The following is a 56293-nucleotide window of genomic DNA, read 5'->3' as shown; positions in this document are numbered from 1 at the left end:
TCCTTAAAACAGCTTTCTAAGCACAAAAATTCTTATATTGGAGACAATGGAGCAGTCGGCGCTATTTTATCAGATCTTCCAGGTAACGTGATTCGCGAGTATGAAATCGTAGATGAAAAAGCGCTAAAAGTGACATACGGCGTGAAAGAAAATACCAATGATACAGAAGAACAGTTTGATTCATTTTGGTTTGATAAGAAGGATACCATTGAAAAAAACTACTTATATAATGCATTGGCACTTTTTATTCTTATCGATAACGTGGAGCAAGTGACACTCAAGATGAACGCTAAAGACGAGCCATCCGTCACGTTTAAAAGAAAACAGCTAGAAAAAAAGCTGCCTCACTCTTTTAAAGTGTACAAAGACGATACAGCGCTTTGGCAAAAGGAACTGGTTGATGGAGTTGTGAAGTCAAAAGATAAACGTCAAGATGTATACAAAGCGTTTCCGGTGAAACAATCATAAAAAGCAGAGGGATGCCACCTTCTGCTTTTTATTTGAAATCAAGCTGCAGCTTCATCCCATCATGCGTGGCTTCAAACCCTAATTTTTCATAAAAACAGCGTGCTTCTGGCCTCTGTTTGTCAGTTGTCAACTGAATCATATGACACCCACGGTCATTTGCGCGTTGAATAGCCCATTTTATCAACAATGTGCCAATTCCTCTTCCTCTATGAGTCGAGGCTGTGCGAACTCCTTCTATTGAAGCTCTCCATCCTCCTTGATACGTTAGAAATGGAGTCATTGTTAATTGGAGAACACCGACTACCTCTTCCCGATCACAAGCGACGATTAAATCAATATTGGGATCCGCTTCGATCGAATGAAAGGCATTGAGGTAGCTTTCTAATAATGGACGAGTGTAGCGTTCTCTCTTTTGGCCTAATTTGTCATCTGAAAGCATCAAAACGATGTTGTCGAGGTCTCCTTGGACGGCTTCTCTAAATGTCAATTGATTCAGATTCAATGAACACACCTCCTATAATGGAACGGAAACTTTTATTCATTCGCCAAAATACCAATTAACAGCGTTTTCATATAAAATTTTATCCCCTGCTTCCTCATCAAACATCTGTTGAATCAATTCAATATCACCGTATTCAAATGGACGTTTCGCCCTTGTAGATGGAAGATCTGTACCAAACATCAGTGCATCAGGATTCGTTTGATAAATAGACGTCAATGCATGTTCGACCTTTAAATCAACACGCCCAAAGCCAGTCGCTTTCACACGAACCCCTTTATCAACCAGCTTGAGCAAATGCGGCAAACCTTCTTCAGATAAGCCTAGATGATCAATGGAAACGGCCGGCAGCTGTTCAAGCGTTGATGAGATGTCAGGGAGATGCTTAGCGTCTATGTAAATCTCACTATGCCACCCAGCCAGCTCATACACCCTTCTCGCAAAATAGTCGAGCTTTGAAATATCCTCCGAACCGCCCCGCTTCACATTAAAACGTAAAGCCTTGACCCCATGTTGATCCAAATGAACAATCTCATCGTCAGTTGCTGTAAAAGGTAATTGTGTCACACCGCAAAAAGCTGGTCCCATTTCATCGAGTGCTTTTAACAAATAGCCTTGATCAAAGCCCTGAAATGACCCTGATACAATCGCTCCACCTACAATCCCTAAATCAGCCGTCTCTCTCCTATAATCATTCACCACATAACTCGGCGGTGTATATCCTTGGTTTTCTTGAATGGGAAAATTAAAATCAATGATATGAAAATGTGCATCAAAGATCCTCATGCCCGCACCCCTCTTCTGCTTATTTGACCTGATTGTATCAATAGCGAAAGCCAAAGAATAATTGGAATGACGAATTACTTCATATCATGAAAACTTATCAAGTTTTCCATTCCTCTCGTAAGATGGCATAGTAAAACTCATCCCACCACTCATTTTCTTGTGGGATACACTGTTTAAAATATCCCTCTCTCCTCATCCCCATTTTCTCCATCACTCTCCATGACGGCACATTTTCAGGCTGACAAGTGGCAATGATTCGATGTAAATTCATTGTGTGAAAACCATGATGTAGGACAGCATAAGCCGCTTCAGAAGCAAAGCCTTTGTTTTGATATGCAGAATTGAAGACCCAGCCAATTTCATATGTGTGCTTACCAAAGTAAGGATGAAACACGATATGCCCGATGCATGTATGATCTTCTTTTAATAGAACAGCAAAATTCTTGCCCGTCTCAAGACGATTATTTTTGACAAATTCCTGCGCCTCTTCTTTAGAAAAAACACCTTCTGGCATATACTTCATCACCGCTAGATCAGATGTATATGCATAGACATCTTGCCAATCATCCTCAATAAACGGTCGAATGAAACATCTTTCTGTTGTTAGATTCATAAATGCCATCCCCCTTTAACATCATTTTTTAAACAGAAACCTGACTATGATCCTATTTTATATGTTTCCAGACAGAAAAAAACACAAATAAAAAAGCACCAGCAGGATGCTGATGCTTTTCATATAGGGTTTGTCTGTACAAACCCTTGTAAAACGTCCATACAATATAAAATTGATTAACGTTTTGAGAACTGAGGTGCGCGACGTGCGCCTTTAAGACCGTATTTCTTACGCTCTTTCATACGAGAGTCACGAGTAAGAAGTCCAGCACGTTTAAGTGGTGTACGGTACTCAGGATCTACTTCTAGAAGAGCACGAGAGATACCGTGACGAATTGCTCCAGCTTGACCAGAGAATCCACCACCGTGAACATTTACAAGAACATCGTAGCTGTTAGCTGTTTCTGTGATGTTCAAAGGCTGTTTCACGTCTTCGATTAAAGCAGCGAATGGAATGTATTCAGTAATTTCACGATTATTAACGACGATACGGCCTTCACCTGGAACTAAGCGAACGCGCGCTACAGAACTTTTACGACGACCTGTACCGTAATATTGAACCTGTGCCAAATTGTTAACCTCCCTTATAATTAACCGCGAAGTTCGTAAACTTCAGGTTGTTGTGCTTGATGTGGATGCTCAGAACCACGGTACACATTTAATTTTTTGAACATTTGACGACCTAGTGGACCCTTTGGAAGCATACCTTTGATAGCAAGCTCCAACATTTTTTCAGGGTAGTTTGTACGCATCTCAAGAGCAGTTCTTTGTTTCAAACCACCTGGGTGCATCGTATGACGGTAGTAAATTTTGTCCGTCAATTTCTTACCTGTTAATTCAATTTTCTCAGCATTGATGATGATCACGTGATCACCTGTGTCAACGTGTGGTGTATAAGTTGGTTTGTGCTTACCGCGCAAAAGTGATGCTACTTCAGTAGAAAGACGACCTAGAGTCTTACCTGCCGCATCAACCACTAGCCATTTGCGCTCAATTGTGCTTGCGTTCGCCATTGGTGTTGTACGCATGAGTTTCCCTCCTAAATAAATCAATGAATTTTCCTGAATCAAATGCTACGTTCTATTTCAAAACACAGATAAGTCTTCCGGGGCTTATTTGTGGGGTTGAAATACATACCATATGATATCTTATAACTTTCTGCTTCCTGTGTCAAGAACATGTTACACCTGGTTTAGTTGTCATAGAAAACTTCCCATAAATACAGTCCGTGACTGGGCGCAGTCTTGCCTGCCGCTTCGCGATTTCGGGCGGCAAGCATGGCTTTTATCTCCTCAGGGTGAAATTTACCAGAACCAATTTCAAGTAACGTTCCAGCGATAATTCGCACCATGTTGTATAAAAAGCCATTCCCTCTCACACGCATTTCAAGCCCGTCTGAGACGTTTTTCCACTCAAGGGCGTAAATCTCCCTCATCTTGTCCTGAACCTCTGTATTGGCCGCACAAAAGCTTGTAAAATCGTGTGTGCCAATCAGGTGTTCAGCAGCTTCTCTCATTTTGTCGACATCCAGCGGGTAAGGATAGTGGCATGCATACTGTCTCGTGAACACATTTTGGTGCGTTTCCGTTGAGACCCTATAACGGTACTCCTTCGAAACGACACTAAAACGTGCATGAAACGATTCATTCACTTTCTCAGCCTTTAGAACCCTGATGTCATCAGGCAGGAGACTATTAAGGGCAAAAGGCCATCTTTCCATCGGGATGGCAAGCGGGGTGTCGAAATGGATGACCTGCCCCTTTGCATGAACACCACTGTCTGTCCGGCCAGAAGCCACAATCGGAATCAGTTCGTCTTGTTTATGCATTCTAGCAAGGGCAGATTCAATCTCCGTCTGAATGGTTCGCTGTCCTGGTTGCACTTGATACCCTTTAAAATGTGTCCCATCGTATGATACGGTACATTTTACTTTCATCTAGGCATCACCTAATTTCTAAGCAGCACAAGGAGTGCTGTTAACAGGATGAATAAAAGCAGCGTGAACGTGTCTTTCAGGCCCCAGACAAGCTGACGGTATTTCGTACGCCCTTCTCCCCCGCGGTAGCCTCTCGCTTCCATAGCGGTCGCCAATTCCTCCGCACGCTTAAACGCACTGACGAAAAGCGGGACAAGCAATGGAACAATCGCTTTTAAACGATCTTTCACGGGCCCGCTTGTAAAATCAACACCTCTTGCCATTTGGGCTTTCATGATTTTGTCTGTTTCTTCGAGTAAAGTCGGAATAAATCGAAGAGAGATAGACATCATAAGAGCAAGTTCATGAACAGGTAGCTTGATTTTACGGAAAGGATGCAGCAGCTTCTCCATACCGTCTGTCACTTCAATAGGCGTTGTGGTCAACGTCAGAAGTGTTGTCATCATGATGAGATAGACAAAACGGAGTGAAATGAAAATCCCCTGTTTTAGACCTTCTTCATAAATATTCAGAAAACCAAAGTGAAAGAGCAAAGCGCCATCCTTTGTCATGAAGATATGCAGAATAAAGGTAAACAGAACAATCCAAAGGATGGGTTTCATTCCTTTGAGAATAAAGTACAGCGGCACCTGAGACACCATCACCACAAGGATCGTAAAGACCCCTAAAAGCCCGTAAGTGATGTAGTTATTCGCAAAAAAGACAATAAAGACAAAAAAGAAAATTGATAACAGCTTTGTCCTTGGATCAAGACGATGGACAAAGGATGTACCTGGCACATATTTGCCGATAATCATACTATCCATCATGATGTCGTGTCCTCCTGATATAAAGCTGTTAAGGCTTCTGCCATTTCATCCATGGTCAGAAGCGGTCTTGGAAACGTCATCCCCAGCTTTTCTTCGACAGCCTGCTGGAATTTGATCGTTTCCGGGAGGTCCAGTCCGAAAGAAGACATGTCGGTACGATTGGCAAATAGCTCCCTCGGCGTACCTGTCGCCTTTACTGTTCCTTTGTGCATCACAATCATTTGATCCGCATAATGAGCGGCATCTTCCATACTGTGTGTCACAAGGATCGTCGTCAGGTTGGCTTTTTGATGAAGTTCATAGAACATGTCCATGATTTCTTTACGTCCGCGTGGATCTAATCCCGCAGTCGGCTCATCAAGCACAAGGACTTCTGGCTCCATCGCTAGAACACCTGCAATCGCCACACGTCTCATTTGACCACCGCTTAATTCAAAGGGTGATCGAGATAACAAGGATTCAGGAAGGCCTACAAGCTTCAGCATCTCTTTAGCCTTGGCTTCTGCCTTTTCTTTTGGAAGGCCGAAGTTCATCGGACCAAAACAGATATCCTTCAGAATCGTCTCCTCAAAGAGCTGATGTTCAGGAAACTGAAACACGATACCTACCTTTTTGCGAAGAGATTTCAGTTCCTTCTGCTTTTTATTGGCTTGTAAGACCGTATCTCCAAGCGCAATGCTCCCCTTTGTTGGTTTGAGCAGTCCATTTAAATGTTGCAACAATGTCGACTTGCCAGAACCCGTATGACCGATGACAGCAACATAGCTGCCTTCTTTGATGGAAGCATTGACATCATACAAAGCGAGACGCTCAAACGGCGTTTTCATTTGATAACGATGCTCTAATTCTTTGATCGTAATGTCCATAGCTCTTTCACCAATCCTTCTTGTGTCAAATGGGCATTTGCAAGCGGCACACCTTGCTGCTTCAATTGCTTACTCAACCGGTAGGAAAATGGCAGATCAAGTCCAATCTGAACCAGCTGTTCATCTAGTTCAAATACTTCCTCTGGTGTTCCCTCGGCAAATTTCTTCCCACCATTCATCACAATAACGCGGTCTGCCTTCGCAGCCTCGTCTAAATCATGTGTGATGGAAATGACCGTGACCGTTCCTTGTTCCTTCAGCAGTCTGACGGTTTCTAACACTTCTTCACGGCCAATCGGATCAAGCATTGATGTTGCTTCATCCAAGATCATGATGTCAGGGCTTGCGGCAAGTACACCAGCGATCGCTACTCTCTGCTTTTGCCCGCCTGATAGATGGTGCGGCTCTTGATCAAGAAACTCCTGCATATTGACCTGTTTGACAGCCCAATCTACACGCTCTATCATCAATTCCCGCTCAACCCCGTTATTTTCTAAACCAAAAGCCACATCATCACGAACTGTTGAGCCAACGAATTGGTTGTCTGGGTTTTGAAAGACCATACCGACCTTTTTGCGAATATCCCAAACACTTTCTTCTTTCAGCTCAATCTCACCAACCTTGACCGTCCCTGCATCCGGTAAAATGAGCCCATTCAGTACACGGGCAAGTGTGGATTTACCTGAACCGTTGTGGCCAACAATGGCAAGCCATTCATTTTGATTCACATGCAATGACACTTGGTCTAAAGCGGGCTTGTCCGCATCTTTGTGATAACGAAATACAATGTCTTTTACGTCAATTAATGTCTTCTCCATCTCTACCGGACCTCCTCTCAGCTCAACCTCTACTTTGCCTATTGCTAAAAAGCCGTAGTATCTAAAAAAGGGCATAGATCCAGTTATGAACTGTCCCGCCCTTTCTTAGATACACGATATGTGATTAAACTAATTCAATGACAGCCATTGGTGCGCCATCGCCGCGACGAGGTCCAAGCTTCATGATACGAGTGTATCCACCTTGGCGATCTTCGTAGCGAGTTGCAACGTCAGCGAATAATTTTTGAAGTGCATCTTGGTTTGTTTCAGCGTTAGCTACTTCGTTACGAATGTAAGCTGCAGCTTGACGGCGAGCATGAAGATCTCCGCGTTTGCCAAGAGTGATCATTTTTTCAACTACAGAGCGAAGTTCTTTCGCACGTGTTTCAGTTGTTTCGATGCGTTCGTTGATGATCAAATCAGTCGTTAGGTCACGAAGCATTGCTTTACGTTGTGCACTAGTGCGTCCTAGCTTTCTGTATGCCATGTGATGTCCCCTCCTTAATTAGAGATGCTGTATGAATAAAAAACACACGAAAATCCTAGTTCACAATGAAACTAGTCAATCGTCTTTACGAAGACCCAGTCCAAGTTCTTCTAGTTTCGCTTTCACTTCTTCAAGAGATTTACGTCCAAGGTTACGAACTTTCATCATATCCTCTTCTGTCTTGTTAGCAAGCTCTTGAACAGTGTTAATACCCGCACGCTTCAAACAGTTGTAAGAACGAACAGAAAGATCAAGCTCTTCAATTGTCATTTCAAGCACTTTTTCTTTTTGGTCTTCTTCTTTTTCAACCATGATTTCTGCATGCTGAGCTTCGTCAGTTAACCCAACGAAAATATTTAGGTGTTCAGTTAAAATCTTAGAACCTAGAGCGATCGCTTCTTTCGGTCCTGTGCTTCCATCAGTCCATACATCTAGTGTTAATTTATCATAGTTTGTGATTTGCCCAACACGGGTGTTCTCCACTTGATAAGTTACACGAGATACAGGTGTATAGATTGAGTCGATCGGAATCACGCCGATAGGCTGATCGTCTCTTTTGTTTGCATCAGCAGGATTATACCCGCGACCTCTTTGTGCAGTCAAACGAACACGGAAGCTCGCATTTTTGCCAAGAGTTGCGATGTGAAGATCTGGATTTAAGATTTCAATATCGCTGTCGTGTGTAATATCAGCAGCTGTTACAGTTCCTTCATCTTGTACATCAATTTCAAGCGTCTTCTCTTCTTCAGAGTAGATTTTGAGTGCAAGCTTTTTAATGTTTAAGATAATCGTTGTAACATCTTCAACCACGCCTTCGATCGTTGAGAATTCGTGTAAGACACCATCTATCTGGATCGATGTTACAGCTGCACCAGGAAGTGAGGATAAAAGGATACGACGAAGGGAGTTCCCTAAAGTGGTACCATATCCACGCTCAAGTGGCTCTACGACAAACTTGCCATACTTGGCATCGTCGCTGATTTCAACCGTTTCGATTTTTGGTTTTTCAATTTCGATCATCTAATAAAACCCTCCTTCAAAACGTCGAAACCTCGAATAGAATCATATGAGATTCCATCCGAAATTCCTCATTGTTTAGTCCCGTATGTGCTCAGGCAACGAGTCGTGTATTCGTCTCATAAATAACTGTATCATAACCCATTATTGACAGGGACACAAAATCTATACAAACAAATTACACGCGGCGACGTTTTGGTGGACGGCATCCGTTATGAGGAACTGGAGTTACGTCTCTGATTGCAGTAACTTCAAGACCTGCAGCTTGAAGCGCACGAATTGCAGCTTCACGACCAGAACCAGGACCTTTAACAGTTACTTCAAGTGTTTTAAGACCATGTTCGATAGAACCTTTAGCAGCAGTTTCAGCAGCCATTTGTGCAGCGAAAGGAGTAGATTTACGAGAACCTCTGAATCCTAATGCACCAGCACTTGACCAAGAAATTGCGTTTCCATGAACATCAGTAATCGTTACAATCGTGTTGTTGAAAGTGGAACGGATATGAGCGATTCCAGCTTCAATATTCTTTTTCACGCGACGTTTACGCGTATTTTGTTTACGAGCAGCAGCCATTCTTTAACTACCTCCTTTACTTATTTTTTCTTGTTAGCTACAGTACGACGCGGACCTTTACGAGTGCGCGCGTTGTTTTTTGTGTTTTGTCCACGAACAGGAAGTCCTCTACGATGACGGATTCCGCGGTAGCTTCCGATTTCAATTAGACGCTTAATGTTAAGTGAAACTTCACGACGAAGGTCACCTTCTACTTTAAGTTTGTCAATGATATCACGGATTTTACCTAGTTCGTCTTCAGTTAGATCGCGAACGCGAGTGTCTTCAGAAACACCTGCTTCTTTAAGGACTTGTTGAGCCGTCGTACGACCAATTCCAAAAACATATGTTAAAGAAATGACAACACGCTTATCACGTGGAATATCTACACCAGCAATACGAGCCATGATTTGGGCACCTCCTTGTTATTAGCCTTGTTTTTGTTTATGTTTTGGGTTTTCACAGATCACCATTACTTTTCCTTTTCTGCGAATCACTTTACATTTTTCACAGATAGGTTTAACAGATGGTCTCACTTTCATGTGTTTCCAACCTCCTTCTTCCGGAGTTGCTTTATTTGTAACGGTACGTAATTCTACCACGAGTTAAGTCATATGGAGATAATTCTACCGTAACTTTGTCTCCAGGTAAAATGCGAATGAAGTGCATACGGATTTTTCCTGATACATGAGCCAAAACTGTATGACCATTCTCTAGTTCAACTTTGAACATTGCATTTGGCAAAGTTTCTGCTACAGTACCTTCCACTTCAATTACATCGTCTTTCGCCATTCAAGTGTTCTCCCTTCTTCAAATCAGTAACTTGCTCTCTGATAAATGTCCAATTGAGATGTTCTCAATTGTCCATCTATCACCCGACCTGTTTTGAATATACTGTTCTGAACTTCCGGAGATACGCAATCATAAAAGGTTAAATGATTGATATTTTTTCTTAGGAGAATGAATTTACGCTTTTCTCCGTCTGCGATTAGTACATGGCAGCCATCGAACACGCCGATGACAACTGTATACTGATCTTGTTCTTTCCTTGGACTATACAGACAACCTGCCCGATTTGGGCCTGAAAGGCTTCAGTGAAGACCTAAATCTTAGTCAGTATATCAAAACCTGTATCTGTAATCGCAATCGTATGCTCAAAGTGAGCACACTTTTTCCCATCAACCGTTACAACCGTCCAGTTATCAGCCAGTGTTTTCACATATCGGCTGCCTGCGTTCACCATCGGTTCGATGGCCAACACCATTCCAGGTTTGAGCCGTGGGCCTTTGTTCGGCGGACCATAATGAGGAATTTGAGGGTCCTCATGAAGATCCTGTCCGACCCCATGTCCAACATATTCTCTAACAACTGAGAAATTCTCACCTTCAACATACGTTTGTATGGCATGGGAAATGTTTGACAGACGTTCACCTGGCTTTGCTTCCTGTAAGCCCTTATATAGAGATTCCTCTGTGACTTCCAGTAGTTTGCGGTCCTCATCACTGATTACCCCAACTGGATAAGTCCAAGCAGAGTCACCATGATAGCCATTTAACTTTGCGCCGATATCGATACTAATGATGTCTCCATCACGTAAAACCCGTTTACCAGGAATACCGTGAACGAGTTCTTCATTCACCGAAACGCAAATGCTCCCGCGAAAACCATTATACCCTTTAAAAGATGGGATTGCACCCTGCTTTGTAATAAAACGTTCGGCAATTTGATCCAATTCTTTTGTCGAAATACCTGGTTTTATGTGTTTCTTCAGCTCTTCATGAGTCAGTGCGACAATGCGTCCAGCTTCTCTCATAATCTCAAGCTCGCGAGGAGTTTTACAGATAATCATTTATTTAATCCCCCAAGCAGGTCCTTGATATCAGCGTAAACATCGTTAATGTGCTTCGCACCATCAATGTTTGCAAGATATCCTTTTTCTGAATAGAAATTCAGTAAAGGTTCAGTCTGCTTTAAGTTCACTTCAAGTCTTGTCGAAACAGTTTCTGCATTATCATCTGCACGTTGATAAAGCTCGCCTCCACACTTGTCACAAACATTTTCTTTCGCAGGTGGATTGAATACTAAATGATATGTTGCTCCGCAATCTTTGCAAATTCTTCGGCCAGTCAGACGCTCCATCAAAGCATCTTTATCGACTTTAATATTAATGACATAATCAATCGTTCTGCCAAGGTCCTTTAGAATGTCTTCTAAAGCTTCAGCCTGAGCGACTGTTCGCGGAAATCCGTCCAGAAGAAAACCTTGTTCACAATCATTCTTGCCAAGTCTTTCTCTAACAATACCGATTGTGACCTCATCAGGAACAAGCTCTCCTTTATCGATAAAGGATTTTGCTTCGAGCCCAAGTTGTGTCTCCTCTTTCATAGCAGCACGGAACATATCTCCTGTTGAGATATGAGGGATCCCATAATCATCAACAATTCGTTCTGCCTGAGTGCCTTTACCAGCACCCGGAAGCCCCATTAAGACTAAGTTCATTTCGGATTTCCCCTTCCTTACTTAGAGAGGTTGGGCAGGAGCCCAGCCCTCTGTTTTATTTCATAAATCCACGGTAGTTTCGTTTCACTAATTGGCTTTCAAGCTGTTTCATTGTTTCAAGTGCAACACCTACAACAATGAGAAGACTTGTGCCGCCAATTTGTGCAGCGGAAGGTAATCCAGCGAATTGAATGAAAAAGATAGGAAGTATTGAAATCACGGCTAAGAAAATGGCGCCCACAAACGTGAGTCGGTACAAAATGCTCGTAATTCTATCTTGAGTCATTTTCCCTGGACGAACTCCCGGGATATAGCCACCCTGCTTTTGCAGATTTTCAGCCATTTGTTCAGGGTTTACTTGGACAAAGGCATAAAAATATGTGAAAGCAACAATCAGTGCTACATAAATCGTCATACCGATTGGCTTAGTATAGTCAAAGTTGTTAGTTATCCAGGTTGTCACATTATTTGTTCCGAAGAACGATGCGATCGTCTGCGGAGTAATAATGAACGAAACGGCAAAGATGACTGGAATCACCCCTGCTGGATTCACTTTCAATGGAAGGTGCGTTGCTTGACTAGCAGACATTTGTGCACGGCCAGTTCCTTTTGAATATTGAATCGCAATCTTTCTCACTGCCATTTGAATGTAAATAACACCGATAACAATGACAAGAATAGCAATCACAATAAGGGCAATTTTCAGGATTTGCATGAACAGCTGTCCATCTCCACCTACAAATTGCTGAGCGTACACTTGCTTTAATGTTTGAGGGATACCTGCGATGATACCGGCAAAGATAATAATCGAAATACCGTTACCAACACCGTGAGCAGTAATCTGCTCTCCCAGCCACATTAAAAATGCTGTTCCCGCAGTGAGTACGACCGCAATTAAGAGATACGTTGAAACACCTGGGTTTTCAATCAGCATGCCTCCTGCCATATTGTTAAATCCATATGACATTCCTAACGCCTGGATAAATCCTAGAACAATTGTAAAATACCTTGTGAATTGTGCTAATTTTCGGCGGCCAACCTCTCCTTGCTTTGACCACTCAGTAAACTTCGGTACAACATCCATCTGCAAGAGCTGGATGATGATCGAAGCAGTGATATACGGCATAATCCCCATTGCAAGAATGGAGAATTGGAAAAGTGCCCCGCCCCCAAACGTATTGAGGATTCCGAAAACACTCATTTGATCCTGTGCCTGGAGAACTTCGGCGTTCACATTAGGCACAGGGATGAAAGCACCTATACGAAAGACGACTAACATTAAAAGTGTAAATATAATCTTATTCCGTATATCTTTCACACGCATAAAATTGGAGATTGTCTTAAACAAGTTAGATCACCTCGGCTGTACCGCCAGCAGCTTCAATCGCTTCTTTAGCAGAAGCAGAGAATTTATTGGCTTTTACAGTTAATTTTTTTTCTAATTTACCGTTGCCAAGAATTTTTACTCCTGCTTTTAACTTGCTTATTGCACCAGTCTCTAGAAGAAGTTCAGGAGTGACTTCCGTTCCTTCGTCAAAACTGTTTAATCTGTCTAAGTTGATTACCGCGTAATCTTTACGGTTGATGTTTGTAAAACCACGTTTTGGAAGGCGTTGGAATAAAGGCATTTGACCACCTTCGAATCCAGGGCGTACACCGCCGCCAGAACGAGCGTTTTGACCTTTATGACCTTTACCAGAAGTTTTACCGTTACCTGATCCAATACCACGACCAACACGGTTGCGTACTTTACGTGAACCTTCTGAAGGCTTCAATTCATGAAGTTTCATTTGGGCACCTCCTTATCGATTAAAAATGTTTTATTGTTCTTTAACAGAAACTAAATGAGACACCTTGTTAATCATGCCGCGGATCGCTGCATTGTCTTCATGTACGACTGTTTGGTTTGTTTTCTTTAGACCAAGAGTACGAACAGTGACACGCTGATCTTCCGGGCGACCGATTACACTGCGTTTGAGGGTAATTTCTAATTTATTTGCCATTATTGTTCCCTCCTTATCCTAACAGGTCTTCTACAGATTTTCCACGAAGCTTCGCTACATCTTCAGCACGTTTAAGTTCACTTAAACCTTGAAGTGTTGCGCGGATCATGTTGATCGGTGTATTAGAACCTAGAGATTTAGAAAGGATATCAGCTAGACCAGCAAGCTCAAGTACCGCACGCACTGGGCCTCCAGCGATAACTCCTGTACCTTCTGAAGCAGGCTTCAATAGAACGTTTCCTGCACCGAATCGACCGATGATTTCATGTGGAATTGTAGTTCCAACCATTGGTACTTCAATTAAATTCTTTTTCGCGTCTTCAACAGCTTTGCGGATCGCTTCTGGTACTTCTTGTGCTTTACCAGTACCGAATCCTACATGACCGTTTTTGTCACCGACAACAACTAAAGCTGCAAAACGGAAACGACGTCCACCTTTAACAACTTTCGCTACCCGGTTAACCGTAACTAAGCGTTCTTCTAACTCTAATTTGCTTGGGTCAATACGACTCATTCGGATGTGTCCCTCCTTCTTTTATTAAAATTTAAGTCCAGCCTCACGAGCAGCTTCAGCTAGAGCTTTTACACGTCCATGATATAAGTATCCTCCGCGGTCAAATACCACGTTAGAGATGCCTTTTTCAACAGCACGTTTTGCAACAAGTTCGCCAACTTTAGTAGCAGCTGCAGCGTCAGAACTATTCTCGATCTTTAACTCTTTATCAAGAGTAGAAGCACTTACAAGTGTTACACCGTTAACATCATCAATTACTTGAGCGTAGATGTTCTTGTTAGAACGGAAAACGTTAAGGCGAGGTCTTTCAGCAGTACCTGAAAGTTTCGCACGAACACGAGCGTGTCTTTTAAGACGAGTAGCGTTTTTGCTAGTTTTCGTAATCATCCGAGTCACTCCTTTCTTCACATTAAGCGATCTTACTTACCAGTTTTTCCTTCTTTACGGCGAACGAATTCACCTTCGTAACGAATTCCTTTACCTTTGTAAGGCTCTGGAGCACGGACAGCGCGGATGTTAGAAGCTAGAGCTCCTACACGCTCTTTATCGATACCTTTAACGATTACTTTCGTTTGAGATGGAACTTCTACTTCAACTCCAGCCTCAGGAACGATTTCAACTGGGTGAGAGTATCCAACGTTAAGAACAAGTTTGTTTCCAGATTTAGCAGCACGGTAACCGACACCGATTAGTTCTAAACCTCTTTCGAAACCTTTAGATACACCTTCAACCATGTTTGCAATTAAGCTACGTGTTGTACCATGTAATGCACGGTGTTCTTTATTTTCAGACGGACGGCTTACAGTTAAGACGTTGTCCTCAATTTTAATTTCCATATCAGGGTGAAATGCACGAGTTAGTTCACCTTTTGGTCCCTTTACTGTCACTGTGTTATCGTTGTTTGTCACAGTTACTCCTGAAGGGATCTCGATTAGCTTTTTACCTATACGAGACATACCAAGCACCTCCATTCATCTTAAACTTTTTTTACCATACGTAAGCAAGTACTTCTCCACCAGCTTGTTTAGCACGGGCTTCTTTGTCCGATAAAACACCTTGTGATGTAGAAATAATTGCGATTCCAAGTCCGTTAAGTACACGTGGTACTTCATTTGATTTCGCATATACGCGTAAACCAGGTTTACTGATTCTTTTAAGACCAGTGATAACACGTTCGTTGTTTTGGCCGTATTTAAGGAACAAACGGATAATTCCTTGTTTGCTGTCTTCGACGTACTCAACGTCACGGATAAAACCTTCACGCTTTAAAATTTCAGCAATTTCTCTTTTGATTTTTGAAGCCGGTACTTCTAGCTTCTCATGACGTACCATGTTCGCATTGCGAATACGAGTCAGCAAATCTGCAATCGGATCTGTCATAACCATTATTTAATAACCTCCTTCCCATTTATGGGGATTACCAGCTGGCTTTTTTAACGCCAGGAATTTGTCCTTTATATGCAAGTTCGCGGAAACAAATACGGCAAAGTTTAAACTTGCGAATTACTGAATGTGGACGTCCACAACGTTCGCAGCGCGTATACTCTTGAACTTTAAACTTTTGTTTGCGTTGTTGTTTCGCAATCATAGACTTTTTAGCCACGATTTCGCCTCCCTTTCATTGATTATTTCTGGAACGGCATACCTACTTGAGTTAATAACTCACGTGCTTCTTCATCCGTGTTGGCAGTCGTAACGATAACGATATCCATACCGCGGACTTTTGTTACTTTATCGTAATCAATTTCTGGGAAGATTAACTGTTCTTTAATACCAAGCGTGTAGTTTCCACGACCGTCGAAAGATTTCTTAGAAATCCCGCGGAAGTCACGTACACGTGGTAAAGATACAGAAATAAGTTTATCAAGGAAATCGTACATGCGCTCTCCGCGAAGTGTTACTTTCGCACCGATTGGCATTCCTTCACGTAGACGGAATCCAGCAATAGACTTCTTCGCACGAGTAACGACAGGTTTTTGACCAGCGATAAACGTTAATTCTTCAACAGCAGTATCGATTGCTTTAGCGTTTTGAACGGCGTCACCAACACCCATGTTGATCACGATTTTTTCGATTTTTGGCACTTGCATTACTGATTTGTATTCAAACTTAGAAACTAATGCAGGTGTAATTTCTTTAACATACTTTTCTTTAAGGCGGTTCATGAGAAAGACCTCCCTTCCTTATTTACTATTTATCTAGAACTTGCCCAGATTTTTTCGCTACACGGACTTTCTTTCCGTCCTCAACTTTATATCCAATACGTGTCACTTCACCCGTTTTAGGATCAAGCGGCATTACGTTTGATACGTGGATCGGCGCTTCTTGTTCAGAAATTCCGCCTTGAGGGTTAGCTTGAGTTGGTTTAGAGTGTTTTTTCACAAGGTTAATACCTTCTACTAAAACACGGTCCTTTTTAGGGAAAGCAGCAAGGATGACACCTTGTTTACCTTTATCTTTACCAGAGATAACCACTACTTTATCGCCCTTTTTAACATGCATTTAATCGCACCTCCTTGAGTCGCGGATTGTATTCATTAAAGTACTTCTGGTGCTAAAGAAACAATTTTCATATAGTTGTTTTCACGAAGTTCACGTGCTACTGGTCCGAAGATACGAGTTCCACGTGGGCTCTTGTCGTCACGGATGATGACACATGCATTTTCATCAAAACTGATGTAAGATCCATCGTTTCTGCGAGCTCCGCTCTTAGTACGAACGATAACTGCTTTCACAACTTCACCTTTTTTGACAACGCCTCCTGGTGTTGCTTGTTTAACCGTACAAACAATGACATCACCGATGTTAGCCGTTTTACGTCCAGAGCCACCAAGAACTTTAATCGTTAGTACTTCGCGTGCGCCAGAGTTGTCAGCTACTTTTAAACGAGTCTCCTGTTGAATCATTAATGTTACCTCCCTTCGGAAAAAGAAATCCGAACTTTATTAGATAATAACAGCTTCTTCGACAACTTCAACTAGACGAAAGCGTTTAGTCGCAGATAATGGACGAGTTTCCATGACCTTTACGATGTCTCCGATTTTTGCTTGGTTGTTTTCATCATGTGCTTTGAACTTTTTAGAGTATCTTACACGTTTGCCATAAAGTGAATGCTTTTTGTATGTTTCAACTACAACAGTGATGGTTTTATCCATTTTGTCAGAAACAACACGACCTTGATACACTTTACGTTGGTTACGTTCGCTCATGTTTGCGGGGCCTCCCCTCTAATTATTATTTATTAGCAGCGATTTCTCTTTGACGAATCACAGTTTTCATGCGTGCGATTGATTTACGCACTTCACGAATGCGAGCAGTGTTTTCAAGCTGCCCAGTCGCTAATTGGAAACGAAGATTGAAAAGTTCTTCTTTAAGAGACTTTACTTTTTGTTCAATTTCAGCAGTGGTAAGGTCACGAATTTCATTAGCTTTCATTTGATTCACCACCAATTTCTTCACGTTTTACGAACTTCGTTTTAATTGGCAATTTGTGAGATGCAAGACGAAGAGCTTCACGAGCAACTTCTTCAGACACACCAGAAATTTCAAATAAAACTTTGCCCGGTTTTACTACAGCTACCCAGCCTTCTGGAGCACCTTTACCGGAACCCATGCGGACCTCTAGAGGTTTAGCTGTGTATGGCTTAGAAGGGAAAATTTTAATCCAAACTTTACCGCCACGTTTCATGTAACGAGTCATAGCAATACGAGCAGCTTCGATTTGACGGTTAGTGATCCAAGAAGCTTCAAGAGCTTGGATACCGAACTCACCGAAATGTACTTCAGTGCCGCCTTTTGCACGACCACGCATTTTTCCACGATGTTCTCTGCGATACTTCACGCGTTTTGGCAATAACATATTATTTTCCTCCTTCCGCAGTATTCTTCTTAGTTGGAAGGACTTCTCCACGATAGATCCATACTTTTACGCCAAGCTTACCATAAGTAGTATCAGCTTCAGCAGTAGCATAGTCGATGTCAGCACGAAGTGTGTGCAATGGAACAGTACCTTCACTGTAATATTCAGAACGAGCAATATCTGCACCGCCAAGACGACCAGAAACCATTGTTTTGATTCCTTGTGCTCCAGCACGCATTGTGCGTTGGATTGTTTGTTTTTGTGCACGACGGAATGAAATACGATTTTCAAGTTGACGAGCGATGTTTTCAGCAACTAGCTGAGCATCAAGATCTGCTCTCTTGATTTCAAGAATGTTGATGTGTACACGTTTGCCAGTTAGGCTGTTAAGAGCTTTACGAAGTGCTTCAACTTCAGATCCGCCTTTACCAATTACCATACCTGGTTTAGCCGTGTGGATTGTGATATTTACGCGGTTTGCAGCACGTTCGATTTCTACTTTAGAAACAGACGCGTCAGACAAACGCTTGCTGATGAATTCACGGATTTTCAAGTCTTCATGTAAGAAGTCAGCGTAATCTTTTCCTGCGAACCATTTAGATTCCCAATCACGAATGACGCCAATACGAAGACCTACTGGATTTACCTTTTGACCCACGGATTATCCCTCCTTCTTTTCTGATACAACGATTGTAATGTGGCTAGTACGTTTGTTAATTGCGCTCGCACGACCCATAGCACGTGGACGGAATCTCTTAAGTGTTGGACCTTCGTCAACGAATGCTTGAGTAATCACTAGGCTGTTAGCGTCCAACTCGTAGTTGTGCTCAGCATTTGCGATAGCAGATTTTAATACTTTTTCAATAATTGGTGAAGCAGCCTTAGGTGTAAGGTTTAAGATAGAAACTGCTTCTCCTACTTGCTTACCTCGGATCAGGTCCATTACTAGACGTGCTTTACGAGGAGCAATACGGACTGTTCTTGCGACAGCTTTAGCTTGCATTTAAAAGCCTCCTCTCATTAGCGTCTTGTTTTTTTATCGTCACTAGCATGACCTTTGTAAGTACGGCTTGGTGCGAATTCGCCCAATTTGTGACCTACCATATCTTCAGAAATGAAAACAGGTACATGTTTGCGTCCGTCATAGACAGCGATTGTGTGACCGATGAATTGTGGGAAAATTGTAGAACGACGAGACCAAGTTTTTACGACTTGCTTTTTGTCAGTTTCATTCAATTTCTCGACTTTAGCCATCAAATGATCATCAACAAATGGTCCTTTTTTTAAGCTGCGAGCCATTGTGGAACCTCCCTTCGTGATTGAACTACGGTCCTAAATGAACCGTAGACAACCCCGTTACTTGTTTTTACGACGACGTACAATGAATTTATCAGACTTGTTGGTTTTCTTACGAGTCTTGAATCCAAGAGTCGGTTTACCCCATGGAGACATTGGTGATTTACGTCCGATTGGAGCGCGTCCTTCACCACCGCCGTGTGGGTGATCGTTAGGGTTCATTACAGAACCACGAACTGTTGGGCGTACGCCTTTCCAGCGAGAACGTCCAGCTTTACCGATGTTGATTAGTTCGTGTTGTTCGTTTCCAACTTGACCGATAGTCGCACGGCAAGCAGAAAGGATCATGCGTACTTCACCAGAGTTCAAACGTACAAGAACGTATTTACCTTCTTTACCTAGAACTTGAGCAGAAGTACCAGCAGAACGAACTAATTGTCCACCTTTACCTGGTTTTAATTCAATGTTATGCACAACTGTACCAACTGGGATGTTGATAAGTGGAAGAGCATTACCTGGTTTGATGTCAGCTTCTGGTCCAGAAGTAACTTCAGTACCAACTTGGATTCCTTTCGGAGCAAGAATGTAACGTTTCTCACCATCTGCATAGTTTACAAGAGCGATGTTCGCTGAACGGTTTGGATCATACTCGATTGTAGCAACGCGTCCAGGTATACCGTCTTTATCACGCTTAAAGTCGATGATACGGTATTGACGTTTGTGACCGCCACCTTGATGACGAACAGTCAATCTACCTTGGTTGTTACGTCCGCCTTTTCTGTGAAGCGGTGCAAGCAACGATTTTTCTGGTTTGTCAGTCGTGATTTCAGCAAAATCTGAAGTAGTCATGCCACGACGACCATTACTGGTTGGTTTATACTTTTTAATCGCCATTTTGAATTTCCCTCCTTCTTTTTAAGATTTACGCTTCAAAAATTTCGATTTCTTTGCTGTCAGCAGTTAATTTCACGATCGCTTTTCTGCGACGGCTAGTCATACCAGTGTAGCGTCCAACGCGTTTTGATTTACCTTTGTAGTTTTGAACGTTGACTTTCTCAACTTTCACTCCAAAGATCTCTTCAACAGCGTCTTTCACTTCTGTCTTGTTAGCTCTGACATCAACTTCGAACGTGTACTTCTTCTCTGTCATTAGATCAGCAGAACGTTCAGTAATGATAGGGCGCTTTAGAACATCACGAGGATCTTTCATTATGCAAGTCCCTCCTCTACTTTTTCAACCGCTGCTTTAGTGATCAGAAGTTTGTCGTGGTTGACAACGTCAAGAACGTTGATACCGTTAGCTTCAACAACTGTTACTCCAGGGATGTTACGAGCAGATAAAGCAACTGTTTCGTTTGCATCCGCAGTGACGATCAACGCTTTCTTCTCAACAGATAACCCTTTAAGGATGCCTGCGAATTCTTTCGTTTTCACTGCATCAAGAGTAAGATCTTCAAGAACGATGATGTTGTTGTCGATTACTTTAGAAGACAATACTGACTTGATAGCCAAGCGGCGAACTTTTTTAGGTAATTTATAAGAATAGCTGCGTGGTGTTGGACCGAATACGATACCGCCTCCGCGCCATTGTGGTGAACGGATAGAACCTTGACGAGCACGACCTGTACCCTTCTGTCTCCAAGGTTTACGACCTCCGCCACGTACTTCAGAACGAGTTTTTACTTTGTGAGTTCCTTGACGTAAGGAAGCTCTTTGCATAAGAATAGCATCGAATACTACGCTTTCGTTTGGCTCAATTCCAAACACAGAAGCGTTTAATTCGATTTCACCGTTAGTAGAACCGTTTTGGTTAAATAATGCTACTTTTGGCATGACTTGTTTCCTCCTTTCCTAAGAGAGTTATTTAGTTTTAACTGCACTCTTTACAGTTACTAGAGATTTTTTAGCTCCTGGTACGTTACCTTTGATCAAAAGAAGATTGCGTTCTGCATCAACTTTAACGATCTCAAGATTTTGGACAGTGATTTGCTCTCCGCCCATACGTCCTGGAAGAAGTTTACCTTTGAATACTCGGTTTGGATCAACAGGTCCCATTGAACCAGGACGACGGTGATAACGTGAACCGTGAGTCATTGGTCCGCGTGATTGTCCGTGGCGTTTGATAGCCCCTTGGAATCCTTTACCTTTTGATGTTCCTGTTACATCTACGATATCTCCATTTGCGAAAATATCAACTTTGACTTCCTGACCAACTTCATACGCATCTAACTCCACACCGCGTAATTCTTTTACGAAGCGCTTAGGAGCAGTTTCCGCTTTAGCAACGTGGCCTTTCTCTGGTTTGTTAGAAAGCTTCTCACGTTTGTCGTCAAAACCGATTTGGATTGCCTCATAGCCATCCGTGTCAGTAGTCTTCTTCTGAAGAACAACGTTAGCAGCAGCCTCAACAACAGTTACAGGGATAAGATCACCGTTTTCTGCGAATACTTGCGTCATACCAATTTTTCTACCTAAGATTCCTTTGGTCATTCGTCACACCTCCTATAATATGTGTTTTCTATTTGAATTAAAGTTTGATTTCGATATCTACACCGGATGGTAAATCTAAACGCATAAGTGCATCAACTGTTTGCGGAGTTGGATTCACGATGTCGATTAGACGTTTGTGAGTACGCATCTCGAATTGCTCACGAGAATCTTTGTACTTATGCACCGCACGAAGGATTGTGTAAACTGATTTTTCAGTTGGAAGCGGAATTGGACCAGATACACTAGCACCAGAACGCTTAGCCGTTTCAACAATCTTCTCAGCAGATTGATCAAGAATTCTATGATCATATGCTTTTAAACGAATACGAATTTTTTGTTTTGCCATTATTTTCCCTCCTTTTCGCCTACTTACGTTAGACAGTTCTCCGTGAGAAAAACCTGATCACCTTGCCATGGCAAAGCGGCCGGGTGTGTCAGCAACCTCTCACTTCATCGCAGTCAAAGACCAACATGCACTATTGTACCAAATTGGCCTGCGTGTTGCAATAATAAATCGGATAAATTTATGATTTGCACACTTTTCATATTATACAGGGGTTCAGCCTATAAATCAAGCTTTCCCTGAAGATGATGTGTAGCTGTCTTCCTGACGATACGAATAAATTCTTCTGGCTCTTCAATATGCGGAGAATGCGCAGATTCTTTAAAAGTAAACCACTCTTTTATTGGTGCTGTAAGTTGATCAACATATGGTTTTGATACAGCAGCTGGTGTAATCATGTCATGTTCCCCGATGATAAAGTAGCAGGGTATTAATATAGAAGAAACTCGGTATTGAATACTTTCGTTCATCAGCTCGTCCCACAGCAAATCCTGGCTATACTTCTGTCCCATAAGGAATTTCCACTTATCTTTTAGCTGATAATGCTTACTAACAAGAAATGCATACAGCATTTGAAAAAGTGGCTTCCACCTATGCGTGAGCCCTACTTTTGCGAACTCTTTGTATAGAGAGAACAAAGCATGAGCAGAGGTGCGTTTCCAAGGGGGTGGTGTCAGCAATCTTAGACATCTAGTGAAGAAATGCTTGCCTTGATATTTTTTTAGAAGAAGTTCGTACGATACAATATCCTCTTTTAATACATCAACGACCTGACTAATTCCATAATAGGCATGATACAAATCTGGTCGTTTATGTACAGCTTGTATCGCAATTAATGATCCCCATGAATAACCCGCAATGTATATTTTCGTTTGATCATTATAAGAAAGCAGTTTTTCTGTAAGCTCAATCGTATCCTCTACGAATTGCCCAATGGTCATAGAAGACTCAGGAATGTTTTTTTGATAAGACAGTCCTGCACCGCGCTGGTCCCAATGAACAACAGTGAAGTCTTGATCAAGTTCCTTATGAAAGGAATCGATATAACTCATTTGAGCTGAGCCAGGGCCACCGTGTAAAAATAATAAAACAGGTTTTGTTTTTTTCGCTTGATCTTCTTTTATCATAATCCATTGATCAAGCCCGCCAATCAGCCACTTTTTCAACATTGTCTTCGCCATTCCAGTGATCCTCTCGGTTCCATTTAGATTCTATAGCTTATAGTAGCCGTTATGCACTGGAAAAGCAAAAAAAGAGACCCTTTTGCAAGGAGTCTCTTTTTAACTGTTATTACTTAATGATAGTAGAAACGACGCCAGAACCTACAGTACGTCCACCCTCACGGATAGAGAAACGAGTTCCTTCTTCGATAGCGATAGTAGAGATAAGTTCAACTTCCATCTCAGTGTTATCGCCAGGCATTACCATTTCAGTACCTTCTGGAAGATGTACGATACCAGTTACGTCAGTTGTACGGAAGTAGAACTGCGGACGGTAGTTAGTGAAGAATGGAGTATGACGTCCACCCTCTTCTTTAGAAAGTACATAAACTTCAGCTTTGAAACGGCTATGTGGAGTGATTGTACCTGGTTTAGCAAGTACTTGACCACGTTGGATATCTTCACGAGATACACCACGAAGTAGTGCACCGATGTTGTCACCAGCTTCAGCATAGTCAAGAAGTTTACGGAACATTTCAACACCTGTAACAGTTGTTTTACCGTTTTCTTCTTGAAGACCGATGATTTCAACTTCATCACCGACTTTAACTTGTCCACGCTCAACACGACCAGTAGCAACTGTTCCACGACCAGTGATTGAGAATACGTCCTCAACTGGCATCATGAATGGCTTCTCAGTGTCACGCTCTGGAGTTGGGATGTACTCATCAACCGCATCCATAAGTTCGAAGATTTTTGCTTCGTAATCAGCATCACCTTCAAGAGCTTTAAGAGCAGAACCTTTGATAACTGGTACATCGTCACCAGGGAAGTCATAGTCAGAAAGAAGGTCACGAACTTCCATTTCAACAAGTTCAAGTAACTCTTCATCGTCAACCATGTCACATTTGTTAAGGAATACTACGATGTAAGGAACACCTACGTTACGAGAAAGTAGGATGTGCTCACGTGTTTGTGGCATTGGACCATCAGCAGCAGATACTACTAAGATCGCGCCGTCCATTTGAGCAGCACCAGTGATCATGTTTTTAACATAGTCAGCGTGTCCTGGGCAGTCTACGTGTGCATAGTGACGAGTTTCAGTTTCATACTCAACGTGTGCAGTTGAGATTGTGATTCCACGCTCGCGCTCTTCTGGAGCACCATCGATTTGGTCATAAGCCATAGCTGTACCTTTACCAGATTTCTTATGAAGAACTGTTGAGATAGCAGCAGTTAGAGTTGTTTTACCATGGTCAACGTGTCCAATTGTACCAATGTTAGCATGCGATTTGGAACGGTCGAATTTTTCTTTAGCCATTCTAAAAATCCTCCTTAAAGGTTCATTGTATTTGGTATGAGTGATAGAAAGTGAAGAGTTACCTCTCACTTTCTGATCTTCAATAGTAGTTATACTTTAGTTTAAAGGCAAAATCAATTATTCACCTTTATTTTTTTTGATGATTTCTTCACTGATGCTCTTAGGCACTTCTTCGTAGTGATCCATGTGCATAGTGAAAGTACCGCGTCCTTGTGTGTTAGAACGGAGTGCAGTTGCATATCCGAACATTTCAGAAAGTGGAACCATAGCGCGAACAACTTGAGCGTTACCGCGAGCTTCCATACCTTCTACACGTCCACGACGAGATGTGATATCACCCATGATGTCTCCCATGTATTCTTCTGGGATAACGACTTCTACTTTCATCATTGGCTCAAGTAGAACTGGGTTACATTTGCTGACAGCATTTTTCAATGCCATAGATGCAGCAATTTTAAACGCCATTTCGTTAGAGTCAACATCGTGGTAAGATCCATCGAATAATTTTGCTTTGATGTCGATTAATGGGAATCCAGCTAATACACCATTTTCTAGTGAATCTTCAAGACCTGCTTGAATTGCTGGAATGTATTCACGTGGAACAACCCCACCGACGATTGCATTTGTGAATTCGAAGCCTGCGCCTTCTTCGTTTGGTTCGAATTCGATCCAAACGTGTCCGAACTGACCGCGTCCACCAGACTGACGTACGAATTTACCTTCAACTTTTGCACTAGAACGGAATGTTTCACGGTACGCAACTTGAGGAGCTCCTACGTTAGCTTCAACCTTGAACTCACGCTTCATACGGTCAACAATGATATCAAGGTGAAGCTCACCCATACCAGAGATGATCGTTTGACCAGTTTCAGTGTTTGTTTGTGTACGGAAAGTTGGATCCTCTTCAGCTAGTTTAGCTAAAGCGATACCCATTTTATCTTGGTCAGCCTTAGATTTAGGCTCGATAGCTACATCGATAACTGGCTCTGGGAATTCCATAGACTCAAGGATAACAAGATTTTTCTCGTCACAAAGAGTATCACCAGTAGATGTATCTTTAAGACCAACAGCTGCTGCGATATCCCCTGCATATACAGTAGAGATTTCTTCACGGCTGTTTGCGTGCATTTGAAGGATACGTCCAACACGCTCACGCTTGTTCTTAGAAGAGTTCTTCACGTAAGAACCAGAATCAAGTGTTCCAGAGTATACGCGGAAGAAAGTTAGTTTCCCAACATAAGGGTCAGTCATAACTTTAAATGCAAGAGCTGCGAATGGTGCGTCATCAGTAGACTCACGTACAACCTCTTCATTTGTATCTGGCAATGTACCTTTGATTGCAGCAACATCAGTTGGTGCAGGAAGGTAGTCAAGCACAGCGTCAAGTACAAGCTGAACACCTTTGTTTTTGAAAGCAGATCCAACAAGAACTGGGTAGAATTCAACATTCAAAGTTCCTTTACGGATTGCAGCTTTCAATTCAGGAATTGTGATTTCTTCACCCTCAAGGTATTTTTCCATAAGCTCTTCATCAAGCTCAGCGACAGCTTCAATCAAGCTGCTGCGAAGCTCTTCAGCTTTGTCTTTATACTCAGCAGGGATTTCTTGTGCATCAGAGCGAGTTCCAAGGTCATCTTCGTAGAAGTATGCTACGTTTTCTACAAGGTCGATGATTCCTTCGAATTGATCTTCAGCGCCGATCGGCAATTGAATTGCATGAGCGTTCGCTTGAAGACGATCTCTTAATGTGCTTACAGAGTAAAGGAAGTCCGCACCGGTTTTATCCATTTTGTTAACGAATACGATACGAGGTACTCCGTAAGTTGTTGCTTGGCGCCAAACTGTTTCAGTTTGAGGCTCTACACCTGATTGTGCATCAAGAACAGCAACCGCACCATCAAGTACACGCAAAGAACGTTCAACTTCAACAGTGAAGTCTACGTGTCCTGGTGTATCAATGATGTTTACACGGTAACCTTTCCATTGTGCTGTAGTAGCAGCAGAAGTGATTGTAATACCACGTTCTTGCTCCTGCTCCATCCAGTCCATTTGTGAAGCTCCTTCGTGAGTTTCACCAATTTTATGGATACGACCAGTGTAGTACAAGATACGCTCAGTCGTTGTCGTTTTACCGGCATCGATGTGAGCCATGATACCAATATTACGAGTTTTGTCTAAGGAGAACTCTCTTGCCATTGGGTAATTTCTCCTTCCTTATTAGGGAATAGTTTTTTTAGTTTGGTATAAATCCTACCAGCGGTAGTGAGCGAATGCTTTGTTCGCTTCTGCCATTTTGTGTGTATCTTCACGTTTCTTAACAGCAGCACCAGTGTTGTTAGCTGCGTCAAGGATTTCGTTAGCAAGACGCTCTTCCATCGTTTTTTCTCCACGAAGACGAGCGTAGTTTACTAACCAGCGAAGACCTAAAGTCGTACGACGATCTGGGCGAACTTCTACAGGAACTTGGTAGTTAGCTCCACCTACACGACGTGCTTTAACTTCAAGAACTGGCATGATGTTTTTCAAGGCTTGTTCGAAAACCTCCATCGCTTCATTACCAGTACGTTCTTTGATGATATCAAATGACTTGTAGAGAATAGTTTGTGACTTTCCTCTTTTACCGTCGATCATCATTTTGTTGATCAAACGAGATACAAGTTTAGAATTGTAAATTGGATCTGGCAAAACGTCTCTTTTTGCTACAGGACCTTTACGTGGCATCTGAATAGCCTCCCTTCTCTTTTAAAAGGATTTCTAACTGTCTTTCATCTCAATTTCATTGTCAGTTACCTGACTCCACTGATCTGAACTCAACTTCTAAAAACCCTTATGGTTGTTTATATTATTTGCTTTGTTTAGGGCGTTTTGTTCCGTATTTAGAACGTCCTTGCATACGACCGTCAACTCCGGCAGTATCAAGCGCACCACGAACGATGTGGTAACGTACACCCGGTAAGTCTTTTACACGTCCGCCACGGATAAGTACTACACTGTGCTCTTGTAGGTTATGTCCGATACCAGGAATGTAAGCTGTTACCTCAATCAGGTTAGACAAACGTACACGAGCATATTTACGTAGTGCTGAGTTTGGTTTTTTCGGTGTCATTGTACCGACACGAGTACAAACCCCGCGCTTCTGTGGAGATGTTACGTTAGTGTGCTCTTTTTTGAAACTGTTGTATCCTTTGTTAAGTGCAGGAGACTTTGAGTTTTCAACTTTACTCACGCGTCCTTTGCGTATTAGCTGATTAATTGTAGGCATGTTGTTATTCCTCCCTTCATTACTTTTTTTATAACCCACATACCCAGGTGGTTCATCAAAAGGCAAAAAACAATGCTTTTGCATTTTAAGCATGCAAAAACAAAACAAGTACGCTATAACATAATGGCAACAGCTGCTGCCCCAACTTCAATTCCGCAGGCCTTGCCGAGCTTTTTCATGGAATCTACCACTAAAATGTCTACACCCTTCTCTTGCGCTAGTTTCATTACACTAGCGGTTAAAGCAGGATCAGCATCTTTCGCTACGACGATTTCCTTCACTGAATCTCGTTTCAGAGCTTTTACTGTTTGCTTCGTACCAATAATAATGGATTGAGCCTGTGATACTTTATCATAAGACATCGAATATCCTCCAAAGTAACAGGTTTTATTTTGAGCACCTTGGTTATATTATCATCATGGCAGAAGGATGTCAATATCGTTTGACAGATTATCTTGACATCCTTCACCATTTTCTGATGATTTTTATAGAAATCTTAAGAGAAAGATTACTCTACAGGAACCATATCGTCAGACGGCTGCACTTGTGAAACCGGCTTAACTTTACGGTAGTTTGGCATTCCAGTTCCAGCAGGAACAAGTTTACCGATGATGACATTCTCTTTCAAGCCAAGCAATTCATCACGTTTTCCTTTGATCGCCGCATCTGTTAGGACACGAGTCGTTTCTTGGAAGGATGCTGCAGACAAGAACGAGTCTGTTTCAAGCGATGCTTTTGTAATACCAAGAAGAACTGGACGGCCTGTTGCAGGACGTTTGCCTTCGAATAGTACTTTTTTGTTCGCTTCTGTGAATTGGTGTACATCAAGAAGTGTGCCTGGTAATACATCTGTATCCCCTGCATCAGCGACACGCACTTTACGAAGCATTTGGCGAACCATTACTTCTACGTGCTTATCTCCGATTTCTACCCCTTGCATACGGTATACTTTTTGTACTTCATGAAGCAGATATTCTTGAACAGCTGTCATATCAGTCACTTTAAGAAGTTCTTTCGGATCGATTGAACCTTCTGTCAGTACTTGACCACGAGTGACTTTGTCACCTTCAACAACTTTCAGACGTGCATTGTAAGGAGCTGTGTAAGAGCGAGTTTCAACTTCGCCTTGAACCACAATTTCCTGCTGCTTGTCACGAACATCGTTAATTTCAGCAACGACACCATCAATTTCAGAAATGGTTGCCTGCCCTTTCGGATTACGCGCTTCAAATAACTCTTGGATACGAGGTAAACCTTGAGTGATATCGTCTCCTGCTACCCCACCGGTGTGGAACGTACGCATTGTAAGCTGTGTTCCTGGCTCACCGATCGATTGTGCAGCGATGATTCCAACTGCTTCACCGACTTCAACGTCAGTACCAGTTGCAAGGTTACGGCCGTAGCATCGTTTACATACACCATGAGGCGTGTTACATGTAAATGCAGAACGGATCCATACTTCCTCGATTCCTGCTTCAACCACTTCAAGTGCTTTATCTTCATCAATTAGTTCGTTTTCGCCAACAATGACTTCGCCCGTTTCAGGATGAATAATTGGTTTTCTTGCAAAACGTCCGATAAGACGTTCTTCAAGTTTCTCAATAATTTCATTTCCTTCTTTAATGGACTTCGCCAAGATTCCACGGTCTGTACCGCAATCTGTTTCACGGATAATAACATCCTGTGCAACGTCAACGAGACGACGCGTGAGGTAACCTGAGTCAGCTGTTTTAAGAGCTGTATCGGCAAGACCTTTACGCGCTCCGTGAGTGGAAATAAAGTATTCCAATACGGTTAAACCTTCACGGAAACTAGATTTAATCGGAAGTTCAATGATACGTCCAGCCGGGTTGGCCATCAGACCACGCATACCAGCCAGCTGAGTGAAGTTAGATGCGTTACCACGCGCTCCAGAGTCACTCATCATGTAGATTGGGTTGACTTCATCAAGGGACTTCATCAGTTTACCTTGGATGACATCTTTAGAAGAACTCCAGATTGAAATGACTCTCTCATAACGCTCTTCTTCTGTAATCAAACCACGTCTGAATTGCTTCATGACGTTATCTACTTTTGCTTGTGCTTCTTCAAGGATTTTTTGTTTATCGTCTAGTACCACGATATCAGATACACCAACCGTAATACCGGCTTTAGTAGAATATCTGAAACCAAGATTTTTCATGCGGTCAAGCATTTTAGATGTTTCAGTGATATGGAATCTCTTAAAGATTTCAGCAATGATTTTACCTAAAATACCTTTTTTGAACGGCGCATTGATTTCTTGTTTCTCGATCGCAGCTTTGACATCCTCACCTTTTTCAAGGAAGAAACGATCAGGCGTTTTTTCTTCAATATTGCTCTTAGTCGGTTCATTCATGTATGGGAATGATTCCGGTAAGATTTCGTTAAAGATCAATTTTCCAACTGTTGTAATCAACAATTTAGAACGCTGTTCATCAGTGAATGTCACGTTCTTCAACGAGCTAGCTGCAACAGCTACACGTGTATGAAGATGTACATACCCATTTTGATAAGCAAGAAGGGCTTCATCCGTATCTTTGAAGACCATACCTTCTCCGATAGCACCTTTACGCTCAAGTGTAAGGTAATAGTTACCAAGCACCATATCCTGAGATGGCGTAACAACAGGTTTTCCATCTTTCGGGTTCAAAATGTTTTGAGCAGCAAGCATTAAGATACGAGCTTCAGCTTGAGCTTCAGCAGATAATGGTACGTGAACCGCCATTTGGTCACCATCAAAGTCAGCGTTGTAGGCAGTACATACAAGTGGATGCAGACGAATTGCGCGTCCTTCCACAAGTGTAGGTTCAAACGCTTGAATACCAAGTCTGTGAAGAGTTGGTGCACGGTTTAGTAAAACTGGATGCTCACGAATTACTGATTCTAAAACATCCCAAACTTCCGGCTGCACGCGCTCAATCTTACGTTTCGCGCTCTTAATGTTGTGAGCTAATCCTTTTTCAACAAGCTCCTTCATCACGAATGGTTTGAATAGTTCAAGAGCCATTTCTTTCGGAAGTCCACACTGATACATTTTCAAATGTGGTCCAACGACGATAACGGAACGTCCAGAATAGTCAACACGTTTACCAAGCAAGTTTTGACGGAAACGTCCTTGTTTCCCTTTCAGCATGTGAGAAAGAGATTTCAATGGTCTATTTCCTGGTCCTGTTACTGGTCGGCCTCTACGTCCATTATCAATCAAGGCATCGACAGCTTCTTGAAGCATACGCTTCTCGTTCTGTACAATGATGCTTGGCGCGCCAAGATCTAATAAACGTTTCAGACGATTGTTACGGTTGATGACACGACGATAAAGGTCGTTCAAGTCAGAAGTAGCAAAACGTCCGCCATCAAGCTGAACCATTGGACGTAATTCTGGTGGAATCACCGGAAGTACATCAAGGATCATCCAAGACGGTTTGTTTCCTGAGTTACGGAAAGCTTCCAACACTTCAAGGCGTTTGATCGCACGTGTACGACGCTGTCCTTGAGCTGTTTTTAGCTCTTCTTTGAGTGTATCTACTTCTTTCACAAGATCGATATCTTGAAGAAGTTTGTTAATTGCTTCTGCACCCATAGCTGCTTGGAAGGTGTTACCGTATTTATCTAAATAAGCACGGAATTCTTTCTCAGAAAGAAGTTGTTTCTTCTCAAGCGGTGTGTTGCCCGGATCAGTCACGACGTAAGAAGCGAAGTAAATCACTTCTTCTAACGCACGTGGTGACATATCTAGAACAAGACCCATACGGCTTGGGATACCTTTGAAATACCAAATGTGGGAAACTGGGGCAGCCAGTTCGATATGCCCCATTCTCTCACGACGGACTTTTGCCCGTGTTACTTCTACACCACAACGGTCACATACAACACCCTTATAACGAACGCGTTTATACTTTCCACAATGACATTCCCAGTCTTTTTGCGGTCCGAAGATACGTTCACAAAAGAGACCATCTTTTTCCGGTTTCAGTGTACGATAGTTAATCGTTTCAGGCTTTTTCACTTCACCAAAAGACCAAGAACGGATTTTATCAGGTGATGCGAGACCGATGTTCATATACTCAAAATTGTTCACATCTAGCAAGGGGCCTACCTCCCTTTTAATCTTCGGGTTATACCCTAGTCACTTGCTCTAATCGTTTCTGCTATTCTTTTGTGACTGCGTCACGTTCAAGATCGACAGGTGCGAGGTCTGCAGCATCTTCGTCATTAGATAACGCTAATCCGTCTGCTTTCTTCGTTTCCTCATCGTCTTCTAAATCTCTCATTTCTATCTCTTCTTCATCGCCAGATAGGATTTTCACATCCATACCTAAACTTTGAAGTTCTTTAATTAATACTTTGAATGATTCAGGGACACCTGGTTCAGGTACGTTATCCCCTTTGACGATCGCTTCGTATGTTTTCACACGACCCACAACGTCATCCGATTTTACAGTTAAGATTTCTTGAAGTGTATATGCTGCACCGTAAGCTTCAAGTGCCCATACTTCCATCTCTCCGAAACGCTGTCCACCAAACTGTGCTTTACCGCCCAGTGGCTGCTGCGTAACAAGTGAGTATGGTCCAGTTGAACGTGCGTGAAGTTTATCGTCAACCATGTGAGCCAGTTTGATCATATACATGATTCCAACAGATACACGGTTGTCGAATGGTTCACCAGTTCGACCGTCATAAAGGACTGTTTTCGCATCACGGGACATACCTGCTTCTTCAAGCGTTTCCCAAACATCTTCCTCACGAGCACCATCAAATACTGGTGACGCAATGTGGATGCCTAGGTAACGTGCAGCCATACCCATATGAAGCTCAAGTACCTGACCGATATTCATACGAGATGGTACCCCTAGAGGGTTTAACATGATATCAATCGGTGTTCCATCTGGAAGATACGGCATATCTTCTTCTGGAAGGATTTTGGAGATAACCCCTTTGTTACCATGTCGTCCGGCCATTTTGTCACCTTCAGAAATTTTACGCTTCTGAACGATGTATACACGGACTAACTGGTTAACACCTGGTGGTAATTCATCTCCATCTTCACGGTTAAAGACTTTGACATCGTGGATGATTCCGCCGCCGCCGTGTGGTACACGTAGAGACGTATCACGTACTTCACGAGCCTTTTCACCGAAGATTGCATGTAATAGACGTTCTTCAGCTGTTAGTTCTGTTACACCTTTAGGCGTTACTTTCCCAACAAGAAGATCTCCGTCTTTTACTTCTGCACCAATACGGATGATTCCACGCTCGTCAAGGTTGCGTAAAGCATCTTCCCCAACGTTTGGAATATCACGCGTAATTTCTTCTGGTCCAAGCTTTGTATCACGAGCTTCTGATTCATATTCTTCAATATGAATAGAAGTGTAGACGTCATCTTTTACAAGGCGCTCACTCATAATGATCGCATCCTCATAGTTGTAACCGTCCCAAGTCATGAAGCCGACCATGACGTTACGTCCTAGAGCCAATTCACCTTTTTCCATAGAAGGACCGTCTGCAAGGATTTCTCCTTTGACGACTTCATCTCCAACACTTACAATTGGGCGCTGGTTGTAGCAAGTCCCTTGGTTAGAGCGGACAAATTTCAGCAAGCTGTATTTGTCTAGGTTTCCTTTGACTTGTTGTCCGTCAACGTCTTCATAACGGCGAACCCAAATATTCTTCGCTTCAACACGTTCTACAACACCTGGGTAACGGCAAATCACAGCAGCACCAGAGTCTTTACCTGATACATACTCCATACCTGTACCAACAATCGGTGATTCTGGCTGCATCAAAGGCACAGCCTGACGTTGCATGTTTGCTCCCATTAGAGCACGGTTAGAGTCATCGTTTTCTAAGAATGGGATACATGCTGTCGCTGCAGAAACAACCTGCTTCGGCGAAACGTCCATGTAGTCAACGCGGTTTCGAGGAACAACGGTGTTTTCCCCTCTGAAACGAGCAATGATATTATCATCAATAAACGAACCATCTTCACCTAATATAGCGTTCGCTTGTGCTACTACGTAGTTATCCTCTTCATCAGCTGTTAGGTAATCGATTCTCGGCGTCACTTTACCTGTTTCAGGATCAACCCGACGGTAAGGTGTTTCGATAAATCCGAAGCGATTCACTTTCGCAAATGAAGATAGAGAGTTGATCAAACCAATGTTTGGACCCTCTGGTGTTTCAATCGGACACATACGACCATAGTGAGAATAGTGAACGTCACGAACTTCCATTCCTGCACGCTCACGTGTCAAACCACCCGGTCCAAGCGCTGATAGACGACGTTTGTGTGTCAATTCAGCAAGCGGGTTTGTTTGATCCATGAACTGAGAAAGCTGAGAGCTACCAAAGAACTCTTTGATAGAAGCGATCACAGGACGGATGTTGATCAGCTGCTGAGGTGTGATCGTGTTCGTGTCTTGAATCGACATTCTTTCACGAACAACACGCTCCATTCTGCTTAAACCAATACGGAATTGGTTTTGCAGAAGTTCACCTACAGAACGCAGACGACGGTTACCAAGGTGATCGATATCATCTGTGTCACCTACTCCATGAAGTAGGTTAAAGAAGTAACTGATTGAAGCAATGATGTCAGAAGGCGTGATGTTCTTCACAGCTTCCTCTACATATGCATTACCAATCACGTTGATCACTTGCTCGCCTTCTTGATCAGTTGGTGCGTAAATCTTGATAGATTGAAGTTCTACTTCATCCTCTACTACGCCACCGTTTGGATAAAGCTTTCTAAATCCGATGCCGTTTTCTAAGTATGGAAGAACTTTATCAAGCACTCTTCTATCTAAAATTTGACCTTTTTCTGCTAGGATTTCACCTGTTTCAGGATCAACTAGCGTTTCAGCCAATTTTTGATTGAATAGTCTATTTTTAATATGAAGCTTCTTATTAATCTTGTAGCGTCCAACATTTGCTAAGTCATATCTCTTCGGATCAAAGAAGCGAGAGTCTAGCAAGCTTTTCGCATTTTCAACAGTTGGCGGCTCTCCAGGACGAAGACGCTCGTAGATTTCGAGAAGTGCTTTATCAGCATTCTCTGTATTGTCTTTTTCCAACGTGTTGCGTAAGTATTCATTCTCGCCAATGAGGTCAAGAATCTCTTGATCAGAGCTGAAGCCGAGAGCACGCAAAAGAACCGTAACCGGCAACTTACGTGTGCGATCGATGCGTACATAGACTACATCCTTCGCATCAGTTTCGTATTCTAACCATGCGCCACGGTTTGGAATGACAGTCGCAGTAAAACCTTTTTTACCGTTTTTGTCTACTTTACCACTGAAATATACACTTGGAGAACGTACTAACTGAGAAACGATTACACGTTCCGCACCATTAATGATAAAAGTACCTGTGTCTGTCATGATTGGGAAATCACCCATAAACACATCTTGGTCTTTTACTTCTCCAGTTTCTTTGTTAATTAAACGAACTTTTACTCTTAGTGGAGCAGAGTAAGTTACATCACGTTCTTTTGATTCTGCTACAGGATACTTAGGATCCCCTAGGCTGTAATCAATGAATTCAAGAGAAAGGTTACCAGTAAAATCCTCAATTGGGGATATATCTTGAAACATCTCTCTAAGACCCTCATCAAGAAACCACTGATAAGAAGAGGTTTGAATTTCAATGAGATTTGGTAATTCTAACACTTCGCTTATGCGTGCGTAGCTTCTGCGCTGGCGGTGTCGTCCATACTGAACTAGTTGACCTGTCAACTGATTCACCCCTCAAATCATGCGTATTATATGTGTAAAAAGTATTTCTGTCTTTCAAATGTCAGTAAAGAAATACTTTTACAAGACAAAAGAAAAAAGGGTTTCTAAAATAAGAAAACCACATCCAAAAACAAATACCGATTTTATTAGTTTTCCCAAGTATGCATAATTTATACAAAATAGTTGTTTTTTAAGCCTATCAAGCAAAATATACACATTGGCATTTTATAATGTTAACACAGCTAGGAAACTGCGTCAAACTTTTTTAGCTTTGATAATATAGTAGCCCTTTTTTTTCATAACGACCGTCACTTCTCCAAAAAGCTGCTCTAATTTCTCAATCGCAGATGGTCCACCTTGTTTTTTCTGAATAACCACCCACAACTCACCTTCCGGCAATAAATGATCAGCACTTTTTTCAAAGATCGCATGTACTACTTTCTTCCCTGCCCGTATTGGGGGATTGGTCAGTATAGAGGCAAAAGCAGCTGATGAATGAACATTCGAGAACAAATCACTTTGATAGATGCGGACATTATCAATGCGATTATGCTTAGCGTTTTCCTTTGAAAGTTCGACTGCTCTTTCGTTCACATCAATCATATGAATGGTGCGGCCTGTCATTTCGTTTGCTAACGATAAGCCGATCGGTCCATAACCGCAACCGACATCTAAGACGTCGCCATCCAAGTCAGGTTCTTCAAAAGCTTCAATTAAAAGCCTCGAACCATAGTCGACTTCTTTCTTAGAAAACACTCCACTGTCACTTGTAAAAGTAAAGCTACGGTTTCTCAAGGTGAAGTCCCATGTCTGTTTATTGCTTTTCACTGATGGCTTTTCCGTATAATAGTGGTCACTCATGGTGAATGGACCTCCTCTGGATTCAATCGTTTCAGGAGATAAGAAAAGAAAAAGCCCGCCAGTAAAAGCGAGCTTTCCCAAAAGATTAGGCGAAGATTACTTAACTTCTACAGAAGCGCCAACTTCTTCAAGCTTAGCTTTAAGTTCTTCAGCTTCTTCTTTAGCAATACCTTCTTTAAGTGGTTTTGGAGTGTTGTCAACAAGTTCTTTAGCTTCTTTCAAGCCAAGACCAGTGATTTCACGAACCACTTTGATAACTTTGATTTTTTGGTCTCCAGCACCAGCAAGTACTAGATCAAAATCAGTTTTTTCTTCAGCAGCAGCACCGCCACCAGCAGCTACAGCTACAGGAGCAGCAGCAGTTACGCCAAATTCTTCTTCGATTGCTTTTACTAAGTCGTTTAACTCAAGTACAGTTGCTTCTTTAACTGAAGCAATGATTTCTTCGATATTTAAAGCCATTTGTAATTCCTCCATTTTTAAGTTTTTTACGTCAAGTACGCATTAAGCGCCTTGTTCTTCTTTTTGATCTGCAACTGCTTTAGTAGCAAGAGCAAGGTTACGAACTGGAGCTTGAAGAACGCTAAGCAACATAGATAGTAAGCCTTCGCGAGACGGAAGTTCCGCAAGAGCCTTCACTTCTTCTACAGTCGCTACGTTTCCTTCGATAACACCAGCTTTGATTTCTAAAGCTTCGTGGCTTTTCGCAAATTCGTTGATGATTTTCGCAGGTGCGATAACATCTTCGTTACTGAATGCGATAGCGTTTGGACCTGTTAAGAAATCGTTTAAACCCGTTAGTTCAACTTGTTCAACTGCACGGCGAGTCAAAGTATTTTTGTAAACTTTGAATTCTACGCCAGCATCACGAAGCTGTTTACGAAGTTCAGTCACTTCAGAAACTGAAAGACCGCGGTAATCTACGATTACAGTAGACAAACTGTCTTTAAATTTAGAAGTAATTTCATCAACGACAACTTTTTTAGTATCGATTGCATTGCTCATGGTTACACCTCCTGTACATTCTTTGTGTAACACTTATACCGATCAGGCCATCACGTTCCTAACGAACGGTTCTCCATATAAAAAGCCTCCATTAAGACATGGAGGCTGTATATACAAGCATACGTTAACGTAAGACTGTGACATATACACCTCGGCGGGTTAATTAAGCCATAAGGCCCCTGCTGTCTACGGTATAAATGATTATTCTATTTTACAACATTTTGATATTATCAAAACGGTTGTGACAAGTCAAGAATTATTTTGCAGAGAAAGAAGATGGGTCCACTTTCACGCCAGGGCCCATAGTAGATGTAACAGAAACGTTTTTCACGTATACACCTTTAGCCGCTGCAGGTTTTGCTTTAAGGATTGTGTCATAGATTGTTGCAAAGTTCTCAACAAGCTTTTCGTCCTCGAAAGAAACCTTTCCGATTGGCGCGTGGATGTTACCAGCTTTATCAACGCGGTATTCTACTTTACCAGCTTTGATTTCATTGATTGCTTTTTCTACTTCGAAAGTTACAGTTCCTGTTTTAGGGTTTGGCATAAGACCTTTTGGTCCAAGTACACGACCGATCTTACCAACTTCACCCATCATGTCAGGTGTCGCAACGATTACATCGAATTCGAACCAGCCTTGTTGGATTTTAGTGATGTAATCAGAATCTCCAACGTAGTCTGCTCCAGCAGCTTCTGCTTCTTTTGCTTTTTCGCCTTTAGCGAACACAAGAACGCGTTGAGTTTTACCAGTTCCGTTAGGAAGTACAACTGCACCGCGGATTTGTTGATCGTTTTTACGAGGGTCTACGCCCAAACGAAAAGCAACTTCTACAGTCGCATCAAATTTCGCTGTATTTGCTTTTTTTGTAAGAGAAACAGCTTCAGCTACATCATACGCTTTAGTACGTTCGATTAGCTTAGCAGCTTCTACATACTTTTTACCTTTTTTAGCCATTATAAAAATCCTCCTTATGTGGTTTTAGCGGAATAACCTCCCACGAATAAGGGTTGCGAACTTGTCAAAACCAAACTCGCAACCCAACAAGACAAAAAATTAATCTTCGATGACAATACCCATACTGCGTGCAGTACCTTCAACCATGCGCATAGCTGATTCAACGCTAGCAGCGTTTAAGTCAGGCATTTTTGTTTCCGCGATTTCGCGTACTTTATCACGCTTAACAGTTGCCACTTTATTACGGTTAGGTTCACCAGAACCAGACTCAATACCAGCTGCTTTTTTAAGTAAAACTGCAGCAGGTGGAGTTTTAGTAATAAATGTAAATGAACGGTCTTCAAAAACCGAAATTTCAACAGGAATGATAAGACCAGCTTGGTCAGCTGTACGAGCGTTAAACTCCTTACAGAATCCCATGATATTAACACCGGCTTGACCTAGTGCAGGTCCAACTGGTGGAGCTGGGTTAGCTTTTCCAGCAGGAATTTGCAATTTAACAACTTTAACTACTTTTTTAGCCACGAGACACACCTCCTTAAAGTCCGTGATGTGGTAATAGGGGAATCCCCCTCCCACTCAACAACTTCATTCTTTATATGAATGACGAAATAACTAGCTAGCGATCTTGAGCGAACTCAAGACGTACCTTTGCTATATTACCACTTCTATACACTCATTTCAAGCTCTTTTAAATTACAATTTATCGATCTGTGTGAACTCAAGTTCCACAGGAGTTTCTCTACCAAACATATTAACGAATACTTTGACTTTGCTTTTATCATAATCAATCTCTTCGATAGAGCCTGTGAAGTTAGCAAATGGTCCATCGATGACCTTGACTGTTTCTTTAAGTTCAAAGTCGATTTCTGTCTTGCGTTCTTCAAGCCCCATTCTCTTCAGAATGGTTTCTGCTTCGCCAGGTAATAACGCTGTCGGCTTAGAGCCTGATCCAGCTGATCCAACGAATCCTGTCACACCTGGTGTATTACGAACGACATACCAAGAATCGTCAGTCATGACGATTTCTACTAACACATATCCAGGGAATACTTTCTTTTTCACTACTTTTTTCTTACCGTTTTTAATGTCCGTTTCTTCTTCTTCTGGTACAACAACGCGGAAAATTTTATCCTGCATGCCCATTGATTCAACACGCTTTTCCAAGTTCGCTTTCACTTTGTTCTCATAGCCAGAGTACGTATGCACAACATACCAATTCTTTTCCATTTTCGTTCAGGACTATTTAGTCCTTCCCTCCCCACATTTCGTAATGTCTATTTGACGAATCTCGAGTACCGGTAAATATTTTCAAGCAATTGAAAAAACCCGTAAAACGGGTTTTTTGGCAAGTCATATTATGATCTATTATAGCACGTTCAGCAGACCATTATTCAAGTATTAATGAATTAATTCGATTAATTGTGAGATTCCTATATCAAGAAAAGAGAAAAAGATGGCAAAAAATACGACTGTTAAAATAACAGTGATCGTGTAGCGGACCATTTCGTTTTTCTTTGGCCAGCTGACCTTTTTCATTTCTTTCCCGACACTTTTTAAGAAACTGATAATACGCATGTAAAAGACCTCCACAGATTAAAGAACGCAAATCCTACTTCGTTTCTAAATGTGTTTTATGTGAATTACAAGTCTTGCAATATTTCTTAACTTCTAATCTTTCAGCTGCTGAAGCAACACTTTTCATTGTCGTATAATTGCGGCTTCCGCAGTCTTTACAGGCTAGAGTAATCTTTTTCCTCATATTTACACCTATTTTCTCGACATCATTTCCTTAGTACCTTATCACAGTGTCGAAAAAGCTGTCAATATAGGTTTGATTAGAGACTGATCTCGCGCAGCTCTAAATATTTCTCTAATTTTCTCTTTACTCTTTGGAGTGCGTTATCAATTGATTTCACATGACGGTTTAAATCTTCAGAAATCTCCTGATAGGACCTACCATCAAGATAAAGCACAAGTACCTTTCTTTCCAGCTCGCTTAGTAATTCACCCATTTTCATTTCAATATCATCAAATTCTTCTTTGCTAATGATTAAATCTTCTGGGTTAAGCGCTTTAGCACCGGAAATGACGTCCAATAATGTTCTGTCCGATTCTTCATCGTATATCGGCTTGTCTAATGATACATAGGAATTTAACGGGATATGTTTTTGGCGAGTAGCTGTTTTAATTGCGGTGATAATTTGGCGGGTAATACATAATTCTGCAAAAGCCTTAAATGAAGTAAGCTTGTCCTCTCTGAAATCGCGGATAGACTTATAAAGTCCGATCATCCCCTCTTGGACAATGTCCTCTCGATCCGCTCCAATCAAGAAATAAGATCTTGCTTTCGCACGTACAAAATTGCGGTATTTCGTTATTAAATAATCTAGCGCATCACTATCTCCGACATGAACCCTTTCAATGACTTGTTCATCTTCCAACTGGCAAAATTGCTCTCTGATGGACTTACCCTTGCTGTTGTTTAGATTCACTTCGATCCCCCCGACCGCACCTAGATAGAAATATTATACAATAATGGTTGAAATATCGTCAAGCTATTCCAAGTTTCCCCGCCGCCATTTTTCAAACGTTTTCAATACATCTTCTGACAATTCAATTTTGGATGCTGGTTTATCAGAAGTAATCTTTTTGACACGTGTTTCGATCTTTCGTTCAATCACTTCTATCTCTCTTAATAGCTCTCGTGCTGACTTACGAAGTGCACCCTGTCCAAAAATTGCCCATTGTTCTGTATAATCAGAGGTCGCCACATGAATTTGCGTCCGAATGTTATTCAAGTCTTGTGCCAGTTTTTCAATCCGCTCATCAGCCGTTTCATTTTCTCTTGTAAAGATGACCTCTACTCGGTGGTTTGTCCGCTTCTTTTCGATTCCTTTGACCATATGGGCATCGAATACGACAATGACTCGATACCCTGTATATGCTTGATATTCTGCTAAATGTTGAATCAGCACGTCTCTGGCTTCTTCAAAGCTGTTTTCTTTTAAGTGCTGCAAACGAGGCCATGCACCTATCATGTTGTATCCATCGACTAAGAGGATGTCCATCTCTATTCTCCTAACGGATAACGTTTTCGATACACTTCATACATCAATAGACTAGCGGCAACTGATGCATTTAATGAAGTGACCTGCCCGGCCATTGGCAATTTAATCAAGAAATCACATTTTTCCTTAATCAATCGGCCAATTCCTTTTCCTTCACTGCCGATGACAAGAGCGAGAGGCATCGTGCCGTCAAATTGTCTGTAGTCCTGCTTCGCAGATGCATCTGTTCCTGCGACCCAGATTCCTCTTTCTTTCATTTCATCAAGAGCTCTGGAAAGATTGGTTACTTTTGCGACCGGGATATGTTCAATGGCTCCAGTAGATGCTTTCGCAACAGTTGTCGTCAAGCCTACCGCTCGTCGTTTTGGAATGACGATTCCATGTGCACCAACAGCATCGGCCGTACGCATGATCGACCCTAAATTGTGCGGATCTTCAATTTCATCTAAGATGATGAAAAATGGTTGTTCATTCCGCTTTTCAGCAATTTGATACAGATCGTCCAATTCTGCATATTCATATGCTGCTACTTGTGCAACGATTCCCTGGTGCTGACCTGTTACCATCTGATCAAGCTTTTTCCTCGGAACATACTGAATGGTGATATTTTGCTTTTTCGCGAGTTCAATGACCTGCTGGGCTTGTCCTTTTACAGTGTTTTCTGCCATCCAGAGCTTGTATAACTCCCGATCTGACTTCAGTGTTTCAATCACTGCATTTTTCCCAATCACATAATCATGTTGCTGACTCATTTGTCTTCCTCCCTGACGTTCCGATTTCAATCGCCTGACTAATCAACTCTTCTAAGCGTTCGTCCTGCTTCTCGATAAATAAATAACCCATGAGCGCTTCAAACGCTGTACTATAACGATACGTTTGAACGTCTGTGTTTTTAGGCACTGTGCCTGATTTTGCATTTCTTCCTCTTTTCAGCACCGCTTCTTCCGCTTCTGTGAAAAAGCCCTTCTGCTGAAGCTCAAATAAAATAGCGGCCTGAGATTTAGCTGAAACGATCTTACTTGCACGTTTATGAAGCTCATTTGGTTTGGTCGCCCCCATTTGGAGGAGGTGATGCCTCACGTATACTTCAAAAATGGCATCACCCATATAAGCAAGCGCAAGTCCGTTCAACTGTTTTCCGTCTTTCAGCTTTTCAAAATTCAACATGACCTATTCTCCTCTTTTCCAGCGCGTACCTTGAGGAGTGTCCTCCAATACAATATTCATGCTCTTTAACTGGTCACGAATTTGATCAGACAATGCGAAGTCACGATTCCTTCTAGCTTCATTCCGCTTCTCAATTAATGCTTCTACCTCTTCGTCAAGCGTGTGCTTTTCTGCTAGTGAGAAGCCGAGGACGGATGTGATTTCTTGGAACAAGCCAATAAATGCCTTGATCACTTCCTCGGAAGTATGATCATTTTCCATATAGTAATTCGCTTGTTTCGCTAGTTCAAATAAAACAGAGATGGCATTTGCCGTATTGAAGTCATCATTCATTTCAGAAATAAATGTCGCTCGCTGCTCTTCAATCTTTGTCAGCCATTCCGTGTTATCCTCTGTTAAATTGGTACTGCTCTCAAGACGATGATGTAGATTTGAATAAGATGTTTTGAGTCTGTTAAATGCACTCTTTGTACTTTCCAATAAGTCAATGGAGTAATTGATTGGATGACGATAGTGAACCGACAGCATAAAGAAACGAAGCACATCTGGATCTTGTTCTTTAATAATGTCATGTACGAGCACAAAGTTCCCAAGTGATTTTGACATTTTTTCATTCTCAATATTAATATACCCGTTATGCATCCAATACTTCGCAAAAGGTTTTCCTGTCAAAGCCTCAGATTGAGCGATCTCATTCTCGTGATGAGGGAACGTTAAATCCTGTCCGCCAGCATGAATGTCAATCGTATCGCCTAAATATTTTTTGACCATCGCAGAGCACTCGATGTGCCAGCCTGGCCGTCCTTCGCCCCACGGGCTATCCCAAGAAATCTCCTGATCCTTTGCGGCCTTCCATAATGCAAAGTCGAGTGCATCCCTTTTCTTTTCACCTACACGAATACGGGCACCTGTCTTTAATTCATCAATCGATTGGTGAGACAGTTTTCCGTAGCCTTCAAATGAACGTGTGCTGTAATACACGTCACCATCTGCTTCATAGGCGTAGCCTTTTTCAATCAATGTGGCGATAAACGCAATGATATCATCCATATTTTCTGTCACTCGCGGGTGAAGGTCTGCTTTTTTGCAGCCTAATGCACTGACGTCCTCAAAGTATGCTTGGATAAACCGATCAGCAATCGTTGGGACATCCTCGCCTAATTCATTTGCTGCTTTGATGAGTTTATCATCCACATCAGTAAAGTTGGATACGAAATTCACATCATAGCCGCTATATTCTAAATACTTACGTACCGTGTCATATACAATGGCCGGTCTTGCATTCCCGATATGAATGTAGTTATACACGGTTGGTCCGCATACATACATTTTGACCTTTCCTGGTTCAAGCGGGACAAACTCTTCCTTCTTACGTGTCAATGTATTATAAATATTGATTGTCATGATTGTTCTTCCTTTCTGCTCAATGAAGCCAGCTCACGTTTTAGCTTTTCCATTTCTCGCTCCAATTCTTTGAAACGATCAGAAACGGGATCTGGCAAATCTTGATGATTGAGATCACGATTGATTTTCTTTCCATTTTGAACGACCACTCGCCCAGGTATACCTACAACAGTAGAATGGTCTGGTACGTCTTTTAACACAACAGACCCCGCACCAATCTTGGACCCTTTTCCTACGGTAATGGAACCGAGCACCTTAGCACCAGTCGCAATCAGCGCATCGTCCAAAATAGTTGGATGCCGCTTTCCCTTTTCTTTCCCTGTTCCCCCTAATGTCACGCCTTGGAAAACAGTGACGTTATCGCCAATTTCACATGTTTCCCCAATCACGACGCCCATGCCGTGATCAATAAAGAACCGCCGGCCGATGGTTGCTGCTGGGTGAATCTCAACCCCTGTGAAAAACCGGCTGACCTGAGAAATGATCCGCGCAAGAAAATACAGCTTACGCTTGTAAAATGCATGCGCAACACGATGAGCCCAAATCGCATGAAGCCCTGAATAGGTTAGCACTACTTCAAGATAGCTTCTAGCAGCAGGATCTTGATCAAACACAGTATCAATATCTTCTTTCAGCATTTTGAAAAACACATGCTCCCCCCGTTCTTCCCCATCAATCTCTCTTAGGACTTACTCTCTTTTTTGGACAAATAAAAAACGCCTCTGCCATATGACAGAGACGTTTTGAAAACGCGGTTCCACTCTGTTTAGAAAGCCTCTTATTGCAAACTTTCTCAACTTCATCCCATAACGGAGGGTACCGCCCTTGCATACTAACATACGTGTTCCTCAAGGGTCTTGAGGGTGCATTTCCAACGTCTGCCCATAAGTCTCTTTCAGCCGGTGAAGACTCTTTCTGTGATAGGCGAAAACATTGTACTTCTCCCTCGCAACGATTTTCCTTATATTTGTTTAATGCGGTTTAATACCGTCTCTTTACCTAGTAGTTCAATACTTTGCGGAAGCTCTGGGCCATGCGTTTGTCCAGTGACAGCCACACGAATTGGCATGAATAGTTTCTTACCTTTATGCCCTGTTTCTTTTTGCACAGCTTTAATGGCAGCCTTGATTTCATCAGGTGTGAAAGACTCAAGACGTTCAAGCTGACCTGCAAACGAAGCCATCACTTCTGGTACTTGCTCTTCTGCAAGAACTTCCTTTGCCTCTTGATTATACTCAATTTGTTCCTTAAAGAACAACTCTGTTAACTCAACAATTTCTGCTCCGTAGCTCAATTGCTCGTGGTATAGAGAAATGAGTTTGCGCACCCACGTGTTTTCTTCGTCTGTCAGCTGCTCGCTTACCTTGCCTGCCTTTTGAAGATGTGGAAGTGTAAGTGCCACAACTTGATCAAGATCAAGTGCTTTCACGTATTGGTTATTGACCCATTTTAGTTTATGCATATCAAATAGAGCTGGTGACTTAGAAAGTCGATTGACATCGAAAATATCGATGAACTGCTCTTTTGTAAATAGTTCCTCTTCGCCAACTGGAGACCACCCAAGTAGTGCAATGAAGTTAAACAAAGCTTCTGGTAAATAGCCCAAGTTCTTATACTGTTCGATGAACTGGATAATTGATTCATCACGCTTGCTTAATTTCTTGCGGTTCTCGTTTACAATCAGCGTCATATGTCCGAACAGCGGAACATCCCAGCCAAATGCATTGAAGACCATAATTTGTTTAGGTGTATTCGAGATGTGATCCTCACCACGAAGAATGTGAGTCATTTTCATCAAATGATCATCCACCGCTACAGCGAAGTTATACGTTGGTGTACCATCTTTCTTCACAATAACAAAGTCACCGATGCCGTCTGTTTCAAATGAAATCTCGCCTTTGACCATATCGTCAAATTTGATGATTTCTCCTTTAGGCACTCGGAAGCGGATGCTTGGCTCTCTTCCTTCAGCAATCAGCTTGTCCTCTTCTTCTTTTGATAAATGACTGCATTTACCAGAGTATCGAGGCATTTCACTGCGGGCAATTTGTGCTTCACGCTCTTCTTCTAGTTCTTCAGCCGTACAATAGCACTTATACGCCAAATCTTTCTCTAGCAGCTCGTCATAATATTTTTTGTAAATATCATTACGCTCTGATTGTCTGTAAGGACCGTAGCCCCCATCTTTATCAATGCTCTCATCCCAATCAATTCCGAGCCACTGCAGGTGGCGAAGCTGGCTTTCTTCTCCGCCTTCTACATTACGCTTTTGATCCGTATCCTCGATTCGAATAATAAATTTGCCGCCTTGGCTGCGTGCGAACAAATAGTTGAAAAGAGCCGTTCTAGCATTCCCAATATGTAAATGACCAGTTGGACTCGGTGCATAACGAACACGCACTTCATTTCCCATGAGTTTAACTTCCTTTCATCTGCATCATGTTGTCTGACACCAATTTTTTATAAACGTATTTTATCATCAAAACCCATTCTCATCAAAATGGATTTTACTTTTTCTGAAGAAGTACGGTTGCTTGAGAGGCAATTCCTTCGCCTCTTCCTGTAAATCCAAGTTTCTCTGTCGTTGTTGCTTTGACATTCACCTGTGTGACATCTGCCTCAAGGGCTTCTGCGATTTTCTCACACATTGGCTGAATGTATGGTGCCATCTTTGGTTTTTGCGCCATGATCGTGCAATCGATATTCACCAGTGTATAGCCTTTTTCTTTTACAAGTGCCCACACGTGCTGAAGTAATTTAAAAGAGTCTGCATCTTTAAACTCAGGATCCGTGTCTGGGAAATGTCTGCCGATATCTCCTTCTGCAATCGCACCTAGGCAGGCATCCGCCACAGTATGAAGCAGTACATCCGCATCTGAATGCCCAAGTAGACCCTTTTCATAAGGGATCGTCACACCGCCAATAATAAGAGGTCTTCCCTCTGTTAATTGATGCACATCAAAACCTTGTCCTATTCTAAACATGTTCTAGTACCCTCTTTCCGCATCCATAATTGCCTTGGCAACCAATAAATCATCCGGTGTTGTCAGTTTAATATTGGTATAGTCTCCTTGGACAATATACACACTCTCACCGTGTAATTGTTCCACAAGACTGGCGTCATCTGTTCCAAGAAAGCCTGTCCGCTCCGCATGTTCATGCGCTTCTTTTAAAATAGAATGACGAAAAGCTTGTGGGGTCTGGACTGCCCACAAGCTCTGACGTTCAATGGTTTGTTCCACTTTGCCTTCTTGAACGCGTTTGATTGTGTCTTTCACTGGTACCGCTACGACTGCGGAGCCTTTTTCAATCGCTGCTTTAACGAGCAAGTCAATCTGTGTATGCTTAATAAAAGGCCTTGCGCCATCATGAACAAGCACGATGTCCGCATCTTGCACAGCCTTCAATCCTTCGTATACACTTTGCTGCCGTTCTTCACCGCCAGTGACAAGTGAAACAGGCGTTTGAAAAGCGTGTACCTTCAGTAGCCTTTCAAAGTCACGACGCTCTTCCTCATTGATCGCTAAGATCATGCGTCTACATTGTGAATGAGCGTCAAACACCTTCAGTGTGTGGATGATGACCGGCATTCTTTTCAATTCAATAAAAAGTTTATTGCGGCCGGCCTTCATTCGCTTCCCCTGCCCCGCAGCCGGAATAACTACTTCATAATACATGTTCGTTCTCCCTTTAGAGCGCCTTCTCCAGAAGTTTTGGCTTCGCAAAAATCATTCTTCCAGCAGCAGTTTGCAGCACACTCGTGACGAGCACATCAATGTCTTTTCCAATATAATTGCGTCCTTCTTCGACCACAATCATCGTACCGTCATCTAAGTAAGCAACACCTTGGTTATGCTCTTTCCCATCTTTGATGACCTGTACCTTCATTTCTTCCCCAGGCAGCACAACCGGTTTGACTGCATTGGCTAGATCATTGATGTTTAACACTGCTACTTTTTGAAGTTCGCATACTTTATTTAAATTAAAATCATTTGTCACAACAACACCTGAAGTTAACTTAGCGAGTTTCACAAGCTTACTGTCAACCTCTTGAATATCTTCAAAGTCACCTTCGTAAATTTCAACTTTAATATCCAGTTCTTTTTGGATACGATTTAAAATATCAAGACCTCTTCGGCCTCTATTTCTCTTTAATACATCAGAAGAGTCTGCAATATGCTGTAATTCCTCGAGTACAAATTGAGGAATGACCATCACACCTTCTAGGAATCCAGTTTGACAAATATCTGCGATTCTTCCATCAATGATAACACTTGTGTCTAAAATTTTCAGCTTTTTATCTTCTATTTCAGGTTCATCATCAGCTGCTCCTTTTTTCTTTGTGACCTTTGCAGATCGGGAGAACAGCCCCATCATTTCATCCTTCTTCTTAAACCCTACCTGAAATCCAAGGTATCCTAAAAAGAAAGCCAGGAAAATCGGAATAATGGTACCAAAAATATGATATGGGATATTGTTTAGCGGGATCACGTTTACAATAAGATATGCTAGAATAAGTCCAAATACTAAACCGAAACTTCCAGATATAAGATCAGGAAGAGGCGCCTTCAATAGAGAATCCTCGATCCATTTCACCCAATTAACCACATAGCCTGTGCACCATTTACCAATGATAAAGAACACAGCGGCTCCTATTAGTGCCGAAGAGTAAGCATTTGTTATGAAAGGTATGTCCTTCACATTTAACAGCAGAAATAACTCTGGAATGATAAAAATCCCTACAACTGCACCGAAAATGATAAAAAACGCCTGAACGATTCTTTTTAACATACCTTCACCTCCTTTATTTTTCATCTGTCAATCCACCTTCATCTGACATTGATATATGCTTAAGTTTCCTATCATCATGAACAGAAAACAAAACCATCATTAATATACCCATATTCATCCATTTTTAACCGTATTTAAGAAAAATTTCTCTTTTTATAGCTGACGGTCGATATAATGTTTTTCTTGCAGTCTTTTTAATCCTTTTTTTATCTTTTTCGCTCTTACTTCTCCAATTCCTTCTACTTCATCCAAATCTTGTACATCTGCTTCCATAATTCGATCTAGCACACCAAATGCTTCGACCACGTTTTCAACGATCGGCATAGGCAATCTAGGGATTTTATGAAGTAATCTGTACCCTCTTGTGTACACATATTCGTCAATATTTGTAGATGCTGGATAGCCGAGTAACTTGTACAAAATAGAGTCATCTAAAAGTTCAAAGCTCGACATATCTTGGAGCTGTTTCAGCAGCACATATGGATCTTTGATCTTTTCTTTCACGTAATCTTTAATAAATAAAGCCGCTTCCTGCTCCATATCTGTAATCAGCTCATTGACTTGCAGACGGATCAAGTGTCCTTCTGTCCCAAGCTCTTTGATATACATATTGATTTCATTTTTGATTCTAAGTACCATTTCATAACGATGTAGCACGGATAATACATCACCAAAGGTCACAAGCTCTTCAAATTCTAAGGCGCTTAACGCAGAAATGGCATGATCTAAAATGGTTTTATATTTCTCCAGTGTTTGTATCGCTTGGTTGGCCTTCGTCAAAATAAAACCAATATCTTTCAACGTATATCGTCGATTCCCTTGGTATAAGGTAATCACGTTCCGACGTTCAGAAATGGCAATGATTAAGCAGCCTGTCTGCTTTGCTACACGTTCAGCCGTTCGGTGTCTCATGCCTGTTTCTGATGAATGAATGGTTGCATCCGGCATGAGCTGTGTATTCGCATACAAGATTTTTTGACCAGAGTCACTTAAAATAATCGCCCCATCCATCTTCGCCAATTCATATAAATGTGCTGGGGAGAATGCAGAATTAATATGAAATCCTCCATCTACCACACTTTTCACTTTATCGTTATAACCAACAACAATGAGCCCTCCAGTATTGGCTCTTAGGACGTTTTCAATCCCTGCCCGCAGGGGTGTCCCCGGTGCCACAAACTGGACAATATCTAAGAGATCGACTTCTCTCGCTCCTTTTTTCTCTTTTTCCATTTCTATGATCCCCCTAGTGAAATACGAAGTGCCTCTGCTACATTTTCTACACCGACTAACTCAATCCCTCTCGGTTTTTTCCATCCATCTATATTCGCCTGAGGAATAAACATTCTCTTAAATCCTAGTTTAGCAGCTTCCTGCACACGCTGTTCAATTCTTGATACTCTTCTGACTTCTCCCGTTAGACCCACTTCTCCTATAAAGCAATCTGCTTGATGCGGCGCTGCATCTTTAAAGCTTGATGCAATACTAACGGCAATAGCCAAGTCAATCGCTGGTTCATCAAGTTTCACACCACCTGCGACCTTTAAATAGGCATCTTGGTTTTGCAGCAGCAGCCCTACCCGTTTTTCTAAAACGGCCATAAGCAATGACACTCGGTTATGATCAAGGCCAGTAGCCATTCTCCGTGGATTCCCAAAGCTCGTCGGTGAAATAAGTGCTTGTATCTCCACTAGAACAGGTCTTGTTCCTTCCATTGAGGCAACAACACACGATCCAGATACACCTGCTGACCGCTCTTCTAAGAAGATTTCTGATGGGTTTAATACCTCTGTGAGCCCTTCCTCCCTCATTTCAAAAATCCCTAATTCATTCGTTGAACCAAAACGGTTTTTCACTGCCCGTAAAATACGAAACGTATGATGGCGCTCCCCTTCAAAATAAAGAACTGTATCCACCATATGCTCTAAAAGGCGCGGCCCAGCAATCGAGCCTTCCTTCGTCACATGACCAACAATAAAAATAGGAATACCATTCGTCTTGGCAATTTTCATCAGCTGCGCAGTGCATTCCCTCACCTGAGAAACAGATCCAGGAGCTGACGTGATATCGCTTTGATAAACGGTTTGAATTGAATCGACCACAACAAAAGCGGGTTTCATCTCTTGTATAGCAGACGTTATATACTCCATATCGGTTTCAGCCAAAACATGTAAAGAGGCACTTTCAATACCGAGACGGTCCGCCCTAAGCTTCGTTTGTTTGATTGATTCCTCACCAGATATGTATAACACATTCTGATTTTGATCTGATAGCTGTGCTGAAACTTGTAATAATAGTGTGGACTTCCCAATCCCAGGATCACCGCCAATAAGAACGAGTGAACCTTTGACAATTCCACTTCCTAATACTCGGTTAAATTCTTCTAAATTCGTTTTAATTCGGGGTTCTTCGGATGTTTCAATTGCAGATATAGGTGAAGGTTTTTGAATGGTTTGAACAGAATGATTAAACGCACTTCGACGATTTGCCGGCTCTTTACGAACGACCTCTTCTGTCATACTGTTCCAAGTGCCGCAGCCAGGACATTTCCCCATCCATTTGGCTGACTCATAACCGCACGATTGGCATATAAATTTTGATTTTGACTTAGCCATAGATTGAAGAATACAACTCCTTATACTGGTCAGAAAATAAGTAAAGGGAGGCATCCAACTTACTGGTATGCCTCACACTTTTTTCTTACTATATTAGTTCGTAGCAGCCGTTGCTTTTACGACAATTTCTCCATCTTCTACATCTAATACGATATGTTGGCCCTTTTCAATATTGCCTTTCAGCAATTCCTCAGAAAGTCGATCCTCGACGTGCTTTTGAATCGCTCTTCTTAACGGACGAGCACCATACTCAAGATCTACGCCTTCGTCGGCAATCTTGGCTTTTGCTGCTTCCGTCAATTCAATTGAAAGGTCCTGCTCTTTTAGTCGTTTTGTTAATTGATCAGACATGAGAGACACAATCTCTTTTAGATGTTTCTTTTCGAGTGAGTGGAAGACAATGATTTCATCAATACGGTTGATGAACTCCGGTCTAAACGCACGTTTCAACTCACCCATTACTTTGCCTTTCATATCTTTGTAATTTTGACTTTCATCCTGCACGTTAAAGCCAACATATTTATTGCGCTTCAGCTCACTAGCTCCAACGTTTGAAGTCATAATCAAAATCGTATTTCTAAAGTCAACAGTACGACCTTTAGAATCAGTGAGACGACCATCTTCTAATACTTGAAGTAAGATGTTAAACACATCAGGGTGTGCCTTTTCAATCTCATCTAGAAGCACGACAGAATACGGCTTTCTTCTCACCTTTTCAGTCAGCTGACCGCCCTCATCATAGCCCACATAGCCTGGAGGTGATCCAACAAGTCTTGAAGTCGAGTGTTTTTCCATGTACTCAGACATATCAATACGAATCATCGCTTCTTCATCACCGAAGATAGACTCGGCGAGTGCTCTTGCAAGCTCAGTCTTACCAACACCTGTTGGCCCTAAGAAAATAAAGGAGCCAATCGGACGTTTCGGATCTTTTAGTCCAGCACGGGCACGTCTTACAGCTTTTGCAACAGCAACAACTGCTTCATCCTGTCCAATGACGCGAGAGTGGAGCAATTGTTCCATGTTTAGAAGCTTATCTGTTTCTGTTTGAGCAATTTTCGAAACAGGTACTCCCGTCCAGCTAGAAACAACCATTGCGATATCATCCACAGAAACCTCTGAATTCTCTTGTCCCTGCTTTTCTTTCCAAGATTTCTTCGTCACTTCTACCTTTTCACGCAAACGTTGCTCCGTATCACGAAGAGAAGCGGCTTTTTCAAATTCTTGACTTTGAACAGCTGCATCCTTTTCCTTGCGTACTTCATCCAGCTTTTGCTCAAGTTCCTTTAGATTAGGCGGTGTTGTGAAAGAACGTAAGCGAACTTTTGAACCCGCCTCATCAATTAAGTCGATCGCCTTATCTGGAAGGAAACGATCGGAGATATAACGATCAGAAAGCTTTACCGCCGCCTCAATGGCTTCATCTGTAATAGACACACGGTGATGTGCTTCATAACGGTCTCTAAGCCCTCTTAAAATTTGAATACTTTCATCAACAGATGGCTGGTCCACTTGAATTGGCTGGAATCGACGTTCAAGTGCAGCATCTTTTTCAATATATTTACGGTACTCATCTAACGTTGTTGCCCCGATACATTGAAGCTCACCACGTGCTAAAGATGGTTTTAGAATATTAGAGGCATCAATCGCACCCTCTGCTCCTCCTGCACCAATCAGTGTATGAAGCTCATCAATGAAGAGAATGATATTTCCAGCCTGACGGATTTCGTCCATGACTTTTTTCAAACGATCCTCGAATTCACCACGATATTTCGTTCCCGCTACAACGGTTCCCATATCAAGTGTCATGACTCGTTTATCACGCAGAATTTCAGGCACTTCGTTGTGAATAATTTGCTGTGCGAGGCCTTCTGCGATCGCTGTTTTACCAACACCAGGCTCCCCAATCAAGACAGGGTTATTCTTTGTCCTTCTACTTAGGACCTCAATGACACGCTGAATTTCTTTGCTGCGGCCAATCACAGGGTCCAAGCTGTCCTCTTTCGCAATAGCCGTTAAGTCTCTTGCCAAGCTATCTAAAGTTGGTGTATTGGCATTGCTATTAGATCCTGCCGCAGATGCACCCGTTTCATTGCTGCCTAGAAGCTGCAATACTTGCTGGCGTGCTTTATTTAAGCTCACTCCGAGGTTATTTAAGACACGGGCAGCTACACCCTCTCCCTCACGAATAAGACCTAAAAGAATATGTTCTGTCCCTACATAGGAATGACCAAGCTTTCTCGCTTCATCCATAGAAAGCTCCGTAACCTTCTTCGCTCTAGGTGTGTAATGAGGAATAGCTTGAGACACCTCTTGCCCTCTTCCAATCAAGCTCTCGACTTCTTTTTGGATTTTATCTGAAACAAGGCCCAGTGCTTCTAATGCTTTTGCGGCGATGCCCTCACCTTCACGTACAAGACCAAGTAAAATATGCTCTGTTCCGATGTTCTTATGGCCTAGGCGAATGGCTTCTTCTTGTGCAAGTGCTAATACCTTTTGAGCTCTTTCAGTGAATCTTCCAAACATCATATCGTTTCATCCTCCTGTCCATTCCTATGCATTTCTAAGCGCAGCCTTTCTCTGATAATTGCTGCTCGTTTTATATCTCTTTCATTTGGTTCCAAGGCTCCTCCTGAATATTGCTGAAGGAAGCCAGGCTGTGTCAAAATCATGAGTTCATTCAGTATATTACTTGAAAGCCCCTTAATGATACCTAAATCAATTCCAAGTCGCACATCTGACAAACACTTAGCCGTTTCCTTAGATTCAATCATGCGGCAATTAGCCAAAATCCCCAAGGAACGGTACACTCTGTCTTCAAGTTCAATTTTAGACGTCTGATATAATGCCTTACGTGCAGATCGCTCTTGTTCAATGAGCTGTGCCGTCACACTATTCAAGTCATCTACAATATCTTCTTCTGATTGACCCAGTGTCATTTGATTTGAAATTTGAAAGATGTTTCCTATTGCTTCGCTACCCTCACCATAAATTCCTCTGACCACAAGACCTAATTGATTAATTGCAGGAATAATGCGATTCATTTGTCTTGTCAGGGCTAATGCTGGTAAGTGCATCATGACTGAAGCCCTAATACCTGTACCTACATTGGTCGGACAGCTCGTTAAGTATCCTCGCTTTTCAGAAAACGCATAATCCACTTGCTCTTCAATCCAGTCATCTATTTGGTTAGCTGCTTTTAGTGCATTAGCCAGCTGAAATCCTGGGAACAAGCATTGAATACGAATATGGTCTTCCTCATTCAGCATGACACTGATTTCTTCATTTTCTGAAAGCAAACAGCCACCAAATCTTGATTCTGCTAAATTGGGGCTAATCAAATGCTTTTCAACAAGTACCCTTTTAGCCAAAGGCTGCGTGTCATTCATTCGAATCAGAACAAAGTTTCCAATGTCCTTCACTTCCTGGCTCGCAAACTTTTGCTCGAATTGCTGAAGAACAGCTTCAGCCTCCTCTTGAGAAAACTGAGTTGGGAAACGAACATGCTCTAGATTGCGTGCCAGCCGAATACGACTGCTTAGAACAATGTCACTTTCTGGTCCTTTCTGTTTCATCCATTGACTTAATGCGTCTTGAATAAAATGCTGGAGCGACATGTCGTTAATCTCCCTCCCTCTGCTGAGATTGCTCATGCTCTAATGCACGAATTTGATCTCGAACTTCCGCTGCTTTTTCAAACTCTTCCTGTTCAATCAGCTGCTTCAGTTCTTGCTGCATTAACTCAAGTTTCCGGCGAACATGCAGACTGCCGGCAATCCGTTTAGGGACTTTTCCGTTATGGACTGTATTTCCACTATGGACTTTCCTTAAAACAGGATTTAAATACTGATCAAAGGTTCGATAACATTCTGCACAGCCAAAACGGCCTGTTTTCCTGAATTGCTGAAAAGTTAAGCCACACTTAGGACATTGATCCACTTCTCTTGCCTCTTGAAAAATAGATGATCCTTTATTCGCACTTGTGGTAAAGCTAGGATCAATATTCAATAAGCCTGATAATAAGTTGTGAATCGAGAAACCTTGGTTTCCACTCATAGCATATGAATCACTGTTTTCTTTTGCACATTGTTCACATATGTGCATTTCTTGTTTTTCTCCATTTATTACTTTCGTAAAGTGAAAAGTGGCTGGTCTCTCATTGCATTCTTGACAAATCAATCTTTTCACCCGCTTTACTTTAATTTCAAAGCATTTAACATCGCTTTCATCATCCGAGCTCTCAGTTCATCTCGTTCAGGTAAATCAATGTGTAAAACAGAACGGTCCATGACACTAATCATCATCTTTGCTTCTCTTTCGGATAAAATGTTGTTCTCAACAAGACGCATGATGATATGATCAGATGCAGCCTGTGATAAACGATGATATATTTGGGAAATAATGTTGTTCAATAAATCGACTTCATCATTCATTTTGACTTTAATGATACGGATATAGCCACCGCCGCCACGCTTACTTTCGACGATATAACCTCTTTCGCTCGTAAAGCGTGTATTGATAACATAGTTAATTTGTGAAGGTACGCATTGAAACTTATCTGCAATTTCATTGCGTTTAATTTCTAATATTTCTCGACCATTCTGATCCAAGACTTCCTTCAAATACTGCTCGATGATATCAGAAATATTTTGTGCCACTCCGCCTCCTCCTCCATTGACTTTGACTATATTTGACTTTAATCTTACTATAAATTTTTTCGATCGATTTTTCAAGATAATCGCTCAACTAACAATATTATTTCCACATTTATCTGGTGCCAAACGTCCCAAAAACACAAAAAAGACCAGTTCCGACTGGAACTGATCCTTTGAAAAGCTTGGCGGCGTCCTACTCTCACAGGGGGAAACCCCCAACTACCATCGGCGCTGAAGAGCTTAACTTCCGTGTTCGGTATGGGAACGGGTGTGACCTCTTCGCTATCGCCACCAAACCTGATGGAGAGAATGTTCTCTCAAAACTAGATAACAATGTTCATTTTTCACATTAGAATATAGGTTAAGTCCTCGATCTATTAGTATCTGTCAGCTCCACGTGTCACCACGCTTCCACCTCAG

72 protein-coding genes, 1 rRNA gene and 2 other annotated features (1 of these 75 only partly in view) are annotated in these 56293 nt (G+C 42.0%); of the genes, 1 reads left to right on the top strand and 72 read right to left on the bottom strand.

Annotated features, from left to right (window positions below; genetic code table 11):
- On the top strand, positions 1 to 468 hold the 3' portion of the coding sequence (locus V7L95_RS08070) for a DUF4825 domain-containing protein (protein WP_035703913.1). Its footprint begins 105 nt before the window's first position; 468 of the gene's 573 nt are visible here — the last part of the coding sequence; its start codon lies beyond the left edge, outside the window; the stop codon is at positions 466 to 468.
- A 28-nt stretch (positions 469 to 496) separates the two neighbouring features.
- Here the strand turns inward: V7L95_RS08070 and V7L95_RS08065 are convergent, their stop codons facing one another.
- The 72 genes from V7L95_RS08065 to rrf form a co-directional block, all read right to left on the bottom strand.
- Entirely contained in the window at positions 497 to 970 is a 474-nt protein-coding gene (locus V7L95_RS08065; protein WP_156061371.1) for a GNAT family N-acetyltransferase, read from the bottom strand.
- 36 nt (positions 971 to 1006) lie between these two features.
- Positions 1007 to 1753, bottom strand: a complete 747-nt coding sequence (locus V7L95_RS08060) for an amidohydrolase family protein (RefSeq protein ID WP_340968754.1) — start codon at positions 1751 to 1753, stop codon at positions 1007 to 1009.
- A gap of 97 nt (positions 1754 to 1850) precedes the next feature.
- Positions 1851 to 2366 carry a GNAT family protein gene (locus tag V7L95_RS08055; RefSeq protein WP_265154658.1) on the bottom strand — a complete coding sequence of 172 codons (516 nt, stop codon included), beginning with the start codon at positions 2364 to 2366 and terminating at the stop codon, positions 1851 to 1853.
- 176 nt (positions 2367 to 2542) lie between these two features.
- Positions 2543 to 2935 carry a 30S ribosomal protein S9 gene (gene rpsI / locus V7L95_RS08050; RefSeq protein WP_007496354.1) on the bottom strand — a complete coding sequence of 131 codons (393 nt, stop codon included), beginning with the start codon at positions 2933 to 2935 and terminating at the stop codon, positions 2543 to 2545.
- Positions 2936 to 2955: 20 nt separating this feature from the next.
- Positions 2956 to 3393, bottom strand: coding sequence for a 50S ribosomal protein L13 (gene rplM, locus V7L95_RS08045; RefSeq protein ID WP_003217042.1), 438 nt, complete (start codon positions 3391 to 3393; stop codon positions 2956 to 2958).
- A gap of 164 nt (positions 3394 to 3557) precedes the next feature.
- Positions 3558 to 4301 (bottom strand): tRNA pseudouridine(38-40) synthase TruA, encoded by a 744-nt coding sequence (truA, locus tag V7L95_RS08040; protein ID WP_249476446.1) that lies wholly within the window; start codon positions 4299 to 4301, stop codon positions 3558 to 3560.
- An 11-nt stretch (positions 4302 to 4312) separates the two neighbouring features.
- On the bottom strand, positions 4313 to 5110 hold the full coding sequence (locus V7L95_RS08035; protein ID WP_249476447.1) for an energy-coupling factor transporter transmembrane protein EcfT: 798 nt from the start codon (positions 5108 to 5110) through the stop codon (positions 4313 to 4315).
- Positions 5107 to 5976, bottom strand: coding sequence for an energy-coupling factor ABC transporter ATP-binding protein (locus tag V7L95_RS08030; RefSeq protein ID WP_108611653.1), 870 nt, complete (start codon positions 5974 to 5976; stop codon positions 5107 to 5109). The genes V7L95_RS08035 and V7L95_RS08030 overlap by 4 nt, the downstream gene beginning before the upstream one ends.
- Positions 5952 to 6794 carry an energy-coupling factor ABC transporter ATP-binding protein gene (locus V7L95_RS08025; RefSeq protein WP_008345218.1) on the bottom strand — a complete coding sequence of 281 codons (843 nt, stop codon included), beginning with the start codon at positions 6792 to 6794 and terminating at the stop codon, positions 5952 to 5954. The genes V7L95_RS08030 and V7L95_RS08025 overlap by 25 nt, the downstream gene beginning before the upstream one ends.
- A 124-nt stretch (positions 6795 to 6918) precedes the next feature.
- Positions 6919 to 7281, bottom strand: coding sequence for a 50S ribosomal protein L17 (gene rplQ, locus V7L95_RS08020; RefSeq protein ID WP_003216944.1), 363 nt, complete (start codon positions 7279 to 7281; stop codon positions 6919 to 6921).
- A gap of 75 nt (positions 7282 to 7356) precedes the next feature.
- Positions 7357 to 8301 carry a DNA-directed RNA polymerase subunit alpha gene (locus V7L95_RS08015; RefSeq protein WP_003217009.1) on the bottom strand — a complete coding sequence of 315 codons (945 nt, stop codon included), beginning with the start codon at positions 8299 to 8301 and terminating at the stop codon, positions 7357 to 7359.
- A gap of 175 nt (positions 8302 to 8476) precedes the next feature.
- Positions 8477 to 8872, bottom strand: a complete 396-nt coding sequence (gene rpsK, locus V7L95_RS08010; protein ID WP_003217231.1) for a 30S ribosomal protein S11 — start codon at positions 8870 to 8872, stop codon at positions 8477 to 8479.
- Positions 8873 to 8892: 20 nt separating this feature from the next.
- Complete coding sequence (rpsM, locus tag V7L95_RS08005) at positions 8893 to 9258, bottom strand: 30S ribosomal protein S13 (protein WP_003217023.1); 366 nt, start codon at positions 9256 to 9258, stop codon at positions 8893 to 8895.
- A gap of 21 nt (positions 9259 to 9279) precedes the next feature.
- Entirely contained in the window at positions 9280 to 9393 is a 114-nt protein-coding gene (rpmJ, locus tag V7L95_RS08000; RefSeq protein WP_003156543.1) for a 50S ribosomal protein L36, read from the bottom strand.
- Between the two features lie 31 nt (positions 9394 to 9424).
- Positions 9425 to 9643, bottom strand: coding sequence for a translation initiation factor IF-1 (infA, locus tag V7L95_RS07995; protein WP_003217190.1), 219 nt, complete (start codon positions 9641 to 9643; stop codon positions 9425 to 9427).
- Between the two features lie 310 nt (positions 9644 to 9953).
- Positions 9954 to 10700, bottom strand: a complete 747-nt coding sequence (map, locus tag V7L95_RS07990; protein WP_007496338.1) for a type I methionyl aminopeptidase — start codon at positions 10698 to 10700, stop codon at positions 9954 to 9956.
- A complete protein-coding gene (locus V7L95_RS07985; protein ID WP_007496336.1) occupies positions 10697 to 11350 on the bottom strand; it encodes an adenylate kinase in 654 nt (217 codons plus the stop codon). Before V7L95_RS07985 ends, map begins: the two co-directional genes overlap by 4 nt.
- A 55-nt stretch (positions 11351 to 11405) precedes the next feature.
- Positions 11406 to 12698 carry a preprotein translocase subunit SecY gene (gene secY / locus V7L95_RS07980; protein ID WP_007496334.1) on the bottom strand — a complete coding sequence of 431 codons (1293 nt, stop codon included), beginning with the start codon at positions 12696 to 12698 and terminating at the stop codon, positions 11406 to 11408.
- Between the two features lies 1 nt (position 12699).
- Positions 12700 to 13140 (bottom strand): 50S ribosomal protein L15, encoded by a 441-nt coding sequence (rplO, locus tag V7L95_RS07975; RefSeq protein ID WP_003216888.1) that lies wholly within the window; start codon positions 13138 to 13140, stop codon positions 12700 to 12702.
- A 30-nt stretch (positions 13141 to 13170) separates the two neighbouring features.
- Positions 13171 to 13353 (bottom strand): 50S ribosomal protein L30, encoded by a 183-nt coding sequence (rpmD, locus tag V7L95_RS07970; protein WP_003217067.1) that lies wholly within the window; start codon positions 13351 to 13353, stop codon positions 13171 to 13173.
- Positions 13354 to 13366: 13 nt separating this feature from the next.
- A complete protein-coding gene (gene rpsE, locus V7L95_RS07965; RefSeq protein WP_007496332.1) occupies positions 13367 to 13867 on the bottom strand; it encodes a 30S ribosomal protein S5 in 501 nt (166 codons plus the stop codon).
- Between the two features lie 24 nt (positions 13868 to 13891).
- Entirely contained in the window at positions 13892 to 14254 is a 363-nt protein-coding gene (gene rplR / locus V7L95_RS07960) for a 50S ribosomal protein L18 (RefSeq protein ID WP_003216951.1), read from the bottom strand.
- 32 nt (positions 14255 to 14286) lie between these two features.
- Entirely contained in the window at positions 14287 to 14823 is a 537-nt protein-coding gene (gene rplF / locus V7L95_RS07955) for a 50S ribosomal protein L6 (protein ID WP_008345395.1), read from the bottom strand.
- Between the two features lie 31 nt (positions 14824 to 14854).
- On the bottom strand, positions 14855 to 15253 hold the full coding sequence (gene rpsH / locus V7L95_RS07950) for a 30S ribosomal protein S8 (protein ID WP_007496327.1): 399 nt from the start codon (positions 15251 to 15253) through the stop codon (positions 14855 to 14857).
- 31 nt (positions 15254 to 15284) lie between these two features.
- Positions 15285 to 15470: a 30S ribosomal protein S14 gene (gene rpsN, locus V7L95_RS07945; protein WP_008356542.1), complete on the bottom strand. Its 186-nt coding sequence runs from the start codon at positions 15468 to 15470 to the stop codon at positions 15285 to 15287.
- A 22-nt stretch (positions 15471 to 15492) separates the two neighbouring features.
- A complete protein-coding gene (rplE, locus tag V7L95_RS07940) occupies positions 15493 to 16032 on the bottom strand; it encodes a 50S ribosomal protein L5 (RefSeq protein ID WP_003217159.1) in 540 nt (179 codons plus the stop codon).
- A 25-nt stretch (positions 16033 to 16057) separates the two neighbouring features.
- Positions 16058 to 16369, bottom strand: a complete 312-nt coding sequence (gene rplX, locus V7L95_RS07935) for a 50S ribosomal protein L24 (RefSeq protein WP_007496325.1) — start codon at positions 16367 to 16369, stop codon at positions 16058 to 16060.
- Between the two features lie 35 nt (positions 16370 to 16404).
- Positions 16405 to 16773, bottom strand: a complete 369-nt coding sequence (rplN, locus tag V7L95_RS07930) for a 50S ribosomal protein L14 (protein ID WP_003216882.1) — start codon at positions 16771 to 16773, stop codon at positions 16405 to 16407.
- Positions 16774 to 16812: 39 nt separating this feature from the next.
- Positions 16813 to 17076, bottom strand: a complete 264-nt coding sequence (gene rpsQ / locus V7L95_RS07925; protein ID WP_003216906.1) for a 30S ribosomal protein S17 — start codon at positions 17074 to 17076, stop codon at positions 16813 to 16815.
- A gap of 25 nt (positions 17077 to 17101) precedes the next feature.
- Positions 17102 to 17302 (bottom strand): 50S ribosomal protein L29, encoded by a 201-nt coding sequence (gene rpmC / locus V7L95_RS07920; RefSeq protein WP_003217155.1) that lies wholly within the window; start codon positions 17300 to 17302, stop codon positions 17102 to 17104.
- Positions 17292 to 17726 carry a 50S ribosomal protein L16 gene (gene rplP, locus V7L95_RS07915; protein ID WP_003225801.1) on the bottom strand — a complete coding sequence of 145 codons (435 nt, stop codon included), beginning with the start codon at positions 17724 to 17726 and terminating at the stop codon, positions 17292 to 17294. The genes rpmC and rplP overlap by 11 nt, the downstream gene beginning before the upstream one ends.
- Position 17727: 1 nt before the next feature.
- Complete coding sequence (rpsC, locus tag V7L95_RS07910) at positions 17728 to 18384, bottom strand: 30S ribosomal protein S3 (protein WP_003217241.1); 657 nt, start codon at positions 18382 to 18384, stop codon at positions 17728 to 17730.
- 3 nt (positions 18385 to 18387) lie between these two features.
- Positions 18388 to 18729 (bottom strand): 50S ribosomal protein L22, encoded by a 342-nt coding sequence (rplV, locus tag V7L95_RS07905; protein WP_007496316.1) that lies wholly within the window; start codon positions 18727 to 18729, stop codon positions 18388 to 18390.
- A gap of 17 nt (positions 18730 to 18746) precedes the next feature.
- Complete coding sequence (gene rpsS / locus V7L95_RS07900; RefSeq protein WP_003216920.1) at positions 18747 to 19025, bottom strand: 30S ribosomal protein S19; 279 nt, start codon at positions 19023 to 19025, stop codon at positions 18747 to 18749.
- Between the two features lie 57 nt (positions 19026 to 19082).
- Positions 19083 to 19916 (bottom strand): 50S ribosomal protein L2, encoded by an 834-nt coding sequence (gene rplB, locus V7L95_RS07895; RefSeq protein ID WP_007496314.1) that lies wholly within the window; start codon positions 19914 to 19916, stop codon positions 19083 to 19085.
- Positions 19917 to 19944: 28 nt separating this feature from the next.
- Positions 19945 to 20232: a 50S ribosomal protein L23 gene (gene rplW, locus V7L95_RS07890; protein ID WP_003217016.1), complete on the bottom strand. Its 288-nt coding sequence runs from the start codon at positions 20230 to 20232 to the stop codon at positions 19945 to 19947.
- Positions 20232 to 20855 (bottom strand): 50S ribosomal protein L4, encoded by a 624-nt coding sequence (gene rplD, locus V7L95_RS07885; protein ID WP_007496312.1) that lies wholly within the window; start codon positions 20853 to 20855, stop codon positions 20232 to 20234. The genes rplW and rplD overlap by 1 nt, the downstream gene beginning before the upstream one ends.
- Before the next feature lie 27 nt (positions 20856 to 20882).
- Entirely contained in the window at positions 20883 to 21512 is a 630-nt protein-coding gene (rplC, locus tag V7L95_RS07880; RefSeq protein WP_007496311.1) for a 50S ribosomal protein L3, read from the bottom strand.
- A gap of 37 nt (positions 21513 to 21549) precedes the next feature.
- Positions 21550 to 21858 (bottom strand): 30S ribosomal protein S10, encoded by a 309-nt coding sequence (gene rpsJ, locus V7L95_RS07875; protein ID WP_003156464.1) that lies wholly within the window; start codon positions 21856 to 21858, stop codon positions 21550 to 21552.
- 218 nt (positions 21859 to 22076) lie between these two features.
- Entirely contained in the window at positions 22077 to 23036 is a 960-nt protein-coding gene (locus V7L95_RS07870; RefSeq protein ID WP_340968729.1) for an alpha/beta hydrolase, read from the bottom strand.
- Between the two features lie 109 nt (positions 23037 to 23145).
- Complete coding sequence (tuf, locus tag V7L95_RS07865) at positions 23146 to 24336, bottom strand: elongation factor Tu (protein ID WP_007496302.1); 1191 nt, start codon at positions 24334 to 24336, stop codon at positions 23146 to 23148.
- Between the two features lie 117 nt (positions 24337 to 24453).
- Positions 24454 to 26532, bottom strand: coding sequence for an elongation factor G (fusA, locus tag V7L95_RS07860; protein WP_007496301.1), 2079 nt, complete (start codon positions 26530 to 26532; stop codon positions 24454 to 24456).
- 54 nt (positions 26533 to 26586) lie between these two features.
- A complete protein-coding gene (gene rpsG / locus V7L95_RS07855) occupies positions 26587 to 27057 on the bottom strand; it encodes a 30S ribosomal protein S7 (RefSeq protein ID WP_003216884.1) in 471 nt (156 codons plus the stop codon).
- Positions 27058 to 27178: 121 nt separating this feature from the next.
- The gene (rpsL, locus tag V7L95_RS07850) at positions 27179 to 27598 is read right to left on the bottom strand and encodes a 30S ribosomal protein S12 (protein WP_003216962.1); all 420 of its coding nucleotides are present in this window, start codon (positions 27596 to 27598) and stop codon (positions 27179 to 27181) included.
- Between the two features lie 113 nt (positions 27599 to 27711).
- Positions 27712 to 27960 (bottom strand): 50S ribosomal protein L7ae-like protein, encoded by a 249-nt coding sequence (locus V7L95_RS07845; RefSeq protein WP_008345416.1) that lies wholly within the window; start codon positions 27958 to 27960, stop codon positions 27712 to 27714.
- Between the two features lie 146 nt (positions 27961 to 28106).
- Positions 28107 to 31706 carry a DNA-directed RNA polymerase subunit beta' gene (gene rpoC / locus V7L95_RS07840; RefSeq protein ID WP_017366455.1) on the bottom strand — a complete coding sequence of 1200 codons (3600 nt, stop codon included), beginning with the start codon at positions 31704 to 31706 and terminating at the stop codon, positions 28107 to 28109.
- 61 nt (positions 31707 to 31767) lie between these two features.
- A complete protein-coding gene (rpoB, locus tag V7L95_RS07835) occupies positions 31768 to 35349 on the bottom strand; it encodes a DNA-directed RNA polymerase subunit beta (protein ID WP_007496297.1) in 3582 nt (1193 codons plus the stop codon).
- 255 nt (positions 35350 to 35604) lie between these two features.
- The gene (locus V7L95_RS07830) at positions 35605 to 36210 is read right to left on the bottom strand and encodes a class I SAM-dependent methyltransferase (RefSeq protein ID WP_007496296.1); all 606 of its coding nucleotides are present in this window, start codon (positions 36208 to 36210) and stop codon (positions 35605 to 35607) included.
- Positions 36211 to 36306: 96 nt separating this feature from the next.
- The gene (gene rplL / locus V7L95_RS07825) at positions 36307 to 36672 is read right to left on the bottom strand and encodes a 50S ribosomal protein L7/L12 (protein WP_008345418.1); all 366 of its coding nucleotides are present in this window, start codon (positions 36670 to 36672) and stop codon (positions 36307 to 36309) included.
- Between the two features lie 42 nt (positions 36673 to 36714).
- Complete coding sequence (rplJ, locus tag V7L95_RS07820; protein ID WP_007496293.1) at positions 36715 to 37215, bottom strand: 50S ribosomal protein L10; 501 nt, start codon at positions 37213 to 37215, stop codon at positions 36715 to 36717.
- A 69-nt stretch (positions 37216 to 37284) separates the two neighbouring features.
- Positions 37285 to 37425: a sequence feature (ribosomal protein L10 leader region), on the bottom strand.
- Between the two features lie 46 nt (positions 37426 to 37471).
- Complete coding sequence (gene rplA / locus V7L95_RS07815) at positions 37472 to 38170, bottom strand: 50S ribosomal protein L1 (protein WP_007496292.1); 699 nt, start codon at positions 38168 to 38170, stop codon at positions 37472 to 37474.
- Positions 38171 to 38269: 99 nt separating this feature from the next.
- Positions 38270 to 38695 carry a 50S ribosomal protein L11 gene (gene rplK, locus V7L95_RS07810; RefSeq protein ID WP_003216956.1) on the bottom strand — a complete coding sequence of 142 codons (426 nt, stop codon included), beginning with the start codon at positions 38693 to 38695 and terminating at the stop codon, positions 38270 to 38272.
- Positions 38696 to 38866: 171 nt separating this feature from the next.
- Entirely contained in the window at positions 38867 to 39400 is a 534-nt protein-coding gene (nusG, locus tag V7L95_RS07805; RefSeq protein WP_003217197.1) for a transcription termination/antitermination protein NusG, read from the bottom strand.
- A gap of 171 nt (positions 39401 to 39571) precedes the next feature.
- Positions 39572 to 39748, bottom strand: coding sequence for a preprotein translocase subunit SecE (secE, locus tag V7L95_RS07800; RefSeq protein ID WP_008345422.1), 177 nt, complete (start codon positions 39746 to 39748; stop codon positions 39572 to 39574).
- Positions 39749 to 39782: 34 nt separating this feature from the next.
- Complete coding sequence (gene rpmG / locus V7L95_RS07795; protein WP_008356502.1) at positions 39783 to 39932, bottom strand: 50S ribosomal protein L33; 150 nt, start codon at positions 39930 to 39932, stop codon at positions 39783 to 39785.
- A 76-nt stretch (positions 39933 to 40008) separates the two neighbouring features.
- Entirely contained in the window at positions 40009 to 40665 is a 657-nt protein-coding gene (gene sigH / locus V7L95_RS07790; RefSeq protein WP_008345424.1) for an RNA polymerase sporulation sigma factor SigH, read from the bottom strand.
- A gap of 63 nt (positions 40666 to 40728) precedes the next feature.
- On the bottom strand, positions 40729 to 41241 hold the full coding sequence (gene rae1, locus V7L95_RS07785; protein ID WP_007496285.1) for a ribosome-dependent mRNA decay endonuclease Rae1/YacP: 513 nt from the start codon (positions 41239 to 41241) through the stop codon (positions 40729 to 40731).
- A gap of 2 nt (positions 41242 to 41243) precedes the next feature.
- Complete coding sequence (gene rlmB / locus V7L95_RS07780; RefSeq protein WP_008345427.1) at positions 41244 to 41993, bottom strand: 23S rRNA (guanosine(2251)-2'-O)-methyltransferase RlmB; 750 nt, start codon at positions 41991 to 41993, stop codon at positions 41244 to 41246.
- The gene (locus V7L95_RS07775) at positions 41977 to 42408 is read right to left on the bottom strand and encodes a Mini-ribonuclease 3 (protein ID WP_046342446.1); all 432 of its coding nucleotides are present in this window, start codon (positions 42406 to 42408) and stop codon (positions 41977 to 41979) included. Before V7L95_RS07775 ends, rlmB begins: the two co-directional genes overlap by 17 nt.
- Before the next feature lie 3 nt (positions 42409 to 42411).
- Positions 42412 to 43812, bottom strand: coding sequence for a cysteine--tRNA ligase (gene cysS, locus V7L95_RS07770; protein ID WP_007496278.1), 1401 nt, complete (start codon positions 43810 to 43812; stop codon positions 42412 to 42414).
- Positions 43809 to 44462: a serine O-acetyltransferase gene (cysE, locus tag V7L95_RS07765; protein WP_017366453.1), complete on the bottom strand. Its 654-nt coding sequence runs from the start codon at positions 44460 to 44462 to the stop codon at positions 43809 to 43811. The genes cysS and cysE overlap by 4 nt, the downstream gene beginning before the upstream one ends.
- A gap of 81 nt (positions 44463 to 44543) precedes the next feature.
- Positions 44544 to 44773 (bottom strand) — a binding site (T-box leader).
- On the bottom strand, positions 44774 to 46225 hold the full coding sequence (gene gltX, locus V7L95_RS07760; protein ID WP_008345431.1) for a glutamate--tRNA ligase: 1452 nt from the start codon (positions 46223 to 46225) through the stop codon (positions 44774 to 44776).
- Positions 46226 to 46319: 94 nt separating this feature from the next.
- Positions 46320 to 46796 carry a 2-C-methyl-D-erythritol 2,4-cyclodiphosphate synthase gene (gene ispF / locus V7L95_RS07755; protein ID WP_007496273.1) on the bottom strand — a complete coding sequence of 159 codons (477 nt, stop codon included), beginning with the start codon at positions 46794 to 46796 and terminating at the stop codon, positions 46320 to 46322.
- A 3-nt stretch (positions 46797 to 46799) separates the two neighbouring features.
- Complete coding sequence (gene ispD / locus V7L95_RS07750; RefSeq protein WP_008345432.1) at positions 46800 to 47489, bottom strand: 2-C-methyl-D-erythritol 4-phosphate cytidylyltransferase; 690 nt, start codon at positions 47487 to 47489, stop codon at positions 46800 to 46802.
- Between the two features lie 13 nt (positions 47490 to 47502).
- Positions 47503 to 48603, bottom strand: coding sequence for a PIN/TRAM domain-containing protein (locus V7L95_RS07745; RefSeq protein WP_003217214.1), 1101 nt, complete (start codon positions 48601 to 48603; stop codon positions 47503 to 47505).
- 153 nt (positions 48604 to 48756) lie between these two features.
- Positions 48757 to 49836 (bottom strand): DNA integrity scanning diadenylate cyclase DisA, encoded by a 1080-nt coding sequence (gene disA / locus V7L95_RS07740; protein ID WP_007496267.1) that lies wholly within the window; start codon positions 49834 to 49836, stop codon positions 48757 to 48759.
- A 2-nt stretch (positions 49837 to 49838) separates the two neighbouring features.
- Positions 49839 to 51218, bottom strand: coding sequence for a DNA repair protein RadA (gene radA / locus V7L95_RS07735; protein ID WP_017359160.1), 1380 nt, complete (start codon positions 51216 to 51218; stop codon positions 49839 to 49841).
- A 93-nt stretch (positions 51219 to 51311) separates the two neighbouring features.
- Complete coding sequence (clpC, locus tag V7L95_RS07730) at positions 51312 to 53747, bottom strand: ATP-dependent protease ATP-binding subunit ClpC (protein WP_007496263.1); 2436 nt, start codon at positions 53745 to 53747, stop codon at positions 51312 to 51314.
- A complete protein-coding gene (locus tag V7L95_RS07725) occupies positions 53744 to 54835 on the bottom strand; it encodes a protein arginine kinase (protein WP_008345444.1) in 1092 nt (363 codons plus the stop codon). Before V7L95_RS07725 ends, clpC begins: the two co-directional genes overlap by 4 nt.
- Positions 54836 to 54839: 4 nt before the next feature.
- Complete coding sequence (locus V7L95_RS07720) at positions 54840 to 55397, bottom strand: UvrB/UvrC motif-containing protein (RefSeq protein ID WP_007496258.1); 558 nt, start codon at positions 55395 to 55397, stop codon at positions 54840 to 54842.
- A 14-nt stretch (positions 55398 to 55411) separates the two neighbouring features.
- Complete coding sequence (locus V7L95_RS07715; protein WP_003217184.1) at positions 55412 to 55876, bottom strand: CtsR family transcriptional regulator; 465 nt, start codon at positions 55874 to 55876, stop codon at positions 55412 to 55414.
- Between the two features lie 177 nt (positions 55877 to 56053).
- Positions 56054 to 56169: ribosomal RNA gene (gene rrf / locus V7L95_RS07710) — 5S ribosomal RNA — on the bottom strand.
- Positions 56170 to 56293: the final 124 nt, after the last annotated feature.

The organism is Bacillus sp. PPSBB_11, assembly GCF_038023285.1.
Lineage (GTDB): Bacteria > Bacillota > Bacilli > Bacillales > Bacillaceae > Bacillus > Bacillus altitudinis.
This window is presented reverse-complemented; position numbering and strand designations above follow the sequence as displayed.

Coding starts and splice junctions, on each gene's coding strand:
- ispD (WP_008345432.1), bottom strand. CDS start 47,489: ATGTATTATGAAGTAGTTATTCCGGCTGCGGGGCAGGGGAAGCGAATG.
- rplB (WP_007496314.1), bottom strand. CDS start 19,916: ATGGCGATTAAAAAGTATAAACCAACCAGTAATGGTCGTCGTGGCATG.
- map (WP_007496338.1), bottom strand. CDS start 10,700: ATGATTATCTGTAAAACTCCTCGCGAGCTTGAGATTATGAGAGAAGCT.
- rpsL (WP_003216962.1), bottom strand. CDS start 27,598: ATGCCTACAATTAATCAGCTAATACGCAAAGGACGCGTGAGTAAAGTT.
- rplL (WP_008345418.1), bottom strand. CDS start 36,672: ATGGCTTTAAATATCGAAGAAATCATTGCTTCAGTTAAAGAAGCAACT.
- rplJ (WP_007496293.1), bottom strand. CDS start 37,215: ATGAGCAATGCAATCGATACTAAAAAAGTTGTCGTTGATGAAATTACT.
- rlmB (WP_008345427.1), bottom strand. CDS start 41,993: ATGAGTCAGCAACATGATTATGTGATTGGGAAAAATGCAGTGATTGAA.
- clpC (WP_007496263.1), bottom strand. CDS start 53,747: ATGATGTTTGGAAGATTCACTGAAAGAGCTCAAAAGGTATTAGCACTT.
- V7L95_RS07830 (WP_007496296.1), bottom strand. CDS start 36,210: ATGAGTGACCACTATTATACGGAAAAGCCATCAGTGAAAAGCAATAAA.
- nusG (WP_003217197.1), bottom strand. CDS start 39,400: ATGGAAAAGAATTGGTATGTTGTGCATACGTACTCTGGCTATGAGAAC.
- ispF (WP_007496273.1), bottom strand. CDS start 46,796: ATGTTTAGAATAGGACAAGGTTTTGATGTGCATCAATTAACAGAGGGA.
- V7L95_RS08060 (WP_340968754.1), bottom strand. CDS start 1,753: ATGAGGATCTTTGATGCACATTTTCATATCATTGATTTTAATTTTCCC.
- rplP (WP_003225801.1), bottom strand. CDS start 17,726: ATGTTATTGCCAAAACGCGTGAAGTATCGCAGAGAACATCGTGGAAAA.
- truA (WP_249476446.1), bottom strand. CDS start 4,301: ATGAAAGTAAAATGTACCGTATCATACGATGGGACACATTTTAAAGGG.
- rplN (WP_003216882.1), bottom strand. CDS start 16,773: ATGATTCAACAGGAGACTCGTTTAAAAGTAGCTGACAACTCTGGCGCA.
- disA (WP_007496267.1), bottom strand. CDS start 49,836: ATGGAAAAAGAGAAAAAAGGAGCGAGAGAAGTCGATCTCTTAGATATT.
- rpmG (WP_008356502.1), bottom strand. CDS start 39,932: ATGAGGAAAAAGATTACTCTAGCCTGTAAAGACTGCGGAAGCCGCAAT.
- rpsH (WP_007496327.1), bottom strand. CDS start 15,253: ATGGTTATGACAGATCCGATTGCAGATTTGCTGACTCGTATTCGCAAT.
- rpsK (WP_003217231.1), bottom strand. CDS start 8,872: ATGGCTGCTGCTCGTAAACAAAATACGCGTAAACGTCGCGTGAAAAAG.
- rpmC (WP_003217155.1), bottom strand. CDS start 17,302: ATGAAAGCTAATGAAATTCGTGACCTTACCACTGCTGAAATTGAACAA.
- rplF (WP_008345395.1), bottom strand. CDS start 14,823: ATGTCTCGTATAGGTAAAAAGCTAATCGAGATCCCTTCAGGAGTAACT.
- V7L95_RS07985 (WP_007496336.1), bottom strand. CDS start 11,350: ATGAACTTAGTCTTAATGGGGCTTCCGGGTGCTGGTAAAGGCACTCAG.
- tuf (WP_007496302.1), bottom strand. CDS start 24,336: ATGGCTAAAGAAAAATTCGACCGTTCCAAATCGCATGCTAACATTGGT.
- rplA (WP_007496292.1), bottom strand. CDS start 38,170: ATGGCTAAAAAAGGTAAAAAGTATGTAGAAGCTGCTAAGCTAATCGAA.
- gltX (WP_008345431.1), bottom strand. CDS start 46,225: ATGGGAAATGAAGTGCGTGTTCGTTATGCACCGAGTCCAACTGGTCAT.
- V7L95_RS07725 (WP_008345444.1), bottom strand. CDS start 54,835: ATGTCGCTCCAGCATTTTATTCAAGACGCATTAAGTCAATGGATGAAA.
- rpsM (WP_003217023.1), bottom strand. CDS start 9,258: ATGGCTCGTATTGCTGGTGTAGATATTCCACGTGATAAGCGTGTTGTC.
- V7L95_RS08025 (WP_008345218.1), bottom strand. CDS start 6,794: ATGGAGAAGACATTAATTGACGTAAAAGACATTGTATTTCGTTATCAC.
- radA (WP_017359160.1), bottom strand. CDS start 51,218: ATGGCTAAGTCAAAATCAAAATTTATATGCCAATCGTGCGGTTATGAG.
- V7L95_RS07845 (WP_008345416.1), bottom strand. CDS start 27,960: ATGTCTTATGATAAAGTATCACAGGCTCAATCCATTATTATTGGTACG.
- V7L95_RS08055 (WP_265154658.1), bottom strand. CDS start 2,366: ATGAATCTAACAACAGAAAGATGTTTCATTCGACCGTTTATTGAGGAT.
- rplV (WP_007496316.1), bottom strand. CDS start 18,729: ATGCAAGCTAAAGCTGTCGCAAGAACAGTCCGTATTGCTCCTCGTAAA.
- V7L95_RS08035 (WP_249476447.1), bottom strand. CDS start 5,110: ATGATGGATAGTATGATTATCGGCAAATATGTGCCAGGTACATCCTTT.
- cysS (WP_007496278.1), bottom strand. CDS start 43,812: ATGACAATCAATATTTATAATACATTGACACGTAAGAAGGAAGAGTTT.
- rplW (WP_003217016.1), bottom strand. CDS start 20,232: ATGAAAGATCCTCGTGATGTTCTAAAGCGCCCTATCATTACTGAACGT.
- rpsG (WP_003216884.1), bottom strand. CDS start 27,057: ATGCCACGTAAAGGTCCTGTAGCAAAAAGAGACGTTTTGCCAGATCCA.
- rplC (WP_007496311.1), bottom strand. CDS start 21,512: ATGACCAAAGGAATCTTAGGTAGAAAAATTGGTATGACGCAAGTATTC.
- V7L95_RS07870 (WP_340968729.1), bottom strand. CDS start 23,036: ATGGCGAAGACAATGTTGAAAAAGTGGCTGATTGGCGGGCTTGATCAA.
- rpsJ (WP_003156464.1), bottom strand. CDS start 21,858: ATGGCAAAACAAAAAATTCGTATTCGTTTAAAAGCATATGATCATAGA.
- rpsE (WP_007496332.1), bottom strand. CDS start 13,867: ATGAGTCGTATTGACCCAAGCAAATTAGAGTTAGAAGAACGCTTAGTT.
- infA (WP_003217190.1), bottom strand. CDS start 9,643: ATGGCGAAAGACGATGTAATTGAAGTGGAAGGTACTGTAGCAGAAACT.
- rplE (WP_003217159.1), bottom strand. CDS start 16,032: ATGAACCGCCTTAAAGAAAAGTATGTTAAAGAAATTACACCTGCATTA.
- rplQ (WP_003216944.1), bottom strand. CDS start 7,281: ATGGCATACAGAAAGCTAGGACGCACTAGTGCACAACGTAAAGCAATG.
- rpmJ (WP_003156543.1), bottom strand. CDS start 9,393: ATGAAAGTGAGACCATCTGTTAAACCTATCTGTGAAAAATGTAAAGTG.
- rplD (WP_007496312.1), bottom strand. CDS start 20,855: ATGCCAAAAGTAGCATTATTTAACCAAAACGGTTCTACTAACGGTGAA.
- rplM (WP_003217042.1), bottom strand. CDS start 3,393: ATGCGTACAACACCAATGGCGAACGCAAGCACAATTGAGCGCAAATGG.
- rpmD (WP_003217067.1), bottom strand. CDS start 13,353: ATGGCAAATAAATTAGAAATTACCCTCAAACGCAGTGTAATCGGTCGC.
- secE (WP_008345422.1), bottom strand. CDS start 39,748: ATGCGTATTATCAGTTTCTTAAAAAGTGTCGGGAAAGAAATGAAAAAG.
- V7L95_RS08015 (WP_003217009.1), bottom strand. CDS start 8,301: ATGATCGAAATTGAAAAACCAAAAATCGAAACGGTTGAAATCAGCGAC.
- fusA (WP_007496301.1), bottom strand. CDS start 26,532: ATGGCAAGAGAGTTCTCCTTAGACAAAACTCGTAATATTGGTATCATG.
- rplX (WP_007496325.1), bottom strand. CDS start 16,369: ATGCATGTTAAAAAGGGCGATAAAGTAGTGGTTATCTCTGGTAAAGAT.
- V7L95_RS07775 (WP_046342446.1), bottom strand. CDS start 42,408: ATGTTGAATTTTGAAAAGCTGAAAGACGGAAAACAGTTGAACGGACTT.
- rpsQ (WP_003216906.1), bottom strand. CDS start 17,076: ATGAGCGAACGTAACCAACGTAAAGTGTATCAAGGTCGTGTTGTTTCT.
- rae1 (WP_007496285.1), bottom strand. CDS start 41,241: ATGGACATCCTCTTAGTCGATGGATACAACATGATAGGTGCATGGCCT.
- rplO (WP_003216888.1), bottom strand. CDS start 13,140: ATGAAACTTCATGAATTGAAGCCTTCAGAAGGTTCACGTAAAGTACGC.
- V7L95_RS08030 (WP_108611653.1), bottom strand. CDS start 5,976: ATGGACATTACGATCAAAGAATTAGAGCATCGTTATCAAATGAAAACG.
- rplR (WP_003216951.1), bottom strand. CDS start 14,254: ATGATTACGAAAACTAGCAAAAACGCTACTCGTCTTAAAAGACACGCT.
- rpsS (WP_003216920.1), bottom strand. CDS start 19,025: ATGGCTCGCAGCTTAAAAAAAGGACCATTTGTTGATGATCATTTGATG.
- V7L95_RS07745 (WP_003217214.1), bottom strand. CDS start 48,603: ATGTTAAAAAGAATCGTTCAGGCGTTTTTTATCATTTTCGGTGCAGTT.